This window comes from Paenibacillus oleatilyticus (genome assembly GCF_018998565.1).
In the GTDB taxonomy this organism is placed as follows: domain Bacteria; phylum Bacillota; class Bacilli; order Paenibacillales; family NBRC-103111; genus Paenibacillus_G; species Paenibacillus_G oleatilyticus.
The window spans coordinates 1-57,671 of sequence record NZ_JAHNZO010000003.1 but is presented as its reverse complement, the minus strand read 5'-3'; the positions used below and the strand labels follow the sequence as shown (position 1 = coordinate 57,671).

The 57,671-nt window shown below is 51.7% G+C and carries 50 protein-coding genes and 2 pseudogenes (1 of these 52 running past the window's edge); 14 read left to right on the top strand and 38 right to left on the bottom strand.

Going from position 1 to position 57,671, the window contains the following annotated elements; genetic code table 11:
- The 21 genes from KQX66_RS05195 to KQX66_RS05095 all read right to left on the bottom strand — a co-directional run.
- A protein-coding gene (locus KQX66_RS05195; protein ID WP_216790597.1) for a DegT/DnrJ/EryC1/StrS family aminotransferase crosses the window boundary here: on the bottom strand, positions 1-1,073 show its 5' portion. It extends 163 nt beyond the left edge of the window; the window shows 1,073 of its 1,236 coding nt (coding positions 1-1,073); its start codon is at positions 1,071-1,073; its stop codon lies beyond the left edge, outside the window.
- A 3-nt stretch (positions 1,074-1,076) separates the two neighbouring features.
- Complete coding sequence (locus KQX66_RS05190; protein WP_216790594.1) at positions 1,077-2,126, bottom strand: radical SAM protein; 1,050 nt, start codon at positions 2,124-2,126, stop codon at positions 1,077-1,079.
- Complete coding sequence (locus KQX66_RS05185; protein ID WP_216790592.1) at positions 2,123-3,175, bottom strand: hypothetical protein; 1,053 nt, start codon at positions 3,173-3,175, stop codon at positions 2,123-2,125. Before KQX66_RS05185 ends, KQX66_RS05190 begins: the two co-directional genes overlap by 4 nt.
- Before the next feature lie 37 nt (positions 3,176-3,212).
- Positions 3,213-4,022, bottom strand: a complete 810-nt coding sequence (locus KQX66_RS05180; RefSeq protein ID WP_216790589.1) for an APH(3') family aminoglycoside O-phosphotransferase — start codon at positions 4,020-4,022, stop codon at positions 3,213-3,215.
- Complete coding sequence (locus tag KQX66_RS05175) at positions 3,994-4,875, bottom strand: HAD hydrolase family protein (RefSeq protein ID WP_216790586.1); 882 nt, start codon at positions 4,873-4,875, stop codon at positions 3,994-3,996. Before KQX66_RS05175 ends, KQX66_RS05180 begins: the two co-directional genes overlap by 29 nt.
- On the bottom strand, positions 4,841-5,971 hold the full coding sequence (locus tag KQX66_RS05170; protein WP_216790584.1) for a phosphoenolpyruvate carboxykinase (ATP): 1,131 nt from the start codon (positions 5,969-5,971) through the stop codon (positions 4,841-4,843). The genes KQX66_RS05175 and KQX66_RS05170 overlap by 35 nt, the downstream gene beginning before the upstream one ends.
- 58 nt (positions 5,972-6,029) lie before the next feature.
- Positions 6,030-7,703 (bottom strand): asparagine synthetase B family protein, encoded by a 1,674-nt coding sequence (locus KQX66_RS05165; protein WP_216790582.1) that lies wholly within the window; start codon positions 7,701-7,703, stop codon positions 6,030-6,032.
- Between the two features lie 42 nt (positions 7,704-7,745).
- Positions 7,746-8,921, bottom strand: coding sequence for a pyridoxal-phosphate dependent enzyme (locus tag KQX66_RS05160; RefSeq protein WP_216790580.1), 1,176 nt, complete (start codon positions 8,919-8,921; stop codon positions 7,746-7,748).
- Complete coding sequence (locus KQX66_RS05155) at positions 8,918-9,436, bottom strand: sterol desaturase family protein (protein ID WP_216790577.1); 519 nt, start codon at positions 9,434-9,436, stop codon at positions 8,918-8,920. Before KQX66_RS05155 ends, KQX66_RS05160 begins: the two co-directional genes overlap by 4 nt.
- 50 nt (positions 9,437-9,486) lie before the next feature.
- Entirely contained in the window at positions 9,487-10,356 is an 870-nt protein-coding gene (locus tag KQX66_RS05150; protein WP_216790575.1) for a hypothetical protein, read from the bottom strand.
- A gap of 213 nt (positions 10,357-10,569) precedes the next feature.
- Positions 10,570-11,778, bottom strand: a complete 1,209-nt coding sequence (cntE, locus tag KQX66_RS05145) for a staphylopine family metallophore export MFS transporter CntE (protein WP_216790572.1) — start codon at positions 11,776-11,778, stop codon at positions 10,570-10,572.
- A gap of 24 nt (positions 11,779-11,802) precedes the next feature.
- The gene (locus KQX66_RS05140) at positions 11,803-12,546 is read right to left on the bottom strand and encodes an ABC transporter ATP-binding protein (protein WP_216790570.1); all 744 of its coding nucleotides are present in this window, start codon (positions 12,544-12,546) and stop codon (positions 11,803-11,805) included.
- Between the two features lie 2 nt (positions 12,547-12,548).
- A complete protein-coding gene (cntD, locus tag KQX66_RS05135; RefSeq protein WP_216790568.1) occupies positions 12,549-13,355 on the bottom strand; it encodes a staphylopine uptake ABC transporter ATP-binding protein CntD in 807 nt (268 codons plus the stop codon).
- A 7-nt stretch (positions 13,356-13,362) separates the two neighbouring features.
- The gene (gene cntC, locus KQX66_RS05130; RefSeq protein WP_216790566.1) at positions 13,363-14,223 is read right to left on the bottom strand and encodes a staphylopine uptake ABC transporter permease subunit CntC; all 861 of its coding nucleotides are present in this window, start codon (positions 14,221-14,223) and stop codon (positions 13,363-13,365) included.
- Entirely contained in the window at positions 14,224-15,156 is a 933-nt protein-coding gene (gene opp1B, locus KQX66_RS05125) for a nickel/cobalt ABC transporter permease (RefSeq protein ID WP_216790563.1), read from the bottom strand. It abuts the gene before it with no gap.
- Positions 15,157-15,443: 287 nt separating this feature from the next.
- The gene (gene cntA, locus KQX66_RS05120) at positions 15,444-17,045 is read right to left on the bottom strand and encodes a staphylopine-dependent metal ABC transporter substrate-binding lipoprotein (protein WP_438804175.1); all 1,602 of its coding nucleotides are present in this window, start codon (positions 17,043-17,045) and stop codon (positions 15,444-15,446) included.
- A gap of 29 nt (positions 17,046-17,074) precedes the next feature.
- On the bottom strand, positions 17,075-18,391 hold the full coding sequence (locus KQX66_RS05115) for an opine metallophore biosynthesis dehydrogenase (protein WP_216790561.1): 1,317 nt from the start codon (positions 18,389-18,391) through the stop codon (positions 17,075-17,077).
- Between the two features lie 35 nt (positions 18,392-18,426).
- Entirely contained in the window at positions 18,427-19,221 is a 795-nt protein-coding gene (locus tag KQX66_RS05110) for an SAM-dependent methyltransferase (protein WP_216790559.1), read from the bottom strand.
- A 25-nt stretch (positions 19,222-19,246) separates the two neighbouring features.
- Positions 19,247-20,080 (bottom strand): histidine racemase CntK family protein, encoded by an 834-nt coding sequence (locus KQX66_RS05105; RefSeq protein ID WP_216790557.1) that lies wholly within the window; start codon positions 20,078-20,080, stop codon positions 19,247-19,249.
- Positions 20,081-20,298: 218 nt separating this feature from the next.
- The gene (locus tag KQX66_RS05100) at positions 20,299-20,733 is read right to left on the bottom strand and encodes an SRPBCC family protein (RefSeq protein WP_216790555.1); all 435 of its coding nucleotides are present in this window, start codon (positions 20,731-20,733) and stop codon (positions 20,299-20,301) included.
- A 346-nt stretch (positions 20,734-21,079) separates the two neighbouring features.
- The gene (locus KQX66_RS05095; protein WP_216790553.1) at positions 21,080-21,688 is read right to left on the bottom strand and encodes a TetR/AcrR family transcriptional regulator; all 609 of its coding nucleotides are present in this window, start codon (positions 21,686-21,688) and stop codon (positions 21,080-21,082) included.
- A 164-nt stretch (positions 21,689-21,852) separates the two neighbouring features.
- On the opposite strand from KQX66_RS05095, the gene KQX66_RS05090 reads away from it, so the two are divergent.
- On the top strand, positions 21,853-22,215 hold the full coding sequence (locus tag KQX66_RS05090; RefSeq protein ID WP_216790550.1) for a winged helix-turn-helix transcriptional regulator: 363 nt from the start codon (positions 21,853-21,855) through the stop codon (positions 22,213-22,215).
- A gap of 238 nt (positions 22,216-22,453) precedes the next feature.
- Here KQX66_RS05090 and KQX66_RS05085 read toward each other — a convergent pair whose 3' ends face one another.
- Positions 22,454-23,872 carry a hypothetical protein gene (locus tag KQX66_RS05085; protein ID WP_216790548.1) on the bottom strand — a complete coding sequence of 473 codons (1,419 nt, stop codon included), beginning with the start codon at positions 23,870-23,872 and terminating at the stop codon, positions 22,454-22,456.
- Between the two features lie 352 nt (positions 23,873-24,224).
- Positions 24,225-25,103 (bottom strand): helix-turn-helix transcriptional regulator, encoded by an 879-nt coding sequence (locus tag KQX66_RS05080; RefSeq protein WP_216790546.1) that lies wholly within the window; start codon positions 25,101-25,103, stop codon positions 24,225-24,227.
- 351 nt (positions 25,104-25,454) lie between these two features.
- Between KQX66_RS05080 and KQX66_RS05075 the strand changes: the two genes are divergently transcribed.
- The 4 genes and pseudogenes from KQX66_RS05075 (at position 25,455) to KQX66_RS05065 (ending at position 27,496) form a co-directional block, all read left to right on the top strand.
- Positions 25,455-25,757 carry a Dabb family protein gene (locus tag KQX66_RS05075; RefSeq protein ID WP_216790544.1) on the top strand — a complete coding sequence of 101 codons (303 nt, stop codon included), beginning with the start codon at positions 25,455-25,457 and terminating at the stop codon, positions 25,755-25,757.
- A gap of 41 nt (positions 25,758-25,798) precedes the next feature.
- A pseudogene (locus tag KQX66_RS38670) lies at positions 25,799-25,945 on the top strand (SDR family NAD(P)-dependent oxidoreductase); the annotation flags it as partial.
- 11 nt (positions 25,946-25,956) lie between these two features.
- Positions 25,957-26,289, top strand: a pseudogene (locus KQX66_RS05070) (SDR family oxidoreductase); the annotation flags it as partial.
- Between the two features lie 205 nt (positions 26,290-26,494).
- Entirely contained in the window at positions 26,495-27,496 is a 1,002-nt protein-coding gene (locus tag KQX66_RS05065) for an NAD-dependent epimerase/dehydratase family protein (protein WP_216790542.1), read from the top strand.
- A 103-nt stretch (positions 27,497-27,599) separates the two neighbouring features.
- Here the strand turns inward: KQX66_RS05065 and KQX66_RS05060 are convergent, their stop codons facing one another.
- The 10 genes from KQX66_RS05060 to KQX66_RS05015 all read right to left on the bottom strand — a co-directional run bounded on the left by KQX66_RS05060 (position 27,600) and on the right by KQX66_RS05015 (position 44,051).
- Complete coding sequence (locus tag KQX66_RS05060; RefSeq protein WP_216790540.1) at positions 27,600-28,502, bottom strand: AraC family transcriptional regulator; 903 nt, start codon at positions 28,500-28,502, stop codon at positions 27,600-27,602.
- Positions 28,503-28,666: 164 nt separating this feature from the next.
- Positions 28,667-30,442 (bottom strand): glycoside hydrolase family 35 protein, encoded by a 1,776-nt coding sequence (locus tag KQX66_RS05055; protein WP_216790538.1) that lies wholly within the window; start codon positions 30,440-30,442, stop codon positions 28,667-28,669.
- A 168-nt stretch (positions 30,443-30,610) separates the two neighbouring features.
- On the bottom strand, positions 30,611-30,940 hold the full coding sequence (locus KQX66_RS05050) for an Imm8 family immunity protein (protein ID WP_216790536.1): 330 nt from the start codon (positions 30,938-30,940) through the stop codon (positions 30,611-30,613).
- Between the two features lie 86 nt (positions 30,941-31,026).
- Entirely contained in the window at positions 31,027-31,479 is a 453-nt protein-coding gene (locus KQX66_RS05045; protein ID WP_216790534.1) for a hypothetical protein, read from the bottom strand.
- A gap of 143 nt (positions 31,480-31,622) precedes the next feature.
- A complete protein-coding gene (locus KQX66_RS05040) occupies positions 31,623-31,988 on the bottom strand; it encodes a hypothetical protein (RefSeq protein ID WP_216790532.1) in 366 nt (121 codons plus the stop codon).
- A gap of 94 nt (positions 31,989-32,082) precedes the next feature.
- Entirely contained in the window at positions 32,083-32,373 is a 291-nt protein-coding gene (locus KQX66_RS05035) for a hypothetical protein (RefSeq protein WP_216790530.1), read from the bottom strand.
- Positions 32,374-32,725: 352 nt separating this feature from the next.
- On the bottom strand, positions 32,726-33,520 hold the full coding sequence (locus tag KQX66_RS05030) for a hypothetical protein (protein ID WP_216790528.1): 795 nt from the start codon (positions 33,518-33,520) through the stop codon (positions 32,726-32,728).
- Between the two features lie 357 nt (positions 33,521-33,877).
- Entirely contained in the window at positions 33,878-34,219 is a 342-nt protein-coding gene (locus KQX66_RS05025; protein WP_216790526.1) for a hypothetical protein, read from the bottom strand.
- Between the two features lie 4 nt (positions 34,220-34,223).
- Positions 34,224-43,262: a polymorphic toxin-type HINT domain-containing protein gene (locus KQX66_RS38085; protein WP_216790524.1), complete on the bottom strand. Its 9,039-nt coding sequence runs from the start codon at positions 43,260-43,262 to the stop codon at positions 34,224-34,226.
- A gap of 63 nt (positions 43,263-43,325) precedes the next feature.
- Positions 43,326-44,051, bottom strand: a complete 726-nt coding sequence (locus KQX66_RS05015) for an RHS repeat domain-containing protein (protein WP_216790521.1) — start codon at positions 44,049-44,051, stop codon at positions 43,326-43,328.
- A gap of 541 nt (positions 44,052-44,592) precedes the next feature.
- Between KQX66_RS05015 and KQX66_RS05010 the strand changes: the two genes are divergently transcribed.
- The 5 genes from KQX66_RS05010 (at position 44,593) to KQX66_RS04990 (ending at position 48,804) form a co-directional block, all read left to right on the top strand.
- Entirely contained in the window at positions 44,593-45,174 is a 582-nt protein-coding gene (locus KQX66_RS05010) for a TetR/AcrR family transcriptional regulator (RefSeq protein WP_216791055.1), read from the top strand.
- A gap of 41 nt (positions 45,175-45,215) precedes the next feature.
- Positions 45,216-46,076 (top strand): transporter substrate-binding domain-containing protein, encoded by an 861-nt coding sequence (locus KQX66_RS05005; RefSeq protein ID WP_216790519.1) that lies wholly within the window; start codon positions 45,216-45,218, stop codon positions 46,074-46,076.
- 27 nt (positions 46,077-46,103) lie between these two features.
- Positions 46,104-46,748 carry an amino acid ABC transporter permease gene (locus KQX66_RS05000; RefSeq protein ID WP_216790517.1) on the top strand — a complete coding sequence of 215 codons (645 nt, stop codon included), beginning with the start codon at positions 46,104-46,106 and terminating at the stop codon, positions 46,746-46,748.
- Positions 46,749-46,763: 15 nt separating this feature from the next.
- Positions 46,764-47,522 (top strand): amino acid ABC transporter ATP-binding protein, encoded by a 759-nt coding sequence (locus tag KQX66_RS04995; RefSeq protein ID WP_216790515.1) that lies wholly within the window; start codon positions 46,764-46,766, stop codon positions 47,520-47,522.
- Positions 47,523-47,589: 67 nt separating this feature from the next.
- On the top strand, positions 47,590-48,804 hold the full coding sequence (locus tag KQX66_RS04990) for a M24 family metallopeptidase (RefSeq protein WP_216790513.1): 1,215 nt from the start codon (positions 47,590-47,592) through the stop codon (positions 48,802-48,804).
- A 301-nt stretch (positions 48,805-49,105) separates the two neighbouring features.
- On the opposite strand, the gene KQX66_RS04985 is transcribed toward KQX66_RS04990, so the two are convergent.
- From KQX66_RS04985 to KQX66_RS04970, 4 genes are all read right to left on the bottom strand, one after another.
- A complete protein-coding gene (locus KQX66_RS04985) occupies positions 49,106-50,119 on the bottom strand; it encodes a S66 family peptidase (RefSeq protein WP_216790511.1) in 1,014 nt (337 codons plus the stop codon).
- A gap of 40 nt (positions 50,120-50,159) precedes the next feature.
- The gene (locus tag KQX66_RS04980; protein WP_216790509.1) at positions 50,160-51,527 is read right to left on the bottom strand and encodes an ABC transporter substrate-binding protein; all 1,368 of its coding nucleotides are present in this window, start codon (positions 51,525-51,527) and stop codon (positions 50,160-50,162) included.
- 163 nt (positions 51,528-51,690) lie between these two features.
- Complete coding sequence (locus tag KQX66_RS04975) at positions 51,691-52,446, bottom strand: hypothetical protein (protein WP_216790507.1); 756 nt, start codon at positions 52,444-52,446, stop codon at positions 51,691-51,693.
- A 186-nt stretch (positions 52,447-52,632) separates the two neighbouring features.
- Positions 52,633-54,621, bottom strand: coding sequence for a 5'-nucleotidase C-terminal domain-containing protein (locus KQX66_RS04970; RefSeq protein WP_216790505.1), 1,989 nt, complete (start codon positions 54,619-54,621; stop codon positions 52,633-52,635).
- A gap of 157 nt (positions 54,622-54,778) precedes the next feature.
- On the opposite strand from KQX66_RS04970, the gene KQX66_RS37765 reads away from it, so the two are divergent.
- The 4 genes from KQX66_RS37765 (at position 54,779) to KQX66_RS04955 (ending at position 56,489) form a co-directional block, all read left to right on the top strand.
- On the top strand, positions 54,779-54,913 hold the full coding sequence (locus KQX66_RS37765; RefSeq protein ID WP_010500956.1) for a hypothetical protein: 135 nt from the start codon (positions 54,779-54,781) through the stop codon (positions 54,911-54,913).
- A 35-nt stretch (positions 54,914-54,948) separates the two neighbouring features.
- On the top strand, positions 54,949-55,188 hold the full coding sequence (locus KQX66_RS04965; RefSeq protein WP_216790502.1) for a hypothetical protein: 240 nt from the start codon (positions 54,949-54,951) through the stop codon (positions 55,186-55,188).
- Positions 55,189-55,329: 141 nt separating this feature from the next.
- The gene (locus KQX66_RS04960; protein ID WP_216790500.1) at positions 55,330-56,070 is read left to right on the top strand and encodes an SDR family oxidoreductase; all 741 of its coding nucleotides are present in this window, start codon (positions 55,330-55,332) and stop codon (positions 56,068-56,070) included.
- Between the two features lie 74 nt (positions 56,071-56,144).
- The gene (locus KQX66_RS04955; protein ID WP_216790498.1) at positions 56,145-56,489 is read left to right on the top strand and encodes a MerR family transcriptional regulator; all 345 of its coding nucleotides are present in this window, start codon (positions 56,145-56,147) and stop codon (positions 56,487-56,489) included.
- A 156-nt stretch (positions 56,490-56,645) separates the two neighbouring features.
- Here the strand turns inward: KQX66_RS04955 and KQX66_RS04950 are convergent, their stop codons facing one another.
- A complete protein-coding gene (locus KQX66_RS04950) occupies positions 56,646-57,587 on the bottom strand; it encodes a helix-turn-helix transcriptional regulator (protein ID WP_216790496.1) in 942 nt (313 codons plus the stop codon).
- Positions 57,588-57,671 lie beyond the last annotated feature (84 nt).

Here is a 57,671-nt window from a genome sequence, read left to right as displayed (position 1 = left end):
GCAAAGGGCGAACCCGACGAATGCGCCACGCGCCGGTTATAGAACATCCGATTCTCGTATACGGCCGAATTGTAGGACGGCGTAGTCAGGACGTTTGCATTTTTCAACCGGGCGATGATTTCGTTTCGGACCTGTTCATCCCCGACATAAAAGCATTCCGCTACGCCGCAGTCGCCCTCCGGGTCCGGCATTCGCCGCAAATGCAGCCCTATCGCCGCCAAATTATGCCTCAATCGCGCTTTAAGCTCCCTTAACTGCTTGAGCAGGCTGCGCGATTTTCGAAGCTGAACCCTCCCGATCGCCGCCGACAATTCGCTCATCCGGTAATTTTCCCCGAAAAAGCAAGCCTCGTTGTTCCATGTCGGAAACCCGTCATGGCGGACGCAGCCTTGATCGTGGTAGATCGCCGCCCGTTGATAAAGCTCGTTATCCCGCATCGCCACGGCCCCGCCTTCGCCGAGCGAGACGATCTTGTTCGTCTGAAAGCTGAAGCAGCCCGCTGCGCCCAACGTGCCGAGCTTTCTGCCCTTGTAGGTTCCGCCGAAAGCTTGAGCCGCATCTTCGATCAACGGAATCCCGCGCCCGTTCGCGATGTCGAGCAGCGCTTCGAGCTCGGCGGCCACTCCCTGCACATGCACACAGATGATCGCCTTCGTATTCGCCGTTATTTTCGCCCGGACATCGCCGGGGTCCATGTTCATGGATTCGTCGATGTCGGCAAAGACGGGAACGGCATGACAGGCCACGACCGCATTGGCCGTCGCGATGAAGCCGTAGGCCGGGACGATCACCTCGTCGCCGGGACCGATCCCGAGCGCCTGCAGCGCCGTCTTGAGCGCCGCCGTGCCCGAGCTGACCGCCAGGACGTGCTCCGACTCAAGAAAGCGGACCATCTCCGCCTCGAATTGATCCGTCTTGCCGAGCAGCTGCGGACCGTAGTACCGGAAGATGGATTTGGAGCGCATCACCTCCAGCACTTCGTTGATTTCTTCTTCATCCATCAAATGCGCGCCCAAAAAATGGCCGGGAAGCGTCGGAGTGACTTCTTTCATCGTTTCACCTTGTGTTTTCATGGTTTAGGAGTCCCAGCTGAACGAATAGTCGGCCGCCTCCAGCTGGCGTTCGTGATAGTCCTTGTTCCACTTCACGTTGGCCGGCTCGCAGCCGGTGCACACTTGCGGCGCCACCTGCGAGAAGCTTTGCCGGTTGCTCGCGAACTGCGACTCGTTCCAGATATCCTTGAACGGCCTCTCGAACACGCCTTCCACGCTGAGCGGCTTCCCTTTCCGGTGGGGAAGACATTGACATGCGGTCATGCTGCCGTTCTTGGCGTCGATATAGGAGACGTACAGCGGGACGAAGCACTTGCTGTACGTTAGCGCCTTGCCCTTGGAACAGCCTTCGATCTCTTCCTCCGACGTGCCGAAAATAAACGGGTTGACCGCATTCAACCGGACACGGCTGGTTTGCAGCCTATCCTGGATACGGGCCGCCACCACGTTATACTGCCTGATTTCGTCCGGGGTTAGATACATGCCTTTGACATCCTTGATCGGATTCAGCCGCCACAGATCGACGCCGATCTCGTCGAGCAGCGGAATGAATTCGTCGAGATGATCGTACGTCCGGTTCGAGACGATGCTGTTCACAACCAGCTTCAGGCCGCCTTTCTCCCGGTCGCGCAGCCGGTTGATTTCCGCCAAGCCCTCCACGGCATCCTCGAACAGACGGGGCGTGCCCCGGAGCGTATTGTGGATCTCCGCCCGGGGAGAATCCAGCGAGCAAACGATGCCGGTAATGCCGGCGTCCACCAGCTCGGCCGCATAGTGCTTCAGCCGGGAGCCGTTCGTAATCGTGCTGACCCTTAGCCCAAGCGAGCGGATGAAGCGAATCGCCTCCATCAAATCCTCGTACAGCGTCGGCTCGCCGCCGGTAAAGCGGATTTCTTCCGTATCCAGCTCGGCCAGCTCCGCCGCCAGCTGCTTCAGCTTCTCCAAGGGCAGCCGGTAAATGTCCGTCGACCCGGCGAACCGGCACATCTTGCATTTGGCGTTGCACGCTTCCAGGATACGGATATAAGCGATTTTTGGGCTTCTGGGAACGGCGGAGACACATGTGTTCATCATAACCATACCTCCTTTACATCCTGATACGTGTGTTGTTTGTACGCTCTTGCAAACATGCCGTTGACCGTCGTTAAAAATCCCGACGCTCGGGCGTATACGTCCGTCTGTGCCGCAAGTTCCCGTTCCGTGTGCCAATGGGAGAGATAGGAAACGAGAAGATCGTCGCAGAGGCCGAGCTTGCCCAACAAGGCGGGCAGAGGCTCGGAGACGTACAGCTTATCCTTTTCCTCTCCATGGTCCATCCTTGCCCCGGCGATATTCGGGCATTCCGGATGAGCGATCATCGCCGGCGCCTTCATGCTCAACCGCCCGGCCAATTTCCCCGCCACCGCGACGGCGCGCGCCTGATTCACATTTTCCGCGCTGATGACGGACGGATCGGCCAGCCCCGTGACATGCTCCGAAAAGGCGGGCAGGTAAAGCATTAAAGACCTCTTAAACGCCGTGACGTACCTTTCGTAAAGCGGATGTTCCCGGGGGAACGAAGACGAGCCGTCCGGGGCGTATAACCCGCAGATATCCTCCGTGCCGATCAGAGCTCCGTACCGGTCCGCCAGATCGTCCACCACCGCTTCCACCTCCGGCTCCGACGTGCAGGTAAAATGCAGGCGTTCGAGCGGAAACCCGATTGACAGCGCATAATAGCGGACAAAATGATGGAGCACGCCCAGCATAACCGACCAATGCTCGTCATCCAGCGGAGACTTGCCGTCTCCGGCCAGGATGGACAACTGCTCGATCTCGATCAGAAGCACGCAAGGCAGGTTCAGGCACTTGGCCGCACGGATCGGCGCGATGAGGTCGATGCAATCCTTGACCGTGACGTTGCGCGCCTGCCCGCGGGTAAAGACGAGGCACGGCCCCCCAAGCACCACCGAATGAGGCTGCACTCCTTCGCGAAGCAGCGTCTCCGATACGCCGAACGTGCCTTTCCATACATCGCAGGATGCCGGCTCCGGCGGCCAGCCCTGCCTATCGGCGGATAACCCGTAGCGCTGCCTGAACTGCTCCGCCGTCAACCGGTAAACCTTCTCGATCAGCGCATCCATCTGTCATGCCCCCTTATGCAAACGGCGTCGTCAACCCTCAAATAAACCAGTCCAGCAGCTGATAAAATTGGATCTTCTCCCGATCCGGACGGCTTATCCCGTAGCGCTCGAAAAATACGGGCACCCACGCTTCGCCGTAATTGTAGACGATGCTCTTGGCAGCAATCGCCAAATCCTGGTACTTGTCGGAAACGCCGCCGTTGCCCCAATCGACGAACCCGCGAAGCTCACCGTCCTGCACGATCATGTTGGTGAGACTGTAGTCGCCATGGGTAAACACGATCTCTTCTTGAATGGTCTCGCTCGTTTTCACCAAGGTTTCGTATAAGACGTCGACGTTATCGACCTCGTATCGGTCAAGAATGTCCGCGACGATCAAATTGTCCGCCATATTCCGGCGCGCTTTGTCCATCTGCCGGGCCAGCCGGTTGTCGAAAGGACAGCTTCCGGCAGGCACGCTGTGAATTTGGCGCAGCCCCGCCGCATACAGGCCGATCACCCGCTCCGTATCGTCCGGCGACCCGGGGGCCCCGGCGCTAATCGGGTTTTCGCCTTCGAGCGCTGCGGTGATTAAATATTCGAACGACCGTTCCTTCGCATAATGAACGACTTGCGGCACGGGCAGCTTGCCCTGCAGCCAGACAAGCCGGTCTTTCTCGGCTTCCAGCGAGATCGCCGGGGTGAGCGGGTTGCATTTGAGATACACGCCGCCGTTCCCGTGTTTGTCCTTGATAAAGAAAACCTTGGACACGGAATGCCCGATCTTCAGTTCGTTCACCTCCTGAAAATCCATGCGTTCCGTTACATGCGGAGGCGCGCTATCCCCGATTGCCGATATCCAGTCCATTGTGTGGCCTCCCCAGGTTCGTTGTCATTTGATTCGCAATTCGCTCCAACAGCTCTTCCATATCATGCTCGCAATAGGCGTCCGCGAGAACAATCAGCTTTTCCTTGGCCTGATTCACCGCTACGCTCAGACCGGAAATTTCAAACATCTCGCAGTCGTTTTCCTCATCGCCGAATACGAGGCATTCGCCGGGAGCGTCCCCGAATGCCCGGCATAAAGCCTGCAGCCCGACAGCCTTGGTGATACCCCCCTGCTTCACTTCATACCAGTCGGTCGTCCTTTGCTTCTCGACGATCAGGGAAGGCGACACCTCGGGCATGATCTTCTCCAGACGTTCGAGCATATCCGTCTGACCGGGCATGAGCACAATCGTCACCGGAGGGGCCGGGGGCAATTCGCCGCCAATGACCTGCACGGCCTCCCGGCCGATCTTCCAGTCCTCGGCGTACAAGCATGCGCCGGCTTCCGATGTGGCGCAGGCAGACTCCCCCTGTTCGAAAATCATGTCCCCGGACCTGCCACAAGCGTCCAGAATGAGCCGGACATCCCGCATGTCGATCGCAGCTTCGTATAAGCTGCGTCCTTGACCGTAATCGTAAACGGTTCTTCCGTTGAAGCAAATGACGGGGCAGTTCATCCGCAGCCCGTTCTTCCGCAGGAAACGCCTGACCGACAGAACGGTTCGCGCCGTAGCCAAACTGACGGGTACGAGCTCCGTCAACCGGTTAAACAGCTCGATCATGCTCGGCTTCATCGGAATCCCCGGCAGCTTCAGCGTGCCGTCAATGTCAAAGACAATCCGTTTGACCCCATCCAGATTATGGATGATGCGTTCTTTGCTCATAGTTCTCATCGAAAACCAGCTCCTGCGCCAGATTCAGCAGCCTTTCCCGGCTGCCTCCGCCCGTCAATTTCATAAACCGCAATCCGGGGGTGCCGAGCAGCGTATCCTCCACTTTCCTCTCGCTATGATTGGGGACGCCGATCCAATTCGGATAATTCGGGTCCACAGGCGTGTACAGGGAGGATTTCAGCTCGCGGACAATATCCTCCCGCCGGTGCAGCGGTTGAACCTGAAAATCCGGCATATCGGGAACATACTGCTTAAAAATGACCACATGCAGCGGAACTTCCCTGACCACCGGCACCTGCCATGACGACAGGCGCTGAAGCGGAATTTCATACTTTTCCCCGTTCCATAAGGCGGGGTCCTGATGAACGAATGCCTGTAAGCCGGGGTAGTCGGCAACGGTTTCCGCCTTAAGGCGAATCTCCGAGGGCCACCCGCTAAACCGGATGTCCTGCCCGTCCTTCCAGAAAAAAGTCCGGTCCGGACCGACGCACGCCGCTCCCGCGTTCATAAGCCATTCCATCAGAAGCGTCGATTTGCCGGCCCCCTTCTCCCCTATAATCGCTACCCCCTTATCCTTGGCCCGCAGCGAGGAGGCATGAAGGACAAAGCCGCCCCGCCGCTCCAATTCCGATCGTAAAATGCTGCGGATCGTCGCGCTTGCGTCTAGAATGAGCGAGCTGTCCGGCTTCCTGCCTATCGCTGCCGCCAGCTTCCGGCCGTTGTCGACGGCGATCAGATTGCCGCTTTCCGCATTGGCGACGTAACGGACGGTTGCATCCTCCACTACTTTTCCCCTCAACGTCCGGTAACCTGAGCTCTGCGCGATGACCGTTTCCTCTTCGGCTGCCTGCGCAAACCGTTCGAAGTCCCAGGCATCGCTGACCATAGCCGAAAAGCGCCAGCCACCGGCCGGCAGCTCGGCCCCGCTTTCCCCGCCGAAAGCGGGCGACAGCACGCCGTGTATTTCCCGATAAAGCTCAGGGTCTGAGCAAAGCAGCCGCACGGCGCACTCTCCAAGCCGGTAATCCGCCGAATGGGCCGGGTGCTCCAAGCTCCCGCATTGTTTGAGAAGCGACGCCAATTCCCTTCGATCCATGGAACACCGTCCTTTCGATCCAATTCCATCGAATGCTTTTCTGTTTTTCACGGAACTTCTAGGCGACGATCTGCTTATACCAGCGCTCGAACGAAAGCAGCTTCCACAGGTCGGCGGCCGCCGAAGCTTCCTGCTCCCGCACGAACAACTGCCGCACGGCCTCCCGGTCCAGCCACTCCCCTGCGAGCACACCTTCCATCATTTCCTCATAGAAGGAATGGCGGATATCGAGCAGCCAGGCTTCATGCGAAAAGAAGGTGTCGAAGCCGAACTTTTGGTCGAACAGCGCTTCGCGGGGCAGTTCTCCGGCCAAGCCGAACTTGGGAATCGCCTTCGGCTGTCCCTCCGCGATTTTCAGCTCGAACGGAATCGCATTGGCGAACTCGATCATGTCCGGGCTGAGAAACGGGCTGCGGATGCGTTTGCCGTATTTCCTTCCCGACCCGTGCGCCACGGAAACGTTATCGCAATGGCCTTCATAGAACATCTCCAGGAAGGAGACCCGGTCGATCGCCTCACAGTCCCGGTACGGATTGAGCCGGTTAACCAAATAGAGCTCCTCCGGATCGTGCTCCGCCGCCCATTGCCTGAAATGCTCCGCATACAGGCCTATGCTTTTCCGCTCATTTTCCCGCAGGCCGTGGCTCCCTCTGCTGCGCGCGAACCGGGGCACCAAGGTTGGCGTTCCCTCTTGCGGCCGTTGGTACCGTAAATATCCCGCAAACAGCTCGTCTGCCCCGTGACCCGCAAGAATAACGGACGAAGGGTCGGGGAAGCTTTTGCATAAATAATCGTTATGCAGCGTAATCAGCTTGCCGCAGGGTACATCGTAGCTTGCCGCAATGTCGCTGATCTCCGCATCGGTCGGAGGCTGATAGTGTACGGTAAGCATCGGAACCTTCAAGTAATCCGTCACCAGCCGTGCGCGGTACAGGTTCAAATCCTCGCCGCCCTTGGAGGCGTAGGTCAGGCACACCGGCTGTACCGGAACGCCGTTCTGCACGCAGGTCAACAAAATGCCGCTGGAATCGACCCCTCCCGAAAAGGCAATGCCCGTGACTCGCCCGGTGTCGCGCAAGCGCAGCACCGAATCCTTCAGGATGCTTTTGAAGGTTTCGTAGAGCTCCGGCATATGCCGCTTTTCATACGTTTTGCGGTAGCTGGGCGTCCAGTATCTCCACACGCGCTGTTCCGAGGCATTGGCACGGTAGGCCTGCCCGTACTCCAGCGCGGAAATGCCTTGAAAAGGCGTGTGTCCGCCCAAGGCCGACCCGTAGATCATATATTGATCGATGGCGTGCTTGTCGAAGGCCGGTATTCCGCCATGCTTCAACAGCGGCTTCAGCCGGTTGGAAAACCATAGCTCGCCCGGCTGGTCTTCCCTGACGAACAGCGGTTGCTCGCCCAGCTTATCCGTCGCCAGCAGCAGCTCGCGCTTCCTCCGGTCGTAAATCACCAGCGCGAACGTCCCGTCCAACCGGGAAATCATCCCGCTTCCTTCACGCCGGTAAAGCTCTTTCACAAGCTCTTCGGCAGAAGCGGATCGGACGCCGGACGCATCGGCCAACGAACCGGCATTGTAGAGCTCCCCGGCAAACATCACGAAAGCCTCATCCTCGGGCGCTTCGGCGGAAACGGAACGCGCGCCTTGCACTTGGCGGTCGTCCAGCGTATAAATCGTAAGCTGCGGTTCGCCGTGCGCTTTCACCCATCTGCCCAAAAAACATTTCATTGCCACACCTCCGAAGATCCAGCTTGGCGGCCTGCCGTGCGCTTACTTGTAATTGAAAAACTGCTTATCGTTCACGCCGGAGCTGATATTGACCAGAATGACTTTTCCCTTGCTGCTTTTGGCTTTATGAATGACGCCTGCCAGTTGGTACCCCGTCTCCAAAGCCACGGATACGCCCTGAGATTGATAGAACCGTTCCGCCGCTTCCTTCGCCTCTGCCGGGGTGAACGTTTTGGCCTCGATGATGCCCTTGGAATGAAAATGGGCGACGGCCGGAGCTACGATCGTGGAGCCCAAGCCTCCGATATAGGTGCTGTCGTTCAGCCCCTTGAGGCCGTAAGTATGGACCAACGGATAATAATCCTGGCTGTCGATCGAATAATAGCCCATTTCGCCCTTGGTCAAAATCGGGCACGGCTCCGCTTCCGAGGAGAAGACCTCCACTTCCCTGCCGTGCTCCAGACGGTCTGCCAGAAAAGCGGATGCCGTCCCGAGAATGTTGGCGCCGCCTCCGCAGCTTCCCACCACGATGTCGGGATATTTCCCCAAGGCGGCGAGCTGCTCCTTCGCTTCAAGCCCGATCACGGTTTGCGGGATGACAAAATAGCCGTACACGCTGCCGAAAATATAGATCGAGTCTTCCATCTTTTTCGTATATTCGATCGCCGAATCGGCCGACAACGTCAGCAGGTCCTGATGGTACTGGTCCAATTTGACGACAATAACCTCCGCGCCGGCCTTTTCCATCTGCTGCTTCCGGTCCGGGCGGACGTTGTTGCTTTCTTCGTCAATGAAACAAAGGAGGCGGATGCCAAAATGCTTCGCCGCCTGGGCCAGAGCGATTCCCCAGTTCCCGGTCGTTTCGGTCGTGATCGTTTTTACGCCGTCCTTATGGCACATGTACGAAATCAGATACGCGCTGTTGGCCTTGTGATTCCCGGAATGGGTCGCCCCTTCGTCTTTGATGTAGATCTCGCAGTCCGTTTCGATCGCCTGCTCGAATTTTTCCGCCCGGAACAACGGGGTCGGACGATAGCGCGAATAAACCTCCTTCACTTGGTCGGGAATCGGAATCAGCTTGTCTCTGGACATTTCCAGACGGGCCAGCGAAGGCGGGAACACGCCGAGCAAATCGTTTTCGGTTAACGCTTCCTTGCTCTGTTGCCGGTACATGCCGTAATCGAAAAAGGCATTGATATTTAAAAAATGGTTAATCATAAACTCCCTCCTACCGCACGATTTTCCGTGGTTTTGCCGCTTTTTTTCACCGTGCGGAACACATGATCCCATAAGGTGATGAAAAAGGAATAATTCCAGCGCTGCACCCGATGATGCTGCAGATGATATTGACCGATGGCAAAAATCCGCGTAACCACCCCTTTGATTTTAGGATTGTGATCCAGCACGTTGCTTGAGAAAAACACCTCGTAAAAGTAGTGAAAAATCAATAGCGTAACGCCGGGCACCGGATCGATGATCGCGATAATGACGACCGGCAGCGTTAACGAAATCCAGACGTCCAGCGAAGCCTTCCAGCTTCCGAACCAGAAAAAGAAGCTGCCCAAGGAAGGCGCGTAAGACTCGCCGTACTGGACCTTGTGATGCGCTTGATGAATTTTAAACAAAACGTTTCTTTTATGCGGGATGTGGGCAATCCGGTGAATCCAATACGAGCATAACGTCCAGATCATGAAATAAAAGATAAGACTGAACACAAAACCGAGGTAGCTCATGACGTATCACCCCCTTTCCCGTGACCGCATGAACTTCCCGTAGAGCCGGTTTATTTCGCCGCATAGCTCCCCCTCGTATTTTGCAGAATGTACAGCCGGCGATCCTCCACAACAAACTCGACATATCTCGGCGTCCGGTAATAGCTCTCCAGCTCGGTGAAAAAGGCTTTAAGCTGGTCGTACGCTTCGGGGATATCGTCCCGTAATTCCCGCAAATCTTTTTTCCGCTGCAGCGGAGTCAGATTCAAATACGCTCCCGACTGCCGCATCAGGTATTTGCCGAAATCTTCCGCCTGTCCCGTGCGCGGGTTCCGGGTATAAGCCCTCCCGCTGCAGGAGTGCGCGTTCCAGTTGGCGTACACCATTTGCTGAACGATCAGCCAGCGGTTAAAATGGCGCCGTCCCGCTTGCTCCAGCTCTTGAAAATGCGCATAGATCCGCTCAATGTAGTAGAGCAGCTCGTCGACCGTACTCCCGAACGGACCTTGCGACGGGTTCCGGGCCGCTGCCCCGGGAAGAAGACTGCCTTGAAATTGCCGCGCTTGCATGGCGTATTCTTCTTGAAGCCTGCCGGCAAACACATCGGACCGTTTCGCTTGCCCGTCGGCTTGAGCCAGTCCGATATTGACCATGGATTCCGGCAGCCGTACGTCGCCGTTCTTGTCCCCGCATCGCAGGGAAAACAGCAAAGGAGGTTTGTCCGGTTCGAAAATGCCGATTTTTTGCCCGATTCGGCGCTCGATGTCCGACAGATGCAAGGCCAATGCAGCGCCAAGTCCCTTCGGAACGGCCCCCTCCTCTACAAATGCGCAATAAGCTTCCGGAACGATAATCAGCCCTGTAGGAACACGGGCTCCGAGCTGCGTTGCGACGGACAAGCCCTTGATTTTCTCATCCATGTCGCTGTCCGGCAGCCGCATCGTATCCTCCCAATGGACGACATACTCCTTGACTCGTATATAATTCACCCCCTTTATATTATAGTTTGAAATATATTTTATATTTTACATAATATTACTTATTTAAGTTATAAACCCAATTATAATTCCATATTAAAAATTTGTAAATGACCCCTCCGATTTATCCGTTAAAACAAAAAAAAATCCGCGACAGGGGCGGATTGAAACAAGCTATCATTTGGGCAAGCCGGCTTCTTCATTCGGACCCGACAACCGTTTGCCTCGATCATAGGCAACTACGATCATCGACGCGCCCAAGATAGCGCAAACCGTATACATCAAGGAATAGGAGGAAAGATCCGCGACCGGGCCCATCACGACGCCTCCCAGCGAAACGCCTAAATCGGCCATGGCAATAAACAAACCGATTAGCACATTGCGATTCGCCTGCGGCAGGACAAAGGTCAAATACGTTGTCAGCGTCGGATAAAGGAGCGCCTGAGCCGTTCCCATCAAGACGGCGCCCGCATAGAAAAAGATAGCGCCCCCTGTCATCGAAAAGCCTACGCATTCCGCCGCTGCCGCGAGCAGGAGCATCGTCCCCATGATAAAGGACGAATGCCATTTGCCGTCCGAAGGAATTTTTTTTCTTAAAGCAAACCGAGCCAACACCACCGTGCCTGCCTGAAGCATGAGATAAATGCCGGCATGGCCGCTTTTTAATTGCGCCGCGTAAAGCGGGATAAAGGCGGTAACCGCTCCAAATACGATGGACGCGACCAGCATCAAGACGCTGCATTTAAATAAATGCGGATTTTGTACCAACTGGCCGAAGGACTTAAACATACTCGCTCTCTGCTCCGCAGGGTTTGGAACAGGCGGGGCCGCTTCTTTGTCCATTTTGGCGCTGTACCCAAATACCCCCGTAATCAGGGCAATGGCTACCATCGCTGCGGTAAAATAATTCGTATCCCCCGATTGCCAAATGCCCAGCGCCAGCAGAGGGCCAATGATACCCGGAATATACGAGAATAAGGAGTATAGAGAAATTCCTTGGGAACGATCCTTCTCCGGCAGCGCATCAATAATGCCGATCTGCAGCGCCATTGAAAAAAAAGCGGTCGACACGCCCTGCAAAATACGTGCAACCAAAAAGCCGCCCAACCCGGTCAACGTATACAGGATTAAGGCAAAGCCGTTGATCATAAGAATCATGCGCAGCACCCGGATCGGCCCGTGCTTTTGAATCATATGGCCCGCCCACGGCCGAAAGAACATGGTCGTAAACAAATATGCCCCCATAATGAAACCGACCGTTGTATTGCTGGCTCCCAGCGATTCCCCCCGCAGCGGGATTATCACATTCAGAATCGAATTGGCGCTAAAATAAAGCAGGGTTAATACATATAAACGCAGAAAAGGCCAGGATAAAGCTCCGCTCACAATGTTCTCTCCTCCTAATATCAGTTAAACCATGATCATCTGCAATAATTTTTTGGCATACTCCGACCGCACGTCTTTTAATTGTTCGATAGGGGCCGTCTCTTCGATTTGACCGTTTCGAAAAATGACGACTCTGTCGCAAATATAGGCGGCGGCCTGAATATCGTGAGTGATAAAGATGTAGCTCATGCTGTACATTTTTCGCAATTCTTTCAATAATTCAAGCACTTGCATTTGAACGGACCCGTCCAGAGAGCTGATGGCTTCATCGAATAAAATACATTTCGGTTCGGATGCGATGGCTCTCGCAATGCACACCCTCTGAGCCTCTCCGCCGGACAACTCATGAGGATATTTTGTTCGATAGGACGGACTCAAGCCAACTTGATGCAGCAGACGATCTATCTTGCTTCGATCATCGGTTCGAACCTTTCCTAGCAGGGTTAAAGGCTCCCTAATAGCTTTTTCCACCGTAAAAAACGGATTAATGGAAGATGTGTAATCTTGAAACACAGCGCTGATGCTGCCTACTCTCACTCTTCGATCCCGTACACTCTTTCCCTCAAAAAAAATGTCGCCGCGATCAGGCTTTTCAATTCCCAGGATCAACCGTCCCAAGGTTGATTTGCCGCTTCCGCTTTCTCCGATAATCCCGAGACATTCCCCCGGCTTGCATTCGAAGCTGACATTTTTTAACACGGTTTGCCTTTCTCCGGAAAACAAACCGCCTTTTCGATAAGATTTTTCCACACCGTCGATGCGCAGCAATGCTAACTCCTCCCCATGATTCTCTTAAAATGATGGTTCAGCGCCAGTTTAGTAGACACCAAATGTTGGGTATACTCATGCCGCGCTTCCGAGAAAATGGTTTGGGTGGCTCCTCTTTCCACAATTTCTCCATCCTTCATGACCAGAACTTCATCGGCCATTTTTTGGACAACGCCTAAATCGTGAGAAACAAAGATCATCGAGCAGCCCATTCGCTCCCGTAATCGAATCAATTGTTCCACCACCTCAAATTGCGAAATGGTATCCAGTGCCGTTGTCGGTTCGTCCGCGATAATCACGTCCGGCTCCAATACGATGGCCAGCGCAATCATCACCCGCTGCAGCATTCCGCCCGATAGCTGGTGCGGATACTTATTCATCAGCTCCATCGGATTTTTCAGCATGACGCTTTCCATCGCCTGTTTCATCCTCGCTTCGATGTCGTTGTTACTCCAGCCGAAATGCTCGACAAGCGTCTCTTTCAGATGAACGCCGATGACACACGAGGGATCGAATGCGCTCATGCCGTTCTGTACAATCATGCACAGCTGTTTTCCCCGCTTCTTTCTCATTTCTCCTTCCGGAAGCTGGGTTAAGTTCTCGCCTTTGAACACAATGTCTCCGGATTGGCGAATCCAGGCTTTATTCAATCTCATGATCGCTCTGCAGGTCACGGACTTCCCGCTTCCGCTTTCCCCTACAATGGCCAGACAGCTTCCTTGCTTTAATTGGAATGAATGGTTGGCAATCAACACTTTCCCGGTGACGCTATCCCATAGCTTCAAATTTGCAACTTCCAATATATTCATAAACCGGTTAAGCCACCTCTTTTCCTTGAAGCTTATTGTGCGAGGTTCTTAATTTAGGATCCAAAGCAACCTGGAGCGCATCAGACAAAAAATTGATCGCCGATACGACCACCATGATGGCTAACCCCGGGGCTAACATGAACTCCGGTCTTGAAAACATGACTTCCCTTGCCTCGTTCAACATCATGCCCCATTCGGCAGCAGGAGCTTGAACGCCTAACCCGAGGAACGAAAATCCCGATACTTGCAAAATCGTCGAACCGAAAGAACCGCTTGAAATGACGGCAATCTCGGCAAATGTAACAGGAACCAGGTGTCTATAAATAATTTGGATATCGCGGACTCCCGATGCTTTGGAGAACTTGACATATTCCGATTCGGCATATTGCATAACGGACGTTCTGATTACCCGGGCAAACCACGCCCATTTCATCAACACAAAGGCAATCAATATATTCTCAAGTCCTACGCCTAAAATCCCGACGATCGCCAAGGTCATCACATATCCCGGAAAAGAAAGCATCATATCGCAAATTCTCATCACAACGGCATCCGCTTTGCCTCTAAAATAACCCGCTATAAAACCCGGAATCGCCCCGATCAAAATACAGAGGACCAACGCCACGAACACCCATAACACGCTGGGGCGAATTCCATAAATTAATCTGGATAACATGCATCTCCCCAGGTGGTCGTTGCCTAACAGATATTCCCACGAGGAAGCTGCATACCGGAGGTTCATGTTGACCTCCTCCGGATCATGGGGCGCGAATAAAGGGGCTCCTATACCAACCACAACGGTTACAACAATGACGCCTAAAGATAATGCGGCTATCTTATCTTTAAGTAAATGTTTGAATAGTGTCATTTAGATATCCTTTCTTAATCTGGGGTTCATCGCCGCATTCATAATATCCGATAGAGTGTTAAACAAAACAAAGGCTGCCGCCAAGACAAGAACGTACGCCTGAATCATCGGAAAATCTCGGCCAAGAATTGCTTTAACGCTCAGACTCCCCAGCCCCGGCCATGCAAAAACATTTTCTACCACGACCGTACTTCCCAATATCATAGGGATCGCCATACAAAAGACGGAAACGGCGACCTGCAACGAATTTCTTAAAATATGCATCGTCATTTTCTTCTCTGGCAGGCCGCATGCTCTACCGTACAGGACATAGTCTTCATTTAACTGACTTAACATCGAGCTTCTGACGATTCTGAAATAAATGCCTGCATAACCGACGGCGATTACAATAACCGGTAAAACATAGCTTTTGTACGAATCCATCCCGCTGGTGGGCAGCAAATCCAGCTTCACGGAAAAATACCAAATCAATATCGCCGCAAGCCCATAGGACGGCATGGCCGTGAGGAAAAAGGAAACGCCTCGGACCGACTTATCCGTCATTTTTCCTTCTTTCATCGCACAGATCACGCCTAGCACAATAGAAAGCACAATAATGACCACAATGGAAACTAACGTTAGCTTTAACGTATTCAGAAATGCCGGGCCAAGCAAGGACCAGACCGGTTTTCCCGTGACATAGGAACGCCCGAAATCCAGCTGCAAGCATGCCGTGACCCAATCGAGATAGCGTATCAGGAAGGGCTTATCCAGCCCCAGCTTTTCTTTCGTCTGCGCAATTAATTCATCCGTGATTGTGGGAACACCCTGCGCTTGAAGCACCACTTCGGCCGGGTCCAAAGGAGATAAATTGACCAAAACAAACGTCATAAATGAAATGACTACAAGCAATGGAACGGACAGGCACAACCTTTTAACGATGTAGCTTCCCATCGAAAATCTCCTCTGCTCATAAATAAAAAGGGGAGAGCATCCCCTGAGCTTGTTGAGAAAGTGGTGAATTGAGGTAATAGAGGTGTACGAGGGGGTGGGGTATCTACTTCCGACCGCTCTTGTCATCGGGAAATTTGATTGGAAAGCCGCTTATTAGCGGATATTTCCCGATGACAAAGGCGGACGCTATCGCTTCTCCAGTAGATACCCCACCTCCGTATGTTTCTCTATTTCAGTCAAAATCCTCTTTTTCAACACTCTGAGGGGAGAGCATCCCCTTTTATCTTCTATTCGAAGTGCATTTGCTCAAACGGCAGCTCATACTGCGTTTGCTTAAACGAGATGCCCTTTAAACGCTTTGGAGCAACGACAGTGACACTTCCATTGGTAATTGGAATAAAGACGGCTTCGTCATGAACCATGGTTAAAATATCCGCATACAACGATTTTCTTGTTTCTTCGTTCGCAGATACCATGACTTCATCGATTTTCTTGTAAAGCTCGTTCGCTTTCGCCATGCCTTTTGTCGTATGTAAATAAGAAGACTCGGACGTAAAAGCGGAGATTGTATTTTGCGGATCGTACGCAAGTCCCCACGTCTGATTAAATAATAAATCGTAGTCGCCGGTTGATCTTCTCTTGGCGATGGAGGTCGATTCCTCGCCGACAAGGTCCAGTTGGACCCCTATCTTTTTTACCGAATTTTGAATCAATTCCGCCTGCGATTTCTGGGAAGAAGAATTGACATCGTAATAAAGCTTCATGGCCAATTTGCTTCCGTTTTTCGTTCGGACTGCGCTGCCGTTCTCCAAGCGCCAGCCCGCTTCTTCCAGAACGTTCTTGGCTTTGTCCAAATCAAAGCCCCGCTTCTTCAAATCGACGTTCGCATAATGGACGTTGGGCGAAAATAACGTATGGGCCGGCGCTTCAACACCGTTAAAAATTTGCTTGCTGATGGTGTCTCTATCTATCGAGTACCAAATCGCTTCGCGAACGGCGGTTTCATGTACCGGATGATCGGCTTTACCGCTATTGGCTACGATCATTTTCGTATTCATCGCTTCGCTTCTTACCATCTGGTACTTGCCTGAATTCACCAGCGTATTCATAGCTTCCACATCGAGACTGTCGGTCCCCCGATCATCCGTAAATACAAAGTTCACTTCTCCCTTTTTCAAAGCTAAAAAGGTCGTTTCCCCCGCCGGAAGAACTTTAGCTATAATTTTCTTCACTTTCGGCGGGCCGCCCCAGTAGTTCTCGTTTGCTTCAAAAGTGGCATACTGGTCGACTTTATGTTCCGTGAGAATATAGGGTCCCGTTCCTTTGTAGCCATTTACGCCGTCTTTTGTTTCCCCGTTGATCAAATTTTTGGGCGAGATGAATACGTAAGGCCGGGTCATCGACAATTCAAGCAATGTCGGGTAATAGGGCTCGGATAAGACCAATTCGACCGTATACTCGTCTTTGACATGGCAGCTCGCTATTTTTGTCGACAGCTTGATCCAGGAATGCTTTTTGGCATTATGCTGTACGGCATCGATATTTTTCTTCACCGCTTCGGCGTTAAACGGCTCCCCGTCATGGAATTTCACATCTTTTCTCAGATGAAAGGTGTATACTTTTCCATCCTTCGAAACTTCCCACGATTCGGCAAGCCATGGTTTTATCCCGTCTTTCGTATTTTCAACCAGCGATTCGTACACCATCCCTTGGGCCGGCATAGAACCTGCGTACAAATGAGGATTCATGTCGTTCATATCTTTGGCGGTTGCATACACTAATTCCTTGCCGGTATCGGCCGAACCCGTGTGCGCTTCTTTGCTATCGCTGCAGCCGGCAAGGACCGCCATGGCATACATCACGACAAGTAAAAAAAACAGCTTTCTGATTTCCACCTTGTTTCCCCCTACAATAACGGCTAGTTCAACGCTTGGATTCCCAACCTTTTTCCGATTTCGCTGCATATCATCTGCAAATCTTCGGCAAAACTCCGGACGACAAAGGCATCGGACAACCGTTCGCCTTGATGAGCTTGCGCGGCCTGTTCAATTTTGCTTTCGTAGGTCCGAATGAACTTGTCGATGGTGGGGCACTTCGAGCCTACATATGTTGCGATTCCTTGGATGATCTTGATCCGGTAATAGTCTTCCTTCGGCATTCTTGGGATATCCCACTCCCCTTCCCTGCTGACAAACAGGGTTCGAATGGGAACCGCGGAAAAGTCGAAATATTTGCCCTCCTGATCCGGCTCGGAGAACGGGTCGATCAACAGCGAGGTATAACGGATATACAATAAATATTGTTGATGAATCGTCTCCAACTCGTTGAAATTGTCGATATCATGACGCGATAAGCTCTCCAATCTCACCGGATAATTGTCATCCGTCATAAATTTAAGCAGATTTATGCCTTTCATATTCATGGTTTCGATCATACTTGTAATCTCTTTCCATTGGGCCAGCATATCGCGAATCAAGTATTGCGTGATGGGTCCTTCGGGATACATTTTATACACATACTTCTTGGTCCGGACTTCTCCAAATATGACACGGAGCGAAAAATCGTTCATAAACAACGGCGGGTGAACATAGAGCGATATATTTCTTGTTTCCGCCTCTAGGGGAGCTTGCATGACTTCCAGAGCGATGCCCAATTGTTCGTATAGCTCGCAAAGCGTTTCGACATTCCGGGACGGATGCCGCGTCGAGCCGATAAAAAGCTTTTTCTTGACCGCCGTTGTGATGACATGATTGGACGGTCTGTCATGCATCCATCGCGTATCGCCCAAGTACGTCGAAAAACTGATGATTTCCGCGTCCGAAGCAAGGCCGTGCATGTAATTGCGGATTAAGCTGTTAGAACCGAACGTCGGAGAGACCAGAACGATACACTTGATTTGTTGTAAAAGCTGCTTATCGATTTGCTTTAAAACCCCGATATAGGCATCCGCTGTGACGGACAAAATCAAGGTATCCCATTCCCCCGTAATGGTCCCGTACCCGTGAAAAACGTGATCGACGAGGCATTCGCCTTTCATTGCCCGGTGCTTTTCATTTTGAATATCTGCACGAATGAAACGGTTATTTTGCTTAAGGGCGGTAAAAAACGATTCCGAACGGACGGATTGTCTCCCGACGATGCCTACGCAGCCATTCAACCGATTTTTTAAAGTGACGGCAAGTTGAATCGATACAGGACCCGTTCCCAACACTAAGACTCGCCTAAAATCGCTCATCGCTCATCCAAGCTCCTTTTCTGCAAAAATGTAGTTCAGGCTTTGGCATACAATGCAATATCGAATACATGATCCGGACGCAGTACGGTTTCAACCACCTTCCATTTTCGCCCGTCCACTTCTCTCCTCGGGTAATTGAACAAAGACTTCAACCGATCGCCATATCTCATCGCCACAATCACATGTTCATTGGTTAACGCATGTAATTGATCCAACAGGTCGTATTTATTTTCAACCGTCGAACTAAAGATGATATGGGTCGCGTCTTTCGTAAAATCAAGATTTTCGACGAACGCGTTTTCCAATCTGATCTTCAATCCTTTTCCCAACGCACCGACAACTCGCGATCCGAGTTCGATCGCCTCATCGTCAATGTCGATGCCCACCACCTCCGCTCCTGTCCGCTTGGCAATGAGTAGCGGCGTCATCGGAAACGAACCTGAGCCTACCAGCAATACTTTGGATTCGGAAGTCACTTGAAAACTGCCAAATTCTTGTTCGATGCAGGATTCGATATTTTTGAAATAATCGGTGATCCCGGCCTGCCCGTCCAGCAGCTTCAGTGCGCGGTATTTCTCCATAATCGCGACACAAAGGGCCGAGTTTTTTCTCAAAGCCTCCACCTGTTGTTGAAATCCGCCGGGCTCTTGCTGTTCCAGTTGATCCCAGGCTTCTTCATTCCTCTCGTTGGTTATGAAATTGGAATAATCATTAATGATCTTCTCCAACTCCGAGCTAGGATGGATGGTACGGTCATATTTCCCGGCGAGCTCTATAAACTTTTCGGAATATTCCGTCAAATGTAACTGTAAGTTTTCCGTCGCATTCATTCGTTTCTCCCCCGTATGTAAATGGCTAAATCTCTATAAAAGCTTTGCCTTGCGCTACGATTCCAACCGAGCCTTCGATGGCCAGACTCGTCAATTCTTCTTGATCCCAATCGGCAGTCACACGAATCGTGCCGCCGGGCTGCCTGATTTGCGCAGCAACGGCCCCTTTATTTTTCCAAGCCAGATAGGCTCCTAAAGAAGCTGTGCCCGAACCGCACCCCCTTTCCCATACCATGCTGTCCAGAGACGGGACATAAATGAGCGGTGCCATTTCATCCGGGCCGGATTTATACAATAAAATGCCGATCAAGCTGGACCCTAAAGTTACTCCAAGCAACTTGGCTAAAGCTTGCGCCGTTTTTCTCACCGTTTGATGGAATTGCTCTACTTCGATGACGATATGAATATAATCTTGGTATCTCACAATCACGATATCCAAATCGTGACCGTCATACGTTATGGTTGTCCGTTCTATCTTTTTCGGAAGAGGCATCGTCACTTGACAAACATATTCGTCTGCAGTTCTTCTCACTTGACACATGACGAAATGATCCGTTCCCGAAGCTTCTAATACGATGCTTGTCATATCATGAGGCTCAAGTCCTTCTTCGGCTGCAAGAAAAGCGGCCAGTGCCATGCAAGCATTCCCGCAAAATTCGCCTCCGGCCATTTGCAAATGAGCGGCAGCAGCATGTTTAACCGGTTGCTCAATAAACCCTACTTGTTCGGCATACACGTTGTCGTAAGACATAAGCTTTGAAGCAATGTGCTCATACTCTTCAACCGGATGATTCGTTTGAACAAGAACCGTCATATTTTGCGTAGGATTAAATTTTATAAAATCGATTTCCTGTCTCATCCCAACTACCCTCTGACTATAAATTTGATGTAGCGTTTTTTTGCTTCGTCGGTTTAATTAGTAAAAATTACGATTACGAATTAAGGAAGATTATACCTATAATGTAGGACAGCGTCAATACTCATTCTGCTTTTTTGTATCGCTTGCGAGTCGTTGCCTATGCCGGGGCACATAGCAAAGCGCATGCCGGCATCGGCATGCGCTGCTGAAAAGCTTTTTTATTGTTCTTTAACATTTTCCGCATATTTTTTGAAGTTGTCTAAAATCGCTTGCCATCCGGCTTGCTGCATCTCGATAGCGTTGGTCTCTTCCGCTTCGAACGATTCGATGATTTTCGTATCGTTGTCCTGGCGAATAAAGGCGATCTTCACTTTTCTACCGTCGGCGATCGTATAGGAGATGCTCTCGTTCATGTTCACCTCGTCGTATACTCCGCCGAAATCAAATCCAAAGCTGCCGTCTTTGGCTTCCATTCTCGAGACGAATTTCCCGCCGACCTTCAGGTCATTCTCGGCGTACGGCGTGTGCCAGTCATCGGAAGCCTTATTCCATTGCGTGATATGCTTCGGTTCCGTCCAATACTTCCACACGCTTTCGACGGGAGAATGAACGATGGCTTCTACTGTTATCGTTACCGGTTTATCTGTTCCCATTGCATAACCTCCTAAATGATGATTCTATTTTACTTACAACTATTATAGCATGTAAGTGGCAGCTGGATTTCTTTTCACTTGCTATATTACGGTACCTGCTGCCCGAAATTCAGTCATTGCACTCAACCTGCCGAAATCGGCTATTATCTGGTTACAATAAAGCAATATACTGGAACTCCTTATCTATCAAGGAACCTGATCATTTTGTTTGCGATTTGGTAGGACATTCAACAAAGTACGTTCCTCGAATTATCTTCACATTTTCTGCACCAAGACAAAATCAGATCTTCAAAAGTTCATGACGTTCCTTCAATGCCATGAATAACGACGACAATTCTTAACCACGTTACCGCGCAGATAATGCATCCCAAACGCTCATCATTTGAGTTATGGCAGCATCAATGGCCTCGTATGGAACACCGTCCCGGGCTTGCATGGAAATTCCTCGTAGAAATGTTTCAAATAACATAACGACCATGGAGATATCCGTGGATTCGGGGAATTCACCGTTAGCTACGGCTCGTTCTATACATTCTTTTATCCAACCCCGGACCCTCTCTCGCTCCTTGGACAGCAGGTCTCGGATATGTTGTTGCTCGGGCGAACAGTTTACGGCGGACAAAACCAACAAACAACCTAAAGGATGGGAGTTCTCCGTCTGCATCCGCGCCGATTGCCGCAGTCCCAGTTCCATTGCTGCTTTCGATGTCAAGCTTGTATCCCTGAAAGATTCCGAAACATGTCCATAAGTAGATATATATTGATCCACCGCTTCGCGGAACAGCGCTTCCTTGGATTCAAACGCCGCGTAAAAACTCGCCGCCGAAATATCCCCCATCGCCGCCCGCAGCTGAGCCAGTGAAGTGGATTCAAAGCCGTATTCCCAGAACAAAAGCATGGCGGCAGCCACCGCCTCGTCACGATTAAATGAGCGTGGACGCCCCGTTCGTGGCATAAGATGACCTCCTTTATTAATTTTATACTAATCGATCCGGAAGTCCTTGACAAGGGAGCATGGTTAAACTTAATATATGGAATGATCGATCTGCAATTCAATTCGGCTTAACTGGAAAACTCATGGTTTTTGCTCAATTCCTTCTGTAAGGGATGTGTCGATAGATGATAACCTTTAGAGACAAAACATATCGCTGTACCTCGGAAATTGTACTAGGCTTAGTCAGCGGCAAATGGAAAATATCCATATTGAACCAATTATCCAAAGGCCCGGTACGGTTTAATCAGCTGCAGCGTCTGCTTCCCGACGCGACCCAACGCATGCTTACGATGCAGCTAAGAATGCTGGAAAGCGACGGACTCATTATTCGCAAGGTTTATCCGGTTTCGCCCCCAAAAGTAGAATATGGCTTGTCCGAGCTGGGCGAACAATTGGCTCCCATGCTCACGATGTTATGCGATTTTGGCACCACCTATATCGAGAGTTATCCCGATGAAGCATCGTACACCAACCAAAAGCATTCCTAAGGAGTCGCTTCAAATATTGAAACTTTAAGAGGTACCCAGGGTGGGTACCTCTTAACCTTATATTCCGTGATCACAAGCTTCCTGTTCGGTTAATAACCCGACCATCACAAATTCGATGGTTCCCAGGACAAAAGTCAATAAAAATAAATTCAAAGTCAGAAGCTTGTGTTGTCTAGTCAATATAAATTTCCTCCTGGTCCTATCCGGATGGACAGTGAATCTCGTTTGGTTTAAAGACTTACAGCACTAAAAATTGCGTTCCGAACCCCTTGCCGGAAACATAAGCCGCCTCCAGCTCCTCCTTATCCCCTTTGTCCAATAAAACCACATTTTCGGGATACAGTTTGCCTAGCAACGCCCATAACACAAGTTCATTTCCGCCGGTTGGAATGAAATGAATGCCAGAGGTATTCGTCACCAATCCGGAATGCGAGAGAATGTCTGCCGCAAGGTGCCAGCTGAGGGAGTCTCGCTTCGCAACTGCGGCATCGGCATTGTCGTACGGACGATATAAAAACCGATGTCCCCTAAAAAGCTGACCGAGATCTACCGTAAACTCGCGGCCTTCCATTTCTAGGCTGAACCGCAGGATCGACCGGTCGGTATCGGCATTTGGCAGCAACCGGGCGATGGATGGTTCATCGTAATGCTCTTCCGAAACAGGAAGCGTTTCTTTGTTCCCTGGTTTACCTACTCCCGCTTCGTTACGCGGCGCGGCATAATAATCTTCATATTCATAATCGAAGGAAACCGCAGCCCAATCTTGTGTTTCATTTGCCGCTATGGTTTGTACCGGATGCCACTTCAGCAGATACCGCGCCGCCGTCCGGGCCGACTCTCCCAAACCCGCCGGCAAGACGGTTCCCAGACGATATTGGAAGCCATAACCGGCGGCCATCAGACCGGAGCTGACGACACTTTGCGCATATTGAACAATCGATCTGTGAGTCAACTTCTTCCCGAGCAATTGCGTTAAAAAGATCTCCCGAGCCGGCTCCAGAAAACGCAGTCCTTTGAATTCCGTATGTTCCTCGACTTCAAACGGAACTGCCTCCCAATTGGCGAACGGAAGCAAGGCATCCCGCAGCAGAACGAATTGGTGCAGGTATTCATTATAAATCTGCATGATCCTTGGGCCGCCAAAGGGTCCCCATACCTGAGCGATGGCTTCCGGGATCAGGGGATGACCATAGCAGTGACTTCGAAATTCCAGCTTTCCGAGCGTTTCCGGCCCATACTTAGCGAGCACCTTTTTCTCGGAATTAATTTCCCGGGCCCAGCTTACCAATTGCTCGCCGATACGCACCGCCTGAGCCGTAATCTCGGCGCCAGCTTTATCCTCAAGAGCCAATGGCCCCAGCGGCAAAGATGACAAGCGTCCGGAAATCGCCAAATTGGCTTGAAGGCTGTCCAAGAGCACCGTCGGATCGCCGTTCACCGGTTCGCCAAGCTGAACCAGCATCGCCTCGAGCATCTTATCGAGCTCCATAACGACCTCTTTTGCCCGATATACACCGGCAGGCAAATTCCAATCCAAGGCCGCGTTCACACCCTGTCTGATGGAGTCGCTAGGATACTTGCCAATAAGAGACTCAATATTGATAGCCTTCCCCCAAACAATTCGCTTATCTTTCAAAGTTAGTTGATATTCCTGCATACCTTCGCACCTCACCTATGATTTTTTTAAACGACCATACCGCTCAGCGAAATCTGGATCGATCGTTCTGTATGTTAGGTTATCAGGTTCCCCTACACTTGAATAGTACGCACTTTTTTGTATGATCCGATCATTTTTGTAAGGTAGGATACTTTTTGATACTGGGATTATGGGGAGTCATCAAGATCATCGGCAGAAAAATAAAAAGGCCCGTGACGTTTAACGCCATGAACCTTTGTCATACCAATTATTACTTATTCTGCTCAACCACTGCCCTGCTCGACGACTGCTTTCGACGTCAATTTGGTAACCCTAAAACCTTGATTCATGCCTAAAGACCTGTTTGCCCATACTACACTCTTTGAAAAGATTCAAGCGGTTCTGAATGCCGGCCTTGATAATCAATTAACAACTGCTGCATCTTTTCCACCGTGCCATCTTGATGGGGAACATGGATGGAAACGGTCAAATTGGAATCGTTCAAATACTGAAATGAAACAAAATCAAAATTCAAAATCCCGGCATTCGGACACTGCAGCGCCTTTGGGGCATCGATGGCATCGAGAACCTCATGGGAGTCCCAAAATTCTCGAAACTCGCTGCTAGTTTGGCACAGCGCCTCGAACTGCTCAGACCACCAAGGGTCGTCAATGTGTCGCGCATACCCGGCATGAAATTTTGCAGCGATCCGCCGCGCATGCAGTTCCCATTGATCCCCCTTGATGTAACGAAAACGGGGAGAAGTAAACGTCATCCAGACAAAATTCCGCTCCCTTTCAGACATAGCCGCGAGATCCCCGTTCAACGCGCAATAGGCTTCATTCCAAGCAATAATGTTCATACGTGCATCCATGACATTTGACGGGGACAAATTTTGGCTATCCAAAAAATGTTGAAGTGCCGCTGTTACCTTAGAGGATTGCTTTGTTTCGACTAAGGGGATCTGCTTACGGGCAAGATGAAACAGGTGCCTGCGTTCCGTCTCATCTAACCGAAGCGCTCCTGCTATTCGATCGAGGACCTCAGCGGATACGTTGATATGACGCCCTTGTTCCAAGTAGGTATACCAATCCAATCCCACGTCTGCCAACAGAGCCACCTCGCCACGGCGAAGCCCAGGTGCCCGCCTGCGTCCGGTCTCTGGCAATCCTACTTGCTTAGGGGTCATTCGTTCCCGACGTGAGCGTAAAAAACGGGACAATTCCTTATAACGGTCCAATCTGTTCGACATGATCTCTTTGCCTCCTATCCAAAGATGAACGTAGGATTCGCAATCCTACGATAACCAGATCTCTTCCTAGCCTCGTCAGGTCCATGTACACTAGTCTATGTTCTCCTTAGGGAGAATAGCAAGTATGGATGAGACAGTGATGATCGACCCAACCTGTTCATATCATTCTAACCAATATTATTGAGGTGATGAAAATGAAAGTAGCTGCTGCCACGCGGTTTTATGGGTCACTCCGGCGGCCTTGTTCATGAGAAGTTCTCGTAGCCGAAAATTTCGTGAAATGGATGAAGGAAATTTCCCAAATGAAGCAGCTGAAAAATCAAATATAAACGGGAACCTGGAGGGAGAAAGATGTTTGAGCATATTGTGCTTTTGAAGTTCAAGCCCGATGTTTCCAATACGGAGAAAGAGGATGCGGTAAAACGCGCGCATGACTTTAAAGGGAACATTCCGGGTATCGTAGATCTTAGCGCCGGGATTAACATTACGGAGGAAATAGAGCACATGCAGGGCTTTATGCTGGGGATCAGAGTCACTTTTGAAAATCAGCAGGCTTGTCGGAATTATATTCAGCACCCCCTGCATCAAGGTTTATTGCAATCCATTGGCCCATTTGTTGAAGGGATTGTCGTTATGGATTACCCGGTTGCTTAACGTGCCCCCTTATAAATATTCTAGAAAAGGAGATAGCAGAAATGGATAAGAAGCTTGCCGGTAAAGTTGCCTTGATCACCGGATCGTCCAGAGGTATCGGCAAGACGATAGCCGAGTATTTAGCACATCATGGCGCAAAGGTGGTCATCAATTTTGCGAACCGTTCAGATCAGGCGGCAGAGGTTGTGCAGAATATTCGATCAATTTCTCCACTTCAGTGGCGGGTCAGATGTTTCCGGCCTACAGTCTGTATGCCGGCTCTAAAGGAGCCGTCGAACAATTCACGCGTCAATTGGCCAAGGAGCTTGGAAAGAGAAATATGACGATTAATGCCGTAGCGCCTGGTCCTATTCATACCGAGCTTTTCACGGTTGGCAAAACACCCGAACAAATCCAGGGGCTTGCCAACATGAACGCATTCGGACGTCTCGGGGAAACCGATGACATTGCAGGTGTGATCCTCTTTCTTACGATCGAGGAATCGCAGTGGGTTACGGGACAAACACTCCGTGTTAATGGTGGTTTTATTTAGCTTACAGAAAGAACGTAATAAACGGCGGTCGTTTCCTGGTATTGTATCAGGGCGACCGCTTCGTGTTTTCTGGAGAATAGCAGAAAACGTTCCTTTACATCTCATCCTACGGTTAGGTTAGCCATTTTACTTTAATTGACAACCAACGCATAACATAATAAAATATTTTTACGTAAATATATATTTTTGTAAAGGTGGTGGCTTCATGAACCTGTTAATCTTGGGTGGTACCCGGTTTTTGGGGAGGGCTTTGGCGGAGACGGCGCTGGAGCGGGGGCATGCGTTGACGCTCTTTCATCGCGGCCAGCACAGTCAAGACGCTTTTCCCCAAGCGGAGCACATTATTGGGGACCGTGAAAGCGGGCTTGAACTGCTGCAGGGCAGAACGTGGGACGCGGTGATCGACACGTGCGGCTTTGTTCCCCGCATCGTACGCTCCTCGGTCGAACTGCTGAAGGATCGTGTAGGACATTATACGTTCATTTCGTCCGTATCGGTGTACGAGGATCTAACGCGGTTACATGTAAAGGAAGACGCCCCTGTCGCAATTCTTTCCGATGCAAGCACCGAGGACGTGACGCAGCATTACGGCGCGCTCAAAGCGCTTTGCGAGAAAGCGGTCGAAGCCGCTATGCCCGGCAGAGCGCTGCACATCCGGCCCGGACTGATCGTCGGCCCGCACGATTATTCGGACCGCTTCACGTACTGGCCCCATCGGATCGCACAAGGGGGAGAAGTGCTTGTGCCGCCAAAAGAAGGGCGTATTCAGGTGATTGATGTGAGAGACCTTGCCGCGTGGGTTATCAACTTGGTTGAGAAGCGGACGGTCGGCACGTTTCATGCCAGCGGCAGCGACTTTACAATGGAGCAGCTCGTGGACGCGTGCGCCCGATTCAGCAGCCGTCCTGCCGAGTTCACTTGGGTCACCGAACCGTTTTTGAGAGAGCAGCAGGTCGGCCAATGGATCGAGCTCCCTCTCTGGCTACAAAGCGACAGCTTGATCGGCATGTTCGCCATGGATAATACAAAGGCATTCGCTTCCGGACTGACGACCAGACCGTTAATCGATACGGTTCGCGACACCCTCGCATGGGATCGAAGCCGATCACCGGAGGAGAAGCGCAAAGCCGGACTGGAGCCGGCCCGCGAGGCGGAACTGCTCCGCTTGTGGCGTAGCAGGGATGACGCTGCTTTCGGGCTACAATGAGTTGAAGCGCTTACAAAATGGAGGATCTTTCGTTTATCGGCGGACAACACCCGTGAGGCGCGGCAGCGTGCAGCGAAAAAGCACGCGTACCGCGGCCACGGAGTTACGAGCAGCCGTCGTGCTTCGGCTTGTAATCGCTTGGGGCTTGACCTGTCCACCGGCGGAACTGCCGGGAGAAGTGGCTCGCGGATTGAAACCCGAGCCGTTCGGCGATCTCCGTCATCGGCAGGTTCGTCGTCACCAGCAGCTCCTTCGCCAGACTCAGCCTTCTTCGGCTGACGTACTGCTTAGGCGACAAGCCGTACACCTTGGAGAACAGCTTCGAGCATTGGCTGCGGCTCAGGTGAAGCTCATCCGCCACGGCGGAAATCGTCGCCTCTTCATGAAAGCTTCCAGCCAGCCGCTCTTCGATCGCATGTGCGACATCGATCGCAAATAAAGTAGCCTCCTTGGACGAGGCTTGACCGGCGTGCGCATCCCGCTCCCGGATTAACGCAAGCACATCCCGAACGATGAGCAGCGTGTAAGATTGCAGCAGCAGCCGGTCCTCGAACCGGGGATTCAGCTCCTCGTGCCAGGACACATCTCCATGCGTATCGGGAGCGGCGTACTGCCGCATCATTTCTTCCAATTCCTGAACATAGAACGGAAGCTTCCCGCGGCTCGCAGATCCGGACGGAATATGGGAGTAAGGCGCAGCTCCGAGCACGCTCCGCACCTCCGCATCGTCCAAGTCGAAGTGCACGTTGAAGAACCGGTAATGCGAGCTTGCGGCTGCCGCGGATTCGTGACGGATGCCCGATTTGATCAGCAGCCAGTCCCCCGGACGAAGCGTCAAAGAGGTCCGGTTAATGTCATGCACCGATTCGCCCTCCAGGCAGCAGATTAATTCGTACAAATGATGATGATGCCGCGGGTACCGCCAACCCGGCGGCTTGATGCCAAAGTGACAGCCGGTCACCTGCAGCGTCTGTGTCATATTAGGAAAATGGAATAAACGGTCCATACCGGTGACCGCTCCCTTCTGGCCAAATCCACGCTTTTCCTCAATGTAACACGTTTCGCAGGCCGGTGTCATCTTGAAACGGGTTTGCAAAGATTCCCACAAAGCGTAAAAGACCGGCGCCAACCCTTGACAGGTCGGCACCGGCCTCATTCATCGTTACCTTATTATACCGTTACCTGCGATACCGGTCCGAGTTCCGGCCGATCCGTGAACGTCAGCTCCCGCTTCTCCGTTCCATGAAGCTCGAACACGACGATCTCGTTCTCCCCTTGCCGCAGCAGCGGCGCAGGGATATACAGCGTCTGCTGCGGCCCGCGCTTCCAGTAACGGCCCAGATGGAAGCCGTTGACGTACACGGTGCCCTTGTTCCAGCCATCGAGGCGCAGGAACGTATCCGCCGGTTGCCCCTCGATCGGCAGCACCGCGCGGTAAAAGCCTGGGTATCCCGGCTCCGCTTCCTTCCCGTCAAAGCTGACCGGGGCTACGTCCTCCAGCGGCAGCGGATAGATGTTCCAACCGAACAGGAACTGGTTGCCGTGGCGGATGCCTTCCGTGATACCTTTGCGGTCGAGCATGAACGGTCCGTAGTTGATGCGGCCCATATTTTCGACCAAAATACGCAGCGTCGCTCCACCCTCCGGCACGGCGAACGATACCTTTTGGCTCGGGTCCCAGCGCTCGATCACACCCAGGAACTCGTCGTTCACATAAACCAACGCCCGGTCGCGGCAATCCTGCAGCACGAGCTCCCGTTCCTCCCGCGGTCCGGAGATGAACGTTTCGTACAGGATAAATCCGTCGTTTTGTCCGACTGCTTCCATCGGCTCCGGGCACGTATGGCGAACCGGCTCCGACAGGCTGTCCAACTGCCCGAACAGCGAGGCCGCTTCACGAACCGGCACGCTTCCATAGGCGGCCTTCGGAATCGGCTGCGGCAGCTCCAGCGGCGGCAGCTCCATGTAGCGGGACAACGTTTCCCGCACCGCATAAAACTTATCCGTCGGCTCGCCGGATTCGTTCAACGGCACATCGTAATCGTAGCTCGTTATCGTCGGCTCGTAGTGATCGCGCTGCGGGCAGTTTGCCCCGCTCATATAGCCGAAGTTCGTTCCTCCGTGGAACATGTAGAAATTGACCGAAGCGCCGAGACGGAGCATATCGTCGAATACGTCCGCTACGTCCTTCGCGTCCCGCGTATGGTGCTGCTCGCCCCAATGGTCGAACCAGCCGTTCCAATATTCCATGCACATGATCGGTCCGTCCGGCTGGTACTTCCGCAGCATCTCGAACGCTTCCTCCGCCCGGGACCCGAAGTTTACCGTCTCCAGCACGCCGGGAATCATGCCGCCCTGCAGCATGAAATGCTCCGGACCGTCGGAGGTGAACAGCAGCACGTCCATCCCCCGCTGCAGCATCGCATCCTTCAAATAAACCAGATACGCCCGGTCGTTGCCGTAGCTGCCGTACTCGTTCTCGATCTGCATCGCGATAATCGGGCCGCCGTTCGTGCACAGCAGCGGCTTGAGCAGCGGAAGCAGCACGTCGTAGTACGCGTCGACGCGGTCAAGATACGGCCGGTGCATGCAGCGCACCCGCATACCCGGATCGGCGAGCAGCCAAGCCGGCAAGCCACCGAACTCCCACTCCGCGCAAATGTACGGGCTCGGCCGTACGATCACATGTAGACCGACCTCGCCGGCGATCTCAACAAAACGAACCACGTCCGCCAGCCCGTCAAAACGGAACTGGCCCGGCTTCGGCTCGTGAAGATTCCAAGGAATATACGTTTCTACGGTATTGAAGCCGCAGGTTTTCAGCTTAAGCAGGCGATCCCGCCAATACTCGGGCACCACCCGAAAGTAATGAATCGCACCGGAAACAAGACGGATCGGTTCCCCATCCAGACAAAATTGCCCGTTTTGCACATCGAACGTCGCCATAAGAGCACCCTTTCTGCATTCGGTATTCTCCCTTTATCTTAGAACGTCCACGGACAATACCGAATAGCCAAAGCGTCCGATTATTTGACCTTTTTTTCCGTTAGTTGGGTGTGTGGAGGGCGTCCCTAAACACGTATCCTTCCGGTTCATTCGGCAATGCATTTAAAATTAACCTCCATACTCCGTCATGCAATATTTCATGATATTACTTCGTACTTCATGCCAAGTCTCGCCCCTGCATTCCAGTATTATATCTTCTATTAGTCTTTTCGCTGTTTCGTAGTCATACTTATCAACTATGATTAAACCTCTCTTAAAAACTGCCTTTTGGTTCTGCAGCACATACATTAACCTTTTAGGAGTGGTCAAGTTAAAGTAAAACACATCTACGCCTTTGCTCCCCTCCTCTCCTATCTCTGCGCTAAGTACTACCCAGAAATCATCATCCGAATCAGGAGGAAATACTACCCCAAGAAATTTTAAAGAAGGTATAACCAAAATATAATCCTCCTTTTTATGGATTAACTGTTTTCGATGTTCCTCAGACATTGGACGATGTCAGCTAATAATTCATTTTTTATATATTATCGTTGCCGTTTACTCAAATGTATGCTATAAAGCTTCGTGCTCTCTTCTTCGATCGTAAATACCACAATAACGTCCGCTTTAGACTTAAACCCTAACTGCAGGTTTTTAAAGGTATGCTGTTCATCCACCTCCAGTACCACATTGAAATGCTTGGCATGGACAAGAAACTCCTCTGCGCTTATTCCTTTGTTGGGTAGCCAGCCTTCTAGCTGCAATCCTTGTGGGAATTCAACGATATCGTCAAAGTACAGATGAATGGATTGAAGAGTAGCGCGGGGATCATCGCTGGAAAAGGATAATTGTGACGAACCATATTTTAAAATGTACGGTGTTGAGGAGACAGAAATATCGTGGGGTTCGCCTAGTAAGCCTTCCACAGTATCTCTTTTCAGACCTAACGAAATCTCTCCGAGCAGACCTGTTTGAATAAATTTCATGATAGATGACATCTTGGCACATCCCATTGTTATTTTTCCAACGCTTGCAACAGGAATCGCTTTAATCCCATATCCACGTTACACCTTTAGCAGCAAAGACTTCTTCACATTGCGCCAAAACCTACCTGCCATCGTTTTTAATAATATCCATAAGTCTATGTATTACCGTCGCTTAATCCACTTTGTTTCATATATTCGTCGTACGCCTCGTGAATTTTCTTTATACAAATTTGTTTCCACAACCTCTTTAAATCGTCAATGTGATTCTCATCCGCCTGACGAGGCTCCATTTCTCCGCCAAACCCCAACCAAGATTGTCCATCGGGAACCTCGCCGTCTTCGCCGGAAAATGCAATTTCATGGGGAGCGTAAGTGTAGGCAACAAATTTACAAGCGTTTTCCAGACAATGATAGCCCGGATTCCCGACATTTCTTTTGCAAAAGCTCGGAACACCTTGATTCGTATCTTCATCAGAAAAACCACAAAACACTTCTAATATGACATGAGTAAAAGTAGACATGGGTACCTCCCGAAATGTCGCCAAGTTTTACTGAAATAGCAGGCATGAAGTAATTCTTCGTCACGATGCAGACTATTACGTACAAGATGGTTTCTCATGAAAGAACCTCTTCAATTGAACAGAGTTTCACATCTTCCGTAAAAAAGCATTCTATCTTAGGAAGTACCCGACGCACAAAATCTCCTTCCCGTTTTTCATCGACAATCAATACATATGAATCAATACTTTCCCTTAAACTAAGGACATACGAATGGTCAATAAACTCATCGTCCTTTTGAAGAATTACACATGTAAATAAGTTATTTATCCCCATGGATTCCTCTATTTCACGAAAGCCGCTTACTTCATACCAAACTAATGTGGGGAAGACCCACGCGTCATTCATGAACCTTATTCTTGGCTTTATAAACTCTTTCTGCTCAGAAGTACTATGCTTGTCTAAATGATCTTTTGTATGGAAGAAAAGCAAATGTCTCCTTGTTCAAGAAAGGAAAGTAATATTTTTATCCTTTTCTCCAACGAAATTCTAGAAACGTAAAAGTTATTAATGTAATAAAGACTCATAGTAATCCTCTTTTAAAGATTGTCTATTTCCAGTTTAATTCCATCATCTGAAACAAGCAAATCCACAACCTGAACAGATGCTCGACCTTAATCTTGGCGGGGAAAAACAAAAGAAAGACCTTGAAGATATTTCACTCCAAGGTCTTAAGCTTTGTACTTTCTCATTTCAAAATTTAATTTGGCAAAGTAAAAATGACGTCAATCGGATCTTTACCTTCAAAAAACGCTGAATAAATCTCCTCTCTTTTCTCCAGTGTTAAATGAACATTCTCAAACAATAGTTGGCCTAATTTAATTAATACCGTTGATTCCTGTGGAGTTACTATTCCCGAATTAACAATATATTCTGTGCTGCTTGGTGTTGTCCATGCCCAATCTCTAATAGCTGACTCAACAGTAGGGTAATTACATTTTAAACAACTGATATTAGAATAAACACTGTAGAGCGGATGGACAATAAACATAAATGTTGAAATTACAAAGGTACGATTTTGTAATTTTATTGCAAGAAGAACTTCTTCGGCAAATATCCGGTATTCAGCAGGTATTACCCCCCAATCAGAATAACCCATCGAAACCAAAATCTCTATTGCGCTTTTTCTATCCGAAAATTGTGCTAGTCGCAAGAAAATCTCGTTTTTCATCGTGTTGTTTGTCGCAAATACACCTAGACATCTTGCCGCATCTTCCACCCCAGTTTCACCTTGAGATACTAATGATAAATACTCGTCAAATATCTCACGATCGTAATTAAAAAATGGAAACTCGACGATTGTTTCGATTAGTGCTGCTTTAGTACTTTTTTCCTTGGTATGTGGAAGGAGCCGCTGTAACCGCGAAAAAAAATCCTCCCCTAACTCTTCTAGCGAGTATTGGTCTCTGATGGACCTCAGAACTGAGAATAGGATACCATCCTCATCTCTGTCTAACATAGCATTCAATAAAAGCACTGTTGTTTCTTTAACCAATGTCTACACACCTATTCTTCGTTTTAGTGATTCTGAATTATCTTCCAATCTATAGCCCCATTTACTTCCTGATAAAGAAGTCTCATTTTATTAGAATTACCGTTGTTGGGACCAAGGTCAAGACTCCACCAACCATCATTCCGAAAATGGTCTCTATATTGGGATAATCTTTGTGCTGCGGTTGTCTCTTGGAACCTTTGGGCAAACTAATATCCCGAGGGATTTTCGTATCAAACGTAGATCTTAGATATCCAATATTCGCACTTTGGTCCCCCCACTCGTTAAGCACTGGGGGGAAAGAGAAAACCTCGGGGACAATGAAGTACACCCAAGGCTTAATTTCAGCATACAAAATATTTATTTATACATACCAAAATACTCATCCGAAAACTTGCCATCAATTGTGTATTCAATATCATAATAGTATTGTTGAATCTCTGTCTCCGGATGAAGTAATTCTAGACAGACTCTAAAAAATGGATATATCCTATCATGGTTATTTATAAATAGTTCTGTACACTTATAGCGTATACTAAAATCTTTTAGTTTTATGTTATTTGGTAGTTTCTCTTCTTCCTCCTTTAAATAATTTGAGTCACTGTTTAATATTAGTTCTTCTAGTAATTTGATTGACTTCATTTTTAAATCTTCAAAAAGATATGCGTCATTAAATAATTTTTCAAGATCTAATAAATTCATTTCGTTACTCCTTCTTACCACTTGTAATGTAATCGAAAAATAAATTACCTTTATCATCTATTCTGCCATACACTCTCACATGATTAGGAGCCTTTGCCACCTTTATCTTAAAGGTGTATAAATTACCTTTGTATTTTAGTTGCTCGTCACTTGATAGTTTAATAATTCCATTATCATTTGAACGAGTATTAGCCAAACCTTTTTTCATTGCTCGGTCAAATTGTTCGTGTAATCCTAGTCTTTTTAACTCTTTATAGGTGGTTCGTTCTATCCAACGAGAATCGGGGAGACATGAGTTATGCGTCCAGATTCCAAGGTTGGAAACAAAATAGGTATGGAAGTCCTTAACCATGAAGTTATAAACTGTAGTATGTTCCCTCTTTACCTCAACCTTCTCAATGGCTAATTCTTTTCCATCCGAGGTCGTGAGAACATCGCCCACCACAAGGTTCTTGGACTCTACCCAACCTTTGCCGATAATCCAAAAAGGATGCTCATCGGTTGTTCTAATAACTTCGCCTCCAACAGTAATATTATACGTTTCTTCAACGTCACGTTGGAAGAGCCATTCAACTTCCTTGTAAGCCATATCACCTGTTTCATCGTCTTTGGCGAGAACCTTATCTCCGACCTCAATGTCTTCGATATTTTTCTCCCCTTCGTCTGTGAGAACCTTCGTCCCGGCGGTAAAGCAGTTACACTCGTTGATCAGCTTCTTGGCGGTATTTTCCGCTTTTTTCATCCATGGCCCCAGAAACAAGCGCTCAAGCTGCTTCTCCGCGGCGATGACGCCTTTGGTCGCATACTTGCCCACATGCTTCAATCCCGGAATCGGGATCAGGCTCAGCGCACTGCCGATACCTTCCGCCCAGCGGTCGCCTGTAGATAAGCGTTCGCCGGTTACGAAGTTGGTGCCTAAGAATGCTTGCTGGAAGCCTTTGAGCGTACCTACCCACGGCACCGCATCGACGAGGAAGTTGCCTCCCTGCAGCAAGAACGACGAATCGCCATCCCGGCTCAGGCCGAACGGGTCCACATACGAAACCGGATTGCCGTTGACATAAGCGTACCGGTTAAGCGTCGAAGCTTCGGAGATCGTTCCGGTCAGTACGTCGCGATTGATAAAACGTTTGATCTCCGGCTGGTAATACCTGGCCCTCATGTAGTACAAACCATTCGGGTCCGTCATGACCCCGTCACGTCCGTTGTATTGGAACGGGTTGTCCGTGTTCCCTTCGTGCTTCAACGTTTCCCCGTACGGACCGTATGTGTAACGATCAGTCACTTGTCCCTTGGCGTCGGTCAAGGCGATCGTACTGCCGCGGCGGTCGTAATGGTACGTCCGGTACTCGCCCGACGCTTCTTCCCGGCCGATCAGTCCCAAACCGTAGACATAGTAAGACTTGGCCTTTCCTTGGTCGTCCTTCTCCATCAGCACCTGCGGCAGCCATGCATTCGGATTCACGACATACCGCGTGGTCTGTCCGCCCGAAATCACGGCAATGCGCTGGTTCTCGGCATCATAAGCGTAGCTTACTCCGCCTGCTGCAATCAACCGGTTGCGTGCGTCGAAACGATACTCCTGCATCGTCCCGCCGAGTGGGCCCCAAATCATGTTCCCGTCCTGATCGTAGGTCACGGGATTTCCGTTAAACGTCGCAAGGCGGTTATCCGACGTATACGTCATGGAAATATTTCCCGAAACCGTACCCGGAAGATTCGTCATGGAAGCATATGTTGCCGAGGTGACCGTTCCTGCCGCGCTTCGTCCATACACGGCCGCCGTGACTTCTTGTGCGCGCTGGGTAGCCGCTTCATTGCGTTCTTGAATGACGTTGCCCGCTTCATCGTAATCGAATTGATATCGGCTGATATAGCTGCCGTCGGCGGCGCGGTCCCACAGCTTCCTCAACTGACCGGCTGCGTCATAATCCCGGGTTTCCACGCTGCCGTCCGGGCGGGTGGTGGTCAGAAGACGGCCGTCCGCATCGTATCCGTACGCGGTTTTCCGTCCTGCCCAGTCCGTTACTTCCGTCAATCGGCCGGCGGCATCGTACGTATAAGTGACTTTCTTCCCGTCCGGATAGGTCAATGTCGTCAATTGGCCGATTTCGTTATAGCCGTATTGCAGCACGTTCCCATCCGTATCCGTATACTTGATCACCCGATCGAGTTTATCGTATTCCCGGGTAGCCGTTTTCCCCGATTGATCCGTAACGGCCGTGATGTTGCCGTTCGCATCGTACGTGTACGTCACAGTCCCTTCGGGGTCGGTAAACCGGTCGAGCCTTCCCGCTTGGTCGTAACGATAAGCCGTAGCTTGTCCGCGTCCGTTCGTCTCTTGTTCAAGCCGTCCGTTCGCATCGTAAGCATAGGTATGAGCATGGCCTGCGGCATTCGTCTCGCTGAGCAACCGCCCTGCTTTATCATAGACGTACTTCGTTTCATTGCGATTCGGGTCGGTAACGCCAGTAATTTGGCTGACCGCGTCAAAAATTTGCGCGGCTTTCCCTTGCTTGGCGTCGGTAACCTCGACCAGACGGTTCAACTTATCGTAGGCGAGCTGAGTCTGGCGTCCTTTCGGATCCGTCCACTGGGTTAGCCTGTTCAGTGCATCGAACTGCTGCGTGACTTTGCGGTTCAAAGCGTCCGTGATGGTGACCGGATTGCCCTGCGAATCGAACTCCACCGACCTGATTTTACGATTCATCGCATCATAGACAGCTGTCATCCGGTCCTTAACGTCGTATTCGTAGCGGGTGGATTCGCCAAGCGCATTGGTCGATCGCACCAATCGGCCCTTCGCATCGTAGGCGTACAGATTGCTGTGACCGAGCGCATTCGTTTCTTTCACCAAGCGGCCTTCGCCATCGTACTCGAAACGTGTTTCCTGATTCAGCGCATTTTTCACGCCGGTAAGATTTCCGTTGCCATCATAGAAATATTGCGTCACGTTTCCTTTGGCATCCGTTTCCGTCAACGGGTTCCCCATTGGATCGTACGTGTACGAGACCGTTTGTCCTGCCGGATCCGTCACGCTGAGCACCTGGTCGTTCGCATCATAGGTCAGTACAGTCTCTTTGCCGTCAGTTCCCTTGATCCCGACGACGCGACCGGCGGCATCGTAAGAATAAGTAACAGTGTTGCCTTCCTGATTGGTTACGGAAGTAAGCATACCGTTGGTGTAGCCGTAGGTCGTTTGTCTGGACAAGGCATCGGTCGCTTGAGTCATCAACCCGTTCGCGTCATACGCATAGGTCGTTAGATGACCTTCCGGATCGGTGACGCCGATCAAGCGGCCTTTGGCATCATAATGGCTGACGATCTGCTCGTTCTGCGGATTGGTAACCGTGAGCAGGTTGCTGTCGTCATCGTAGGTCATGGTTACTTTCTGACCGGATGCGTCTGTAACGCTGAGCAGGTTCCCCCTGCCGTCATACGCAAACGTATCCGACTTGCTCTCCGCATCCGTAACCTGTGTCCGGTTGCCTTCGCTGTCATAGGTGTAGCCCGTCTCCTGACCCAGTGCATCCCGGACGCGAAGCAGTTGGTAATTCTTGTCGTGGGTCAATACGTTGATGCTGCCTTCACGATCAGTAACCGCGGTAACGAGGGTACCGTCTTTCTCGACATACTCGAACTTCGTAGCACGATGCCCTGCAACGGCATCCTGCTGCGCAATGATCCGGCCCTGGCTGTCGTACGTGTTGCTAAATGTCCGAACGCCTTGCTCCGTTGCCGTGAGAATGCGGCCTTTATCATCATAGCTGTATACCGTTTCCTGACCTGCGGCATCGGTGATTTTCTCCAATTGGCCTTTCGCATCGTAAGACAGCTTCACCTGGCGCTGGAGCGGGTCTTGCACGACAGCAAGCCGTCCATTGGCATCATAGCTTAGTCCGATGCCTATGCCGGATAAAGGCTCGGTTACCGAAGCCAGCTGCCCGGAGGCATTATAGTTAAGCGATAAAGCTTGGCCCTGCTTGTTGCCCAAAGAGAGCAAACGGCCTGCTGACGAAAATTCATAGACGGTGCCGTCCTTGCGGGTTAAGGTATAAGAACCGTCCGCCCGGCGGACCAGCCTGTCCAGCTTCACGGCGGCTTCATCGGAGCCGTAGAGCCCGCTGCCCTTCGAAGTAAACGTATTTTTCCGATTCGCGTTCCAATGAACGCTCAGCTTACCATCGCCTGTATCCTCCAGGCGGATGTCGTACAAATGCCCCCAGCCCGGACCCATCACGCCCGAATTCAAGAGCAGGGAGTAATACTGTACCGTAAACGGCACATCCGCAGCACCATGCGCGGTAAGCAGCGTGCGCTGGATGATTTGCGCACCGGTTGCCGTATCGACCGGGTCGGCATGCAGGGATTGCGTATCATATTGCGAAGGATCCAGCTTACGGATCTCTTCGACAGCGCCTATGCCGGAGATCGGTTTGTCGGCCGTCTCGAATACAAAAGCATCGGCAGGGCCGAATACATCCAACTCGGCGGTTCCGGTATTCAGGATACCGTAACGCACCCCGGCCGGAATCGTAAGCGGACTTGCGCCCGGATGCTGGGTTCCGTCTTCTTTCACATACGTATAAGAGCCTCTTACCGCAATCGATTGCGGGCTTCCTGTCCGGTTGGTCGCTTGCATGCTTTGACTCGGTGCGACGGATGCCGTAACAAGTGCCGGCCCACTCCGGTCGGTCATCTGAAGCGTGTCGTACGGTCCCCATACCGTCAGATTCGCAGCTTCCGTGTTCGTGATAGCCGCCCGTTTTCCCGATGCGACCGTTAAAGCATAGCCTTCAAAAGCTTTTTGATACGGCTGAATGCTTCCGTTCTCGTTCATGACGGCATAGTCGAATTTGCCGTTGGTACGCAGGCTGGTTCCGGCCGTTGTCGCTGCCCCAGCTTCGAGGCTTTGGCCGGAGGCCAGCGTCTTGACCAGCAGCGCCGGATTGGCACGGTCCGCTATGCGGAAAGCGTCTTTGGAGCCTGTCACCACAATCGTCTGACTATCCCGGTTGGTTATCGCGATCCGGTGGGAAGCGCTAAGAGGAATACTTCCAAAAGTACTTTCCCTGTCGTAGAACGTGATGTCCCCGGTGCCGTTATATTTAACAACGTCTATGACGCCGGAAGCTTTGACGCTAAACTCTCTGGAGGAAATGTTAACGGCTTCCATGCTTTGGCCAGGGGCCAGCTCCTTCATAAATGCGACAGGGCCGCTGCCGTCATCGACCGTCACCGCATCGAAAGGAACGGCGATCTGAAACGGCGCTTTATCCGCGTAAGCGATCACGATCCGTTTGAACGGGCTGAGCGAAATGCTTTTTGGATTGGCTCCTTTTACAAAAGAAGACACGCTGCCGTCCGAATTGTAAATCGTATAGTCGGAGACGCCCAAGACATCGATATAAATCGGGGCTCCCGTCACGTTCATGAGCCCTACGCTTTGCCCGGAGTCAAGCGTCCGGATATAGAACGCCGGATCGGTACGATCAGTGACCCGGAAAGCGTCGTACGAACCCTTTGCCCGAACGGATTGTGCATCCACGTTCGTCAGCACGACTTGTCCGCCCGCACTGACTCCTCGCACAGAGGCAGCAGAGCCCCGTCCGTCATACTCGACGTTTCCGTTGCTTTTATAAGTCGCATAGTCGTGCTTGCCATTGACCTTCACCGAGAAATGGGAGGCCGTATCGTTTTTGGCAGCCAGGGTCTGGCCTGGAGCCAACGTTTTGACAAACGAAACCGGCGTCGCCCGATCCGTGATCCGGAACATATCAAAGGGACCAAAGATCTCCAAAGTGTCCAGCTCGGCATTCATAATCGCGATGCGTTCGCCGGGGTTCACCTGCTTGCTCGTATCGTTGGAGTCCTGAACATACGACTTGACCGGGCCGGTGCCTTCGTACATGGCATAATCGTGCGTGCCTTTGATGGAGACCGTCGTATAGCCGGTTCCCGTAAGGGCCGCTTCCATGCTTTGTCCCCGGGCTAACGTTTTTACGAACAAGGCCGGGTCGGTCCGGTCGGAAATTTGAAACGCATCGTAAGACCCCTTAACGGAAATGCTCTGTGCATCGGCATTCGTCACGACGAGCCGATCGCCGGAACCGATCCCTTTGCTTCCTTTGGGAACCGCCCGTCCGTAATATTCCGGCAAGTTCTTGCCTTTGTAGCTGGCATAGTCGTAAGCACCGCTCATCCGGATAGAGAATGACGTTCCCGCTCCATTAAGGGCATGGATGGTTTGACCGGGAGCCAGTTGTTTGACGAACGAAACCGGCGTCGCGCGGTCGGATACCCGGAAAATATCGTAAGGGCCGATCACTTCCAGGGCCGGGGCTTCCGTGTTCATGACGGCGATGCGCTCGCCCGGATCCACCTGCTTGGGGCCGCTGCCGCTTTCACCTGAATACGACTTGAGCGCTCCGGGGACATCGTAGATCGCGTAATCCGATAGCCCGTCCATCGTGACCGTCGACGATTTCGATCCGGTATGAATTGCCTCCATGCTCTGTCCGGCGGCTAACGATTTCACGAAGAGCGCCGGCTCCGTGCGGTTCGCGAGCTGAAAAGCATCATACGGCCCTCTGGCCTGAATCGGCCCGGTATCGGCATTCGTTACGATCAATTGGTCGGAAGCGCCAACGCTCCGGGTTCCGGCCGCTTTCTTGCGCCCGTACGATTCCGCCTCGCCTTTGTTGTTGTAATTCGCGTAATCGTGTAGCCCTGTCAATTTGACGGAGTATGCTGTCCCGGCTAGATTGACCGCCTTCAGCGTTTGTCCGGGGCCCAGCGCCTGAACGAACGTCACGGGCGCGGACCGGTCGGATACCGTAAACGCATCGTAAGGACCCCATACATCGATAGCAACCGTATCGGTGTTCATCACGGCGATCTTTTTGCCATGGGCGGTTAATACCGAGCCGATCGAATTATCATCCGCATAGCTGACCATCGGGCCGGTGGATGACGAATAAGTGGCATAATCGTACTTGCCGGTCATATGGACGTAATAATCCTTGGCCGTCACATTAACGGCTTCCATGCTTTGCATCGGCGCAAGATTTTTTACGAACAGCGCGGGATTGACCCGATCCGCGGTCTGGATAACGTCGTATGGCGCCGATACCTCCAAGGCCGAGGTACCCGAGTTGGTAAACGCCACCTTACGGGATGGGCTCACGGTAAAGGTTCCTGTGGCCCGTTTTCGGCCGGACGTCGTCAGGTCGTCGGAATCGGTATAATAAGCGTAATCGTACGTGCCCAGCGTCGTGATGTCCACGCTTCCCGACGAAACGTTCGTCGTTTCCATGCTTTGACCCGGCGATAACGTTCGGATCGTCAGGGCAGGAATTGTACGAGACGTAATCTTGTACGCGTCGGAAGAACCGGAAATTTCCATCGAGCCACCGCCCGTATTGGTGATGGCGATCCGTTCCGAAGCCTGGTTGTACATGCTTGCAGCGGTCGATCGTCTGGCATAGCTCTGCAAGCTATCCTTACCGCTGTACCGTGCGTAATCGTATTCGCCGTTTAAAGTCAGGTAAAACGCCTTCGCAGCCTGGTTCAACACATCGACGCTTTGGCCGGGCGCAAGCACCGCTTTAAACGTAACAGGCTGCGTACGGTCGGCGAAGGAGAACGTCTCGTAGGGGCCGAAAACCTCGGATGATTCGCCACCGGTGTTGGTAACGGCTAGCCGCTCCAAGCTATCTACCGCCTTATTCGCCGTCTTCTGGGTCCGGGCATACGAAGTAATGCCGGACGAATCGAATACGGCATAATCGTAAGTGCCTCCAACCGTCACATTCGCCGTGTAGGCCGTCGGATTGGAGACTTCCAGACTTTGTCCCGGACTCAGCATGCGGCTGGTAAGCGCCGGATGATTCAAATCAACGACGGAGAAAGCATCGTATGGCCCGGCAACTTCAACCGAGGACGCACCCGTATTGGTCACATTCAAGTAATTCGCCGCTCCGATGGCATTGCTGCTCAGCCGTTGGTTGCGTCCATAGGCAACGACCTGACCCGTACCGCGGTGTTCTGCATAATCGTATGTACCGCTTAAGCTGACATTAAAGCTTTTGGGTGAAGTATTGGTCGCCTTCAAGCTCTGTCCCGGCGACAGCGTCCGCGTAAAAGAAGCCGGTTGCGCCCGGTCGGCAAACGTGAAGCCGTCATAGGGCCCGGATACCTCGTAGGCCTTGGAATCCGTATTGGTCACGACCATCCGTTTTCCGGACGATAACTGTACGGTTCCCGAGAGTTTCTTCCGGCTGTAAGAATACACGGCCCCGTCCGCATCGTAGATGGCGTTATCCGACAAGCCGCCCACCGCCAAGTTGAGCGTTCTGGGCGATACGTTAGCCGCTTCCAGGCTTTGTCCCGGCGATAGCGTTTTATAATAAACGGCGGGAGTTGTGCGTGTCGAATAATCGATCATTTCGTACGGGCCCCATACCTCGTAGGCCTTCTTATCCCGGTTGGTTAGCGCGATCCGGTTGTTGGCCGAGAACGACAATTCCCCGGCAGCTTTCCCCTTCATATAAGTAGCGACGTCACCGGCATCGTCATACCTGACGTAATCGCTGATCCCGCCCGTCGTAACACTACTGCTCTTCCCCGACGTATTGGCGACATCCAGACTGGCGCCCGGATTCAACCATATTTTCTTTAAAGCGGGAGTCGAAGAGCTTGCAATCTGGTAAGGAATCGAATTGCTGGACAAGGTAATCGACGAAGACGACGTATTCGTAAGCACGATCCGGTAAGTCCCGGAGATCGCATACGACGTCCCTTTGTCGGAACGCTTGTAGTCGTATACCGCTCCGGTGTCGTAATATTTTATGTAATCATGCGGTCCTCCGCTAACTTTCACTGACGCCGTAGAGAAACGACTGTCGGGATAGGCCGTAATGACTACCGAATTGCCGGGAGATAGAACATAAGATACCGGTTCGGCATAAGCTTCCTTCTCCCAATAAAGAAAGCTTGCGGCTAACAAAAATAAAGCGCAAACGATCCGTCCGATTGAAAACACAGGGTACCCTCCGCTATCAAATTAGAAAATGCTCATAGGAAGCATGCAGACATCCGCTTTGGTCTAACGCGGTTCAAAGCGAATGTGGTCCCAGCTTACCCGACCGTTTCCGCCGGATTCGGAGAATACAAGTTCAAGCACAATCCGGGCGCTTACGGCTTGCGAGGGCGAATGTACTGCCTTCTGAAACGAAATCCAGCCCGATGATGGGGTATCGGATACGGCAGCTTTTGCCGTGTCTATAATCTTCCCAGTTGCATCCAGAAATTCCACACCGGCTTCCACCCTGGCGTTCGTTAACGAATCGGCCTTGAACCGTCCTTGCAGCGAGAACTCGTTATTCCCGTTCACGCGGATCTCTTGGGATAAACTCATGCTGCCGGATCGGACTGCCGTTCCGTTCATCGTCTGAACATGATTCAGTGCGTAAACTTGTCCGTATACGCTTGTCGTAACCACGTCGTAGCCGGCCTGAAGCCCGGGTGAAAAAGCGGCGCTCCAAGCTTCGCCAACTCCTCCGACACCCACTTCCCTCTCAAAGTCACCGTTCACAAGCGCAAGTGGGACTACCGTTAGCGCTCTTGCCACAGACGCGGAATGACTCTGCTCCACGCTGGTAAGATTACCGGCTGCATCATAAGAATAATTCAGGGTCTCCCCGCTATCTGTCGTTGCCGAAATTAATCGGTTCAGCTCGTCGTACGTATACGAAGCAGCCATAACCGGTGTCGCCTGCAAAGCAAGCATCATGAATAAGCAGCACAAAACTGCCCGTAATTTACCATTCACAGCCAAATCCTCCTTCTGATCAGAACCTTAAAATAAATCCCAAGAACTATTCCCCGGTCCGTGCCTTATCTGTGCACGCATTGCCCCTTCTCCCCTCAGCCAGCGTACCGCCTTCCATCCGTCATTATAAATTTGTCGAAAAACCCTTCCATAACTTAACCTGCATAAACAAGGAATTTATAGGCGGCCAGTATTATATTAACATCCATGGCGAAATCCCAAATGCTACGAATCGCCTATTTTTTCCATGGAAAATGTAAACTTTATCACCTTTTTACCTTCCCTATTGTAAAAAAATGTCCACAATTTATCCCCAATATCTGGATAACTATTCTTTCCTTAGGATACTCTATAAACGATCACCTCCAATTTTCGACAAAATTCGCATATTAGGGCTTGACATGAGGACGCGTTTAAAATATAGTAAACCCATCGGAATTAACCTTAACTGACTCGTCAGTTAAGTGGAGAGGGGCGATGGAAGCTGCCTGCTTTACCGGAACAAGAACAAGAACAGGATCAGGACCGCCGTCAGCAGTTGATGGCCGCGGCTCTCGACTTATTTGCCCGCAAGGGATATCACGGCACCAAAATTTCCGACGTGGTCAAAGCCTCGGGGGTGTCGCAAGGCACGTTCTACTGGCATTTTCAAAGCAAAGAACAGCTCGCGCTGGAGTTAATCGAAGGCGGCAAAGAAAAGCTGATCAAAGTCATCGAGCAAGGCTACCGTAAGCACGCGGGTACGGTAGACGACATGGTGAGCTCGTCCGCGCGGTTGCTTACGGATCTGTTCGCATTCGCCGACCGGAACCGCGATCTGATGGCACTGCTGCTTATGAAAGGCCAAGGCGCCGATCCGCCGGTGCGCGAAGCCGTCTCGCAGACCTGGATCGCGTTCGAGGAAGCGTTCAAAAGCAACATTGAGCGCGCCATCGAGCTCGGGATGCTGCCGCGGACGAGCGATTTGTCGCTGCGGGCCAACATTCTCGTCTGTTTAATTACCGGCGTGCTGTCCAAATGGCTGTTCGGACCGATGCACGATGTCGATTTCCAATCCACGTATTCGCCGTCGGAGATCGCTGAAGAAACCGCCAAATTCGAATTCCGGGGCTTGCTCGGATAACCTATAACCCATCTACGAAGACCCACAAGGAGGCAACTGTTATGTCTATCAAACTAAGCAAATTTGTAAAGTCCGTTTCGCTGCTGAGCGTTCTTGCGATCGCGCTCGCGGGCTGCGGAAGCAAGCCTGCCCCGGCACCGGATGCGAACGCCGGCAAGAAACCGGCCGAGACGACAACCGCGGCTAACTCGCTTGAGCAAATCAAGAAAGCCGGCAAAATCCGAGTCGGGCTCATGGGCACCTATGCTCCGTACAACTTCCTGAACGACAAGCACGAGATCGACGGCTTCGATGCGGACGTTGCCAAGGCGGTAGCGAAACGTCTGGGCGTTCAAGTCGAATTCATCACCGGCGAATTTTCCGGACTGATCGAAGGGCTGCAAAAGGACAAGTACGACGCGCTCGTAAGCCAGGTCACGATCACCGAAGACCGCAAGAAAACGATGGACTTCTCGACGCCTTACGTGAAAAACGCCGTAAACGTCATCGTCAAGAGCGACAACACGACGATCCAGAAGCTCGAAGACTTCAAAGGCAAAAAGATCGGCGTCGGGCTCGGCACGAACGACGAGAAATATTTGCGCGACGTCGCGATGCCGAAGGTCGGTACATTCGAAATCGCCACATATAACGATGTCATTACGTCGCTGAAGGACCTGAACGTCGGCCGCATCGACGCGACGATCAATAACGTATTCGCCATCAAACCGCTGATCGAGAAAAACCAGTTCAAGGTCAAAGCGGTCGGAGATCCGATTAAAGAAGATTTTGCCGGTGTCGCCATCCGCAAGAACAACCCGGAGCTGCTCGACGCGATCAATAAAGCGCTGGCCGAGATGAAAACCGACGGTACGTTCAAAGAGATTTTCCAAAAATGGTTTGGCGTAGACCCGAACTTCTAATCAGCGCGGACCGGGAGGATGTACGGCATGGAACTGGTTTTACAGAACTTCCAATTTCTATTGACGGGCGCGTATTATACGCTGCTGATCACGATCGTCTCGATGTTCTTCGGACTCATCATCGGGATGGTCGTCGCCATCGCCCGTCTCAAAGGAAATTGGCTCATAAGTAATCTGGCCAAAGGTTACGTGTCCATCATTCGCGGAACCCCGATTCTGGTACAGATCTTCATCATCTATTACGGACTACCCGACTACGGGATTACGCTCGGGCCGCTCACAGCGGCCTTTATTTCACTTAGTATCAACATCGGCGCCTACTTGTCCGAGACGTTCCGCGGCGCGATTCTGTCCGTGCCCAAAGGGCAGACGGAAGCCGCGCTGTCGCTGGGCTTGACGCCCTGGCAGACGATGCGGCGGGTGGTGCTTCCGCAGGCGGCCCGCGTGGCGATCCCGCCGATGGGCAATACGTTCGTCGGGATGCTGAAAGAGACGTCGCTCGTCTCCGTCGTTACCGTGACCGAGCTGCTGCGCTCCGCCCAACTGCTGATTGCGCAGTATTATGTCGCGATGCCTTTTTATATCGCCATTGCTCTCATGTATTGGGTGATGAGCATGTTCTTTTCGTACATTTTAAACCGCATCGAATCTCGTTTGTCAAAAGCTTATTAAGGGCGTGTGATCTGCATGATCGAGGTAAACCAACTCGGCAAAAGCTTCGGCGATCTGGTCGTTTTCCGCGACATCAATCTACATATCCGCTCCCGGGAAATCGTGGTCCTGGTCGGCCCGAGCGGCTCCGGCAAAAGCACGCTGCTGCGCTGCCTGAACGGGCTGGAGGAGCCTGACGCAGGCTCGATCCGGTTGGGCGATGCGGCATGGGCCGCCTCCATGGACGCGGCAAGCAAGAAGCAGGCGATCCGGCACATCCGTACGTTAACCGGCATGGTGTTCCAGTCGTTCAATTTGTTCCCCCATATGACCGCTTTGGAGAACGTCATTATGGCTCCCACGATTGTTAAAAAAATGAACCAGAAGCAGGCCGTCGAAATTGGAGAATCGCTGCTCGCCAAGGTGGGATTGCTCAATAAAAAGAACGAATATCCTTCCCGGCTATCCGGCGGCCAGCAGCAGCGGGTCGCAATTGCCCGGGCTCTTGCCATGCAGCCGCAGATGATGCTGTTCGACGAGCCGACGTCGGCGCTGGACCCCGAATTGACGGGCGAGGTGCTATCCGTCATGAAGCAGCTTGCCGCGGAAGGCATGACGATGATCGTCGTCACCCATGAGATGAAGTTTGCGCGGGAAGCGGCGAACCGGGTTATTTTTATGAGCGACGGCAAAATTCAGGAAGAAGGCGCACCGGAACAATTTTTCGTCCAGCCGCAGACGGAGCGGGCCCGCAAGTTTTTGCGGCAAATCGAAGGCGCGCCGGATGGCGTCTGAGCACCGCCGTACAACGCCGCGGGGCGCGAACGCGGAGTAACAAGATCGATTCGAAGGAGTGGACATTGTGGTTCCGAGCAAAGCAGAGCATTTGAAGAATGTCGCGGAGCGGGCGCGGGCGATTATGGAGAGGGAAAATGTGGAAGCGCTCGTGGCGTCAAGCTGTGAAAATTTCTACTATCTGTCCGGTCATCCCAGCACGTTTATGTATACGCTGCGGATGAATGAAGTTGCGCTGGCCGTGATGTTCCGCGACCCGAGCCGACGCACGGTCATCATCATGAACGAGTTTGAGGCCGCGGGCGTACCGGCGGATTTGCCCGGATGCGAGCTGCGCACGTACCCGACCTGGGTCGACGTCGACGATCCGCTCGGGCTGCGCGGCGCCAAGTACGAAGGGCGGCGGCCCGTGAACCATCAAGTGCAGGAAATGTTCGGGCTGCTCGGGCAGGTGCTGGCCGAACACGGGATAAGCGGCGGCAAGGTAGCCGTGGAGTTGAACTCCATGCGGTATCCTGCCGTGAATGCGCTGCGCGAAGCCGTCCCCGGCTTGGAATTCACGGAAGCCGGAGCGATCCTGACCGAGCTGCGCGCGCTCAAGACGCCTTGGGAAATCGCGCAGCTGCGCAAGAGCTGCGAATACGCCGAGATCGGCATCGCCGAAACGATCAAGGGAATCCGGGCCGGCAGCTCGGCCGCCGAGATTGCCGACGCCTTCCGGCTCGCGCTGCTGACCCATGCCGACGGTTCGTCCTCCCGCTTCCACATGATTTCGGTCGGGGCGCATTTTGCGCCTGCGCATATTTTCGATACGCGTCCGGGACAGCCCGGCGATCTGGTCAAATTCGATGTCGGCGTCGATGTGGCCGGCTACGGCTCAGACATTGCGCGCACGTTCGTGCTCGGCTCGCCGTCCGATACGGTGAAGCGCATCTACGGCGCGCTGCGGGCCGGACACGACCGGCTGCTGGAGCTGATCGAGCCCGGGATGCCGATGAAGCGCGCTTTTGACGAAGTGATGCCGCTGATCCGCCGCTCGGGCCTCCCGAATTACAACCGCGGCCATCTGGGGCACAGCGCGGGACTGAGCCTCGCGGCCGAGGAAGCCCCGTTCCTGAGCCCGTCGGAGGAAACCGTCTTCCGCCCGGGCATGGTTATCTGCCTCGAAACGCCGTACTACGGCTACGGTGTGGGCTCGATCATGATCGAGGATATGGTGCTGGTGACGGATAGCGGCTGCGAGCGGCTGAATAAGCTGTCGCGGGATTTGATTTCGTTGTAGGTGAAAAAAGGTCAAAAAGACGCGTTTACGTTGTTTTGAGCTTGTTGGGAAAGAGGTCAACTGAAGTATAGAGGTGTACGAGGGGGTGGGGTATCTACTTCCGGTCGCTCTTGTCTGCGGGAAATTTTGATTGGAAGCCGCTTAGCAGCGGATATTTCCCGCAGACAAAGGCGAACGCTATCGCTCCTACAGCAGATACCCCACCTCCGTATGTTTCTCTATTTCAGTCAAAAACCTCTTTCTCAACAAGCTCCAGATACGTACACGCTGTCTTTTTGACCTTTTTTGCGTAGGCTATGGACTATGGCTTAAAAACTTGCTTTACTGTCCCTTTGCCGTCTTCGACTTCGATTTCGGCGTACGCTCCGTTGATGAACGTTATCTGCGGCGGGACATGGCCGCAATCGATATCGTAAACAATCGGGAGCTGCAGCTCCGCGGCCAGCTCTTGATAAATATCTTCGGCCGTGTAGCCTTCCACCGGACGATTGACGCCGCTGCGGCCAAACATAATACCGGAACAGTGCTCGAACCAGCCGGCCAGCTTCATTTGCACTAACGATCTGCGTAAATCCGTTGTGGACAGCTCGCAGTTTTCCAGATACCATACGATAGGGTCTTCATGGATAAAATGCTTCTGGAATTGCCGCACGTCGCCGAACGGGGTGCCGATCAAATGCCGGATGATATCAATACATCCGCCAAGCAAACGGCCTTGGATGCTCGTTTTTGCCCCGGACACGGTTTTCCAATACGTAGGCTCGGTTAAATGGTAGGTGCACGGCGAAGGGTCGGCGTGTTTCCATTCCTTCTGATATTTCGGCGAGGAATGCTGGAGGACGGATTCGCCCGTTTTCGTCGATAAGACCGCTTGCCACATGGCGGTGGTCTCGTCGGAATATTCACCTCTCAAATCAACCAGATTCGTTCCGTGAGCTGTCGCCAGGCCGGTTTTTAAAGTGACCGCCAGCAGCAATGCGCTGACATCCGAATAGCCCAAAATCCACTTGCTCGGCAACTGTTCAAAATCGACGTGCTCCAGCATCTCGATCAGCAGCTCCCCGCCCCAGGGCGGAATGATCATATCGATTGCGTCGTTGCTCATCATGGCGTTGAATTCGTTCACGCGGACTTGAGCCGGCGCGGATTTGGCCTTCTCTTGCGTCCACACCGTTTCTCCGCAAACGACGTTAAAGCCTCTGCTCTGCATGCGGCTGCACGAGAGCTTGACCAAATCATGCAATGCCGAGGGCACCCCGGAGGACGGGGCGGTTACGCCAATCGTTGCTGCTTCTTTGAAAACCGGGTAGTTCATCGTAAGTCCCCCTCTCCCAATTTACACGATATTACCAAAACTAGCTTTTCGGAGCAATCGGAATATCATCCTTTGTTTTATCCAGCTCGGCTTGCGAGCGGGCCTCGATCTGTTGCAACGCCGTTTCCGCCGTGCTCTTACCTTGCAACAACGGCTCCATCTCCTCGTTAATAATCGAATCGAAGGTCATCAAAAAGCTGTCGGGCAGCTTGTCGAAGTTTTTATACATTGATTCGGTCGGCGGGGTTAATTCGTAGAAAGCTTTCACGTTTCTTTCCTCTTTAGGCATGGCGCTCAATCGGGCAGGCAAAGCTCTCAGGGTCGATTTGGTCATAATCCGGGCGAAGGCATCGCTATTCACGTATTCGATGAACTTCCAAGAGGCCGCAGGATTTTGAGAGTTTACGTTGACCGAAAAAATTTCATTCACCGACATGGAATTGCCGCTATTGGGGTTGCTCTGATCAACGGGTACGGTAACCAGATCCCACTCAAAAGGGAGCCCCGGCGTCGTACTTAGTACATCGATGAAATCGACACCTTGAATCGTCATCGCGATATGTCCGTTCAAAAACGGATACTGCTGCTTGAGCACCTCTTCTCTGTTGCTTCCCGGAGACGGGCTTTGGCTTAGGGCCGGATCAGCCTTATAAAAATCCCCCTTCTGAAAAGCCTCCGCAACCAGCTTAAAAATTTTCGTCCATTCAGGAGTATTCAAGGTCATTTTCTTCGACTCAGGGTCCAAATATTTCAACCCGTAGCTCGCGCCAACCGTCGTAGCGAATATAAAAGGATTCGTCAGCTCACGGCCTTCCAAGCCGTAGACCGGGGGTTCTTCGTTTTGCTTTGAAAATCGTTGCGATAACAAAATAAGCTCGTTCCAGCTCATTTTATTTTCTGGCAACGGGACGCCATACTCCGCAAACAGCTTTTTATTGTAAAACACGGCTTCGCAGTTAAAATAAGGAGCGAGTCCGTAAATTTTGCCGTCCCCCGCTCTTTTCAGATATTCCAGAACGCCTGAATAGTAGCCTTTCGTATCATAGGCGTCCTTTTTCATATCGGCGTCCAGTGCTTTGAGCTTGCCGGAGCCTGCGTATCTTTCGAATTGCTCCGAATCCAACAACAATACATCGGGGTTGTGAAGCTGAACGTAATCGTCAAACGCTTTTTTATTATCCTGCCTCGGCTTGTAAATGCCTTCCAAAGGAAGAACCTCAACCGCGAGATCCGGATATTTGGCGCTGAAAAGATTCCCGTAGTTTTGCATAAAACTATTTTTGTTCCAGTATACGACCTTGATCGAGCCCGAGAGCTTGTCCTGTTCTTCCGTACCGGACATCCAGGTGCAGCCTGTCGCAGTGCATGTCAGTCCGGCGACGATGCCAAGCAGCATAACCTTTTTCAAAACTATCTACTCCTGTTCCCCTATTGAAATCTAAACCTGTTTTTCAAAATGCATCCAATCCTATTCTACCATTTTATGGTTCAAGATCTCAAAGAGAGCTGTACAGCGGTATAAAAAAAGATCTTGCCTCTATGAAAGAGACAAGATCTTTCCCTATATCGTTTTAGTTTGCGCTGTTAGTCGCGTCTGTGGAAGCCGCATCCTTGTGCTGTCCCGGCTTGCGGTCTACGAATTTGCCGATCGCATCGTCCAGGTTCGATTTGATTTGGCTGATGAGCTGGTCGCGGCTAATGCCTTTGTCCTGCGCGATTTCAGTCAGCGATTTGCCTGCTTTCATCGCGTCGGTGAGCTCCTGCTGGGTAATACCCAAAATCTTCGTCAGATTCTCGGGATTGCCCATCATCCCGAAAGCTCCTCTTCCGCCTTTTTCGCCGTGCTGACCTTGCGGCTTCGTCGCGGTCACGGCTTTCTTCAAGTGGTCTGCCAGATCAGATTTACGCTTGTCCGCTTGATCCTGCGTAATCTTGCCCGCGCTCACCGCATCGTCAATCGCTTTCGTTTCGGTGTCGGTCAGCTTTTGGATGAAGGCATCTTCCGTCAAGCCCCCTTTTTCCTGCGCGACTTGCGCCAGCGTTTTGTTTTGCTTCAGCTCGTCCATCAGCGTTTTCTCATCCAGGTTAAGCAGCGTGGCCGTTTCTTTCAGAATGTTCACACCGCCGCGGAAGCTGTGCTCTTCCCGGCCAAAGCCGCCCTTGCCGAACTTCCCGTGTCCATGACCCTGCTGCGCGCTATCTGCGGTTGTGCCGCTTTCCGTAGTCGTTGTTGCGGCATATGCTTGAGTGTAATATAATCCGGCTCCTCCGAGAAGAAAGCCTGCTGCAATGGTTCCTGCCATCAATTTTTTTCCGATTGTTTTCATGGTTTCCTGTCTCCTTTGTTTTCGAATGTGTGTTTCACTTACACTTTGAAGTATAGGAGCTGTACATTAATGGAACCTTAGTTTGGGCTGAGCGTTGGTTGAGCGTAAGCTGAATAAATGCTGAATATGGAAAAAAAACAAGCCGGATACTGCCTCACAACGGCAAGCATCGGCTTGTTTTTGAATTTATTTGCTGAGGATGTTCCAGACCAAGTGCGCTACTTCCGCCCGCGTCGCCTGTTCCTGCGGGGCGAACTGGTTCGGCTGCCGCCCCTCGACGAAGCCGAGCTGGGCCAGCCCGGCCGCTGCCGCTTTCATGCCGTCCGGCATCGCCGCGTCGTCCGCAAACGGTGACTTCGCTGCGACGGGCAGCGCTTTGCCTGTTTTGTTCTCGTACAGCCATTTGGCGAGGAGTGCCAGTTCCTGCCGCACAACCGGCGCCGCCATATCTTCGCCGCCCAGTCCGAGCTCGGTCCATACCGAGGCGTGTGCTTCCCGGGCCGATGCCTTGGACACCATCTCGCCTGCCTCCTTGCGAGACAAGCCTGCATTGGGAGCGAACCGCCCTTCGCCCGCGCCGCTCATGACGCCTGCACCGGTCAACCCTTTGACCGCGGCATGTGCCCAATGACCGGACGGTACGTCGGCGAAGCCTTTGACGACGATCCGGCCCTCCGGCTGGACATGAATCTGCTTCAGCTTGGAAGCATACGCCGCAAGCAGTTCGAAATCCGTTAGCGCCTCCCCCGCTCCTACGAGGGCTTTTGCTTTTGCAAACATCGTGTAATTGTCGCCGCCGGTGAACATATAGTTCGACAAGGCCAACGTATAGACGGCATCTTTATCGATCGGCTGCCCGCCGATTCGAACGTTCCCCACCCGCTGACCGGAAGGCTTGTCCGCGTCGTATTCGTAGGCAATGCCAGAAACCTGCAAAAAGCCACCTGCCAGCTTCTCCACGCCCGACACTCCGTTTTCCAGCGCGGCCAGCACCATCTCTCCGGTCGCTTCCACCTTCACAATCTTATTGCCGAAGGGCAATATCGATTTGGCGTCCTTTAAGGTGAAATCGCCTTTTTTGGCGCTCGCCCGAATACCGCCGCCATTCGCAAAAGCGATGTCGGTCCCGTAATAATCGCGGTACGCGTCGGCAATCCAATTGCCGATGGCCGTTTCCCGGAAACGGGATTCGTGGTTATCCCCGTAAGGCAAATCGCCGGCCAACGAGGCCACCTTTTTGCCCAGCTCCGTATCCAGCTTGGTCTGGTACCCGGCAGCCAGCTCAGCCAGCGGCTTGTCCTCTTTAATGGTTTCGTCGACTTTCAATATCTCATGAGACAACCGGATCATCCCGTCCGTTTCTTTATTCACGACAAGCCGGATGATCGACCCCATGTTGCCTTGAGGCGAGAAGATCAACCGACCGCCGCCGTCGACCTCATGGACGAACGATTTCTCTTCCGCTTCCTCTTCGGTAAAGACCGCCCGAATGTCGGGGACGGCCGCCAGCAGCGCTTTATCGTCCGCAACCGGCTCCTGCGTCAGCGCCACGATCAGATCCACTTTTGCTTGCTTCAGCTTGGCCACCGCTTTTTGCGCGGACTCGATGACATTCAGGCTCTTGACCCGCTCGTCCCGCATCGTCGTTTCCATGGCGCTGGTCAGGCCGAGGATGCCGATGCGGATGCCTTGCTTCTCCATGACAACGCACTCCGGTACTTGACCGAACGGCTTCCCGTCGCTTCCGATCAAGTTGGAGGAGATCCACCGAAAGCGCGAATTGTTGATCAGCTCCAGCGTATTGGGGACGCCTGCGTCAAAATCATGCTGCCCAAAATTCGCGACATCGACCGGAATCCGGTTGAACGCCTCCACCATTGGATGCCCTTTGAAGACGCCGCCGAATAACGTGCCGCCGCCCAGATCGCCACCGAAAGCGACGATTTTCTCACCCGGTATGCTGTCCACCAGCTTCTTCACCCGGGCTACACCGCCGCGGGTGCCGAGCTTGTCGGTCACCGGACTGATTTCGTGTCCGTCGTTGAAATACAGCAAGGATACGGATGGACTGCCGGAAGCTTCCGCCCGGACACTGGAGATACTGCCGATCCATGCCGGAAATGCCAAGCCAACCGCCAGCAGTGCGATGCCGAAAGAACGTGCCGTCTTGTTCATGCTCCACCTCGTTGTTTAGAAGATTATGCCTGCCTCTCGTTGAACCATTATAGTATAAAACTGCCCCGGACAAGGTTAAGTTTATATGAAGGCCCGCGAGCCCGCAGAATAAAATCGGCCCTCAAAAGCCATGATATCGGTAAAGGAGGGATTTCCCATGAATATTATGGACGGGATGGACGCTGCCCGGTACAATTCGGCGAACCCGGACGATAAGACCAAAGAGAAAAAAGCCGAGGAAGACCGCAAAGAGATGCCGGCCCAAGTGCTGAGAAACTTGAACAACAAGTGACCGCTTGAAGGAAAGATGATGAAAGGGACCTGCTAATGACCCCGGATAACAACAAAACGGTAGACGGAAGTGCCGCGGATATCCGAAGCTTGGAAGTCGATTCCGACGTCAACAACGATCCGAACCGCGAAGCGCTGCTCGATCAGTCGTTTCAGAGCTTTTATGAGAACATCAAGCAGCAGGTTCGGGCGAAAGAGGACATCACCAACGTCCCCGGGGAATCCGCGTTCGACGCAGCGATTGGCATGGACGAGGAACCGGAGGAAGCGGAATAACGCCGCAAACAAGAGGAAGCTTCATCCGGCATGCCCGACACGGCATCGCTAGATGAAGCTTTTTTGGTACGCAGCCTTGACCTCGAGAGCACTCTAGGTTCTATACTTGAAAAATCTCGAAACCTGGAGGGATGGTCTGGTATGTTAAACGTGGAAGGAAAAGTCGTTATTTTAACCGGAGCCTCGAGCGGTATTGGCGAAGCCACTGCCAAAGTGCTTGCCGCTAACGGAGCCAAGGTTGTACTTGCCGCCAGACGTGAGGAACGCTTGCACCATCTTAAAGCAAGCCTTGAAACACAAGGCGGCACAGCCGTCTTTAAAACGACTGACGTTGCTTCGCATAAGGAAATGGAAGAGCTTGCGCAGTTTACCTTCGATACCTTCGGACAAATGGACGTTCTGATTAACAACGCAGGGATCATGCCGCTTTCTTTTTTACACGAGAAGAAGGTAGACGAATGGGATCGCATGATTGACGTAAACATGAAAGGCGTGCTTTACGGTATTGCTGCGGTTCTTCCGTATATGCGGGAACGAAAACAAGGACATATTATTAATGTTTCGTCCGTGACGGGACATATCGTAAGAAAAACATGGGCCGTCTATTCGGGAACAAAATTTGCCGTCCGGGCGATTACCGATGCTTTGCGGCAAGAAGAAGCCGAAAATAACATTCGCACAACGATTATTTGTCCCGGTGCCGTATCAACGGAGTTGGTTCATACCATTTCAAACGAAGAAATTAAAAAAAGTATAAGCGATGCATTGCAAATTTCATTGCCGGCCGAAGCCATCGCCCATTCGATTCTATATGCGATTTCCCAACCGGAACATACGGCTGTCAATGAAATCATTGTAAGGCCGACGAGCCAGGAATTATAATGATAATGCTTCGATTGCTCACCTTGTGCAGGTGAGCCTTTATTTTGAATAGGCTTCAACAGGAGGGATTCACGATGAGCTACACAATCGGTCAAGTGTCGGAGCAAACCGGCTTATCTATTCATACTTTGCGATATTACGAGAAGGAAGGCATTATGCCAATCGTGAACCGCAACGAAAGCGGCATACGCCTGTATGAAAGAAAAGACATTGAAATGCTCGAATTTATTTGTTGTCTTCGGGCGACGGGGATGTCCATTTCGGATATCAAGGAATTTGTACAGGGGAACAAGACCATCGACCAACGCATCTGCCTGCTTGAAAAGCAAGGAGAAAACGTAAAATCGCAAATCGATCGACTGATGTCGTATCAAGCCATGATTCATCGTAAGATTGATTTGTATAAAGCGATGAGGTAGCCAGCGTAACCCTGCCGAACGTTTTTGCGATTAAGGCGGCTGTACAGACCTTACGCTTCCCGGACATCCGCCTGACCCGAAGGTCAAACGGATGTTGCCGGTTTAAGCGGTACGTAGCGAATTTACAAAAAATAATAAAATTTAAAAAATAGCTGTTTAACAATAGAGCAGCCGCATCGATTCGATTTTTTGTTTCATGCACGTCATGGCTTCGATAGGTCCCGCTATTTTCACATCACTCCCGAATTGCCAGATAAAATCCACGTAAAATCCCAAGTCCTCTGTAGCGATCTGAATGTCGGCATACCCGCTTCCGTCCTCATTGCACACGATATAGGGAGCGATCCGCGAATTCGATTCCAACAACCAGACGCCTTTTTTCGTCAGCTCCAACCGGAGCACCGTTTGTTCCTGTTGGTTTTTTTGGGGCTTATCCATTAGCGTCTTCTGCGTGATATCCTCCCGGCAAGGAATCGATTCATTGATCGACGCAGAGAGAATCCGATCCGCTCGAAATTGCCTGATTTCTTCCCGAAGAAAACAAAATGCGGGACAATACCAGAAGCCGGAACTTGCATAGAGCCCGATGGGCTGAATATTGCGCTCCGACACACCGCTGCTGGATTTGTATTCGATGGTAACGACGCTGCGAATCATAATGGCCTGCAGTAAGGTTTGGAGAATCTCCGGAGACATCCATCGATAGGGACTCCAGAACATAATCCTGTTCTTTAAACGATCAATCTTCTCCTTTACATCCGCGGGTAAATAGTGGTGAAACTTGCGAAGCGCGGAGTCTGCTCCCTCGCCGAATGGCAGTGAACTGAAGTAATCCATCGATTGGCATGCAAAAAACATCGCAATGGCTTCGCCTTCGGAGAAACTGATCGGCGGGAGGAGCCTTTCCTGGAGCAGCCTATACCCTCCCCCTCTTCCTTGGACGGAGTAGATGGGAACACCGAGCTCGCTTAGTTCCTGCAAGTCTCGTGTAATCGTTCGGCTGGACAGTCCGAATTCATCGGCCAACTCCCGGACGGTAAATGACTTGCTGGCGTTTATTCTCATCATCATTTGGATTAGCCGCTGTGACTTCTGCAATATCTTCCCTCCCACTATAAAGTAATGTATTCTCCTGTTTTCTCACTGAATCTCAATATTTCAACTTTGACAGCTTGAGCGGCG

Excerpts from the sequence above, each read along its gene's own strand:
- KQX66_RS05090 (WP_216790550.1), top strand. The coding sequence starts at position 21,853 with ATGATAACCTTTAGAGACAAAACATATCGCTGTACCTCGGAAATTGTA.
- KQX66_RS05060 (WP_216790540.1), bottom strand. The coding sequence starts at position 28,502 with ATGGACCGTTTATTCCATTTTCCTAATATGACACAGACGCTGCAGGTG.
- KQX66_RS05035 (WP_216790530.1), bottom strand. The coding sequence starts at position 32,373 with ATGAATGACGCGTGGGTCTTCCCCACATTAGTTTGGTATGAAGTAAGC.
- KQX66_RS05155 (WP_216790577.1), bottom strand. The coding sequence starts at position 9,436 with ATGAGCTACCTCGGTTTTGTGTTCAGTCTTATCTTTTATTTCATGATC.
- KQX66_RS05025 (WP_216790526.1), bottom strand. The coding sequence starts at position 34,219 with ATGAATTTATTAGATCTTGAAAAATTATTTAATGACGCATATCTTTTT.
- KQX66_RS05045 (WP_216790534.1), bottom strand. The coding sequence starts at position 31,479 with ATGTCATCTATCATGAAATTTATTCAAACAGGTCTGCTCGGAGAGATT.
- KQX66_RS05095 (WP_216790553.1), bottom strand. The coding sequence starts at position 21,688 with ATGCCACGAACGGGGCGTCCACGCTCATTTAATCGTGACGAGGCGGTG.
- opp1B (WP_216790563.1), bottom strand. The coding sequence starts at position 15,156 with ATGGGAAGCTACATCGTTAAAAGGTTGTGCCTGTCCGTTCCATTGCTT.
- cntC (WP_216790566.1), bottom strand. The coding sequence starts at position 14,223 with ATGACACTATTCAAACATTTACTTAAAGATAAGATAGCCGCATTATCT.
- cntD (WP_216790568.1), bottom strand. The coding sequence starts at position 13,355 with ATGAATATATTGGAAGTTGCAAATTTGAAGCTATGGGATAGCGTCACC.
- KQX66_RS05115 (WP_216790561.1), bottom strand. The coding sequence starts at position 18,391 with ATGAGCGATTTTAGGCGAGTCTTAGTGTTGGGAACGGGTCCTGTATCG.
- KQX66_RS04985 (WP_216790511.1), bottom strand. The coding sequence starts at position 50,119 with ATGAACTACCCGGTTTTCAAAGAAGCAGCAACGATTGGCGTAACCGCC.
- KQX66_RS05165 (WP_216790582.1), bottom strand. The coding sequence starts at position 7,703 with ATGAAATGTTTTTTGGGCAGATGGGTGAAAGCGCACGGCGAACCGCAG.
- KQX66_RS05065 (WP_216790542.1), top strand. The coding sequence starts at position 26,495 with ATGAACCTGTTAATCTTGGGTGGTACCCGGTTTTTGGGGAGGGCTTTG.
- KQX66_RS05005 (WP_216790519.1), top strand. The coding sequence starts at position 45,216 with ATGTCTATCAAACTAAGCAAATTTGTAAAGTCCGTTTCGCTGCTGAGC.
- KQX66_RS05100 (WP_216790555.1), bottom strand. The coding sequence starts at position 20,733 with ATGGGAACAGATAAACCGGTAACGATAACAGTAGAAGCCATCGTTCAT.
- KQX66_RS04955 (WP_216790498.1), top strand. The coding sequence starts at position 56,145 with ATGAGCTACACAATCGGTCAAGTGTCGGAGCAAACCGGCTTATCTATT.
- KQX66_RS05175 (WP_216790586.1), bottom strand. The coding sequence starts at position 4,875 with ATGAGAACTATGAGCAAAGAACGCATCATCCATAATCTGGATGGGGTC.
- KQX66_RS05085 (WP_216790548.1), bottom strand. The coding sequence starts at position 23,872 with ATGCAGGAATATCAACTAACTTTGAAAGATAAGCGAATTGTTTGGGGG.
- KQX66_RS05150 (WP_216790575.1), bottom strand. The coding sequence starts at position 10,356 with ATGCGGCTGCCGGACAGCGACATGGATGAGAAAATCAAGGGCTTGTCC.
- KQX66_RS05110 (WP_216790559.1), bottom strand. The coding sequence starts at position 19,221 with ATGAATGCGACGGAAAACTTACAGTTACATTTGACGGAATATTCCGAA.
- KQX66_RS04970 (WP_216790505.1), bottom strand. The coding sequence starts at position 54,621 with ATGAACAAGACGGCACGTTCTTTCGGCATCGCACTGCTGGCGGTTGGC.
- KQX66_RS05010 (WP_216791055.1), top strand. The coding sequence starts at position 44,593 with ATGGCCGCGGCTCTCGACTTATTTGCCCGCAAGGGATATCACGGCACC.
- KQX66_RS05180 (WP_216790589.1), bottom strand. The coding sequence starts at position 4,022 with ATGGACTGGATATCGGCAATCGGGGATAGCGCGCCTCCGCATGTAACG.
- KQX66_RS05055 (WP_216790538.1), bottom strand. The coding sequence starts at position 30,442 with ATGGCGACGTTCGATGTGCAAAACGGGCAATTTTGTCTGGATGGGGAA.
- KQX66_RS05170 (WP_216790584.1), bottom strand. The coding sequence starts at position 5,971 with ATGGATCGAAGGGAATTGGCGTCGCTTCTCAAACAATGCGGGAGCTTG.
- KQX66_RS04995 (WP_216790515.1), top strand. The coding sequence starts at position 46,764 with ATGATCGAGGTAAACCAACTCGGCAAAAGCTTCGGCGATCTGGTCGTT.
- KQX66_RS05040 (WP_216790532.1), bottom strand. The coding sequence starts at position 31,988 with ATGTCTACTTTTACTCATGTCATATTAGAAGTGTTTTGTGGTTTTTCT.
- KQX66_RS37765 (WP_010500956.1), top strand. The coding sequence starts at position 54,779 with ATGAATATTATGGACGGGATGGACGCTGCCCGGTACAATTCGGCGAAC.
- KQX66_RS04975 (WP_216790507.1), bottom strand. The coding sequence starts at position 52,446 with ATGAAAACAATCGGAAAAAAATTGATGGCAGGAACCATTGCAGCAGGC.
- KQX66_RS05080 (WP_216790546.1), bottom strand. The coding sequence starts at position 25,103 with ATGTCGAACAGATTGGACCGTTATAAGGAATTGTCCCGTTTTTTACGC.
- KQX66_RS05000 (WP_216790517.1), top strand. The coding sequence starts at position 46,104 with ATGGAACTGGTTTTACAGAACTTCCAATTTCTATTGACGGGCGCGTAT.
- KQX66_RS05160 (WP_216790580.1), bottom strand. The coding sequence starts at position 8,921 with ATGATTAACCATTTTTTAAATATCAATGCCTTTTTCGATTACGGCATG.
- KQX66_RS04960 (WP_216790500.1), top strand. The coding sequence starts at position 55,330 with ATGTTAAACGTGGAAGGAAAAGTCGTTATTTTAACCGGAGCCTCGAGC.
- KQX66_RS05185 (WP_216790592.1), bottom strand. The coding sequence starts at position 3,175 with ATGGATGCGCTGATCGAGAAGGTTTACCGGTTGACGGCGGAGCAGTTC.
- KQX66_RS05105 (WP_216790557.1), bottom strand. The coding sequence starts at position 20,080 with ATGAGACAGGAAATCGATTTTATAAAATTTAATCCTACGCAAAATATG.
- KQX66_RS04965 (WP_216790502.1), top strand. The coding sequence starts at position 54,949 with ATGACCCCGGATAACAACAAAACGGTAGACGGAAGTGCCGCGGATATC.
- KQX66_RS05190 (WP_216790594.1), bottom strand. The coding sequence starts at position 2,126 with ATGATGAACACATGTGTCTCCGCCGTTCCCAGAAGCCCAAAAATCGCT.
- KQX66_RS05075 (WP_216790544.1), top strand. The coding sequence starts at position 25,455 with ATGTTTGAGCATATTGTGCTTTTGAAGTTCAAGCCCGATGTTTCCAAT.